Source organism: Acinetobacter sp. 231_lipA (genome assembly GCF_058243005.1).
The window spans coordinates 2,709,865-2,767,535 of record NZ_JBZAYU010000001.1 but is presented as its reverse complement, the minus strand read 5'-3'; the positions used below and the strand labels follow the sequence as shown (position 1 = coordinate 2,767,535).

General features: G+C 41.5%; 54 protein-coding genes (2 of these 54 only partly in view). 30 read left to right on the top strand and 24 right to left on the bottom strand.

All coding sequences use genetic code 11. The features are described from left to right. Window positions 1–828, top strand: partial view of a Holliday junction branch migration DNA helicase RuvB gene (gene ruvB, locus AC4CUX_RS13555; RefSeq protein ID WP_151836265.1) — the 3' portion only. The gene continues 177 nt to the left of window position 1, outside the view; the window shows 828 of its 1,005 coding nt (coding positions 178–1,005); the start codon falls outside the window, past its left edge; its stop codon occupies window positions 826–828. 28 nt (window positions 829–856) lie between these two features. Here the strand turns inward: ruvB and AC4CUX_RS13550 are convergent, their stop codons facing one another. Continuing rightward, on the bottom strand, window positions 857–1,645 hold the full coding sequence (locus tag AC4CUX_RS13550) for a hypothetical protein (protein ID WP_004693865.1): 789 nt from the start codon (window positions 1,643–1,645) through the stop codon (window positions 857–859). Window positions 1,646–1,721: 76 nt separating this feature from the next. After that, on the bottom strand, window positions 1,722–2,303 hold the full coding sequence (locus AC4CUX_RS13545) for a hypothetical protein (RefSeq protein WP_151836600.1): 582 nt from the start codon (window positions 2,301–2,303) through the stop codon (window positions 1,722–1,724). Window positions 2,304–2,523: 220 nt separating this feature from the next. On the opposite strand from AC4CUX_RS13545, the gene ybgC reads away from it, so the two are divergent. The 6 genes from ybgC to pal all read left to right on the top strand — a co-directional run bounded on the left by ybgC (window position 2,524) and on the right by pal (window position 7,632). Continuing rightward, window positions 2,524–2,931: a tol-pal system-associated acyl-CoA thioesterase gene (gene ybgC / locus AC4CUX_RS13540; protein WP_004693869.1), complete on the top strand. Its 408-nt coding sequence runs from the start codon at window positions 2,524–2,526 to the stop codon at window positions 2,929–2,931. A gap of 26 nt (window positions 2,932–2,957) precedes the next feature. Further along, window positions 2,958–3,656, top strand: a complete 699-nt coding sequence (gene tolQ / locus AC4CUX_RS13535) for a protein TolQ (RefSeq protein WP_004693871.1) — start codon at window positions 2,958–2,960, stop codon at window positions 3,654–3,656. After that, complete coding sequence (gene tolR, locus AC4CUX_RS13530) at window positions 3,656–4,108, top strand: protein TolR (RefSeq protein WP_004693872.1); 453 nt, start codon at window positions 3,656–3,658, stop codon at window positions 4,106–4,108. Before tolQ ends, tolR begins: the two co-directional genes overlap by 1 nt. Window positions 4,109–4,111: 3 nt before the next feature. Further along, window positions 4,112–5,371 carry a cell envelope integrity protein TolA gene (gene tolA, locus AC4CUX_RS13525; protein WP_201950873.1) on the top strand — a complete coding sequence of 420 codons (1,260 nt, stop codon included), beginning with the start codon at window positions 4,112–4,114 and terminating at the stop codon, window positions 5,369–5,371. Between the two features lie 356 nt (window positions 5,372–5,727). After that, the gene (gene tolB / locus AC4CUX_RS13520; protein WP_005399723.1) at window positions 5,728–7,011 is read left to right on the top strand and encodes a Tol-Pal system beta propeller repeat protein TolB; all 1,284 of its coding nucleotides are present in this window, start codon (window positions 5,728–5,730) and stop codon (window positions 7,009–7,011) included. A 51-nt stretch (window positions 7,012–7,062) separates the two neighbouring features. Beyond that, window positions 7,063–7,632 (top strand): peptidoglycan-associated lipoprotein Pal, encoded by a 570-nt coding sequence (gene pal / locus AC4CUX_RS13515; protein ID WP_201950871.1) that lies wholly within the window; start codon window positions 7,063–7,065, stop codon window positions 7,630–7,632. A 59-nt stretch (window positions 7,633–7,691) separates the two neighbouring features. Here pal and AC4CUX_RS13510 read toward each other — a convergent pair whose 3' ends face one another. Beyond that, window positions 7,692–7,892: an NF038105 family protein gene (locus tag AC4CUX_RS13510; RefSeq protein ID WP_262469850.1), complete on the bottom strand. Its 201-nt coding sequence runs from the start codon at window positions 7,890–7,892 to the stop codon at window positions 7,692–7,694. A gap of 181 nt (window positions 7,893–8,073) precedes the next feature. Here AC4CUX_RS13510 and AC4CUX_RS13505 point away from each other — a divergent pair, with 181 nt between their 5' ends. The 5 genes from AC4CUX_RS13505 (at window position 8,074) to AC4CUX_RS13485 (ending at window position 11,360) form a co-directional block, all read left to right on the top strand. Beyond that, window positions 8,074–9,048 carry a class 1 fructose-bisphosphatase gene (locus AC4CUX_RS13505; RefSeq protein WP_259233518.1) on the top strand — a complete coding sequence of 325 codons (975 nt, stop codon included), beginning with the start codon at window positions 8,074–8,076 and terminating at the stop codon, window positions 9,046–9,048. Window positions 9,049–9,099: 51 nt separating this feature from the next. Beyond that, window positions 9,100–9,876, top strand: coding sequence for a TrmH family RNA methyltransferase (locus AC4CUX_RS13500; protein WP_004693884.1), 777 nt, complete (start codon window positions 9,100–9,102; stop codon window positions 9,874–9,876). A 161-nt stretch (window positions 9,877–10,037) separates the two neighbouring features. Beyond that, complete coding sequence (locus tag AC4CUX_RS13495) at window positions 10,038–10,652, top strand: RNA polymerase sigma factor (protein ID WP_004693886.1); 615 nt, start codon at window positions 10,038–10,040, stop codon at window positions 10,650–10,652. Beyond that, window positions 10,649–10,966 carry a hypothetical protein gene (locus AC4CUX_RS13490; protein WP_004693889.1) on the top strand — a complete coding sequence of 106 codons (318 nt, stop codon included), beginning with the start codon at window positions 10,649–10,651 and terminating at the stop codon, window positions 10,964–10,966. The genes AC4CUX_RS13495 and AC4CUX_RS13490 overlap by 4 nt, the downstream gene beginning before the upstream one ends. Then, a complete protein-coding gene (locus AC4CUX_RS13485) occupies window positions 10,956–11,360 on the top strand; it encodes a DUF3106 domain-containing protein (RefSeq protein WP_010326404.1) in 405 nt (134 codons plus the stop codon). Before AC4CUX_RS13490 ends, AC4CUX_RS13485 begins: the two co-directional genes overlap by 11 nt. 77 nt (window positions 11,361–11,437) lie before the next feature. Here AC4CUX_RS13485 and AC4CUX_RS13480 read toward each other — a convergent pair whose 3' ends face one another. From AC4CUX_RS13480 to cxpE, 5 genes are all read right to left on the bottom strand, one after another. After that, on the bottom strand, window positions 11,438–13,858 hold the full coding sequence (locus tag AC4CUX_RS13480; protein WP_195728870.1) for a CSLREA domain-containing protein: 2,421 nt from the start codon (window positions 13,856–13,858) through the stop codon (window positions 11,438–11,440). Window positions 13,859–13,874: 16 nt separating this feature from the next. Next, window positions 13,875–15,680: a rhombotarget A gene (gene rbtA, locus AC4CUX_RS13475; protein WP_151836595.1), complete on the bottom strand. Its 1,806-nt coding sequence runs from the start codon at window positions 15,678–15,680 to the stop codon at window positions 13,875–13,877. 131 nt (window positions 15,681–15,811) lie between these two features. Continuing rightward, on the bottom strand, window positions 15,812–16,840 hold the full coding sequence (locus tag AC4CUX_RS13470) for an IS701 family transposase (RefSeq protein ID WP_007116247.1): 1,029 nt from the start codon (window positions 16,838–16,840) through the stop codon (window positions 15,812–15,814). Between the two features lie 68 nt (window positions 16,841–16,908). Next, on the bottom strand, window positions 16,909–17,613 hold the full coding sequence (gene hda, locus AC4CUX_RS13465; protein WP_004693897.1) for a DnaA regulatory inactivator Hda: 705 nt from the start codon (window positions 17,611–17,613) through the stop codon (window positions 16,909–16,911). Window positions 17,614–17,628: 15 nt separating this feature from the next. Further along, entirely contained in the window at window positions 17,629–18,849 is a 1,221-nt protein-coding gene (gene cxpE, locus AC4CUX_RS13460) for a chloramphenicol efflux transporter CxpE (protein ID WP_114837636.1), read from the bottom strand. 132 nt (window positions 18,850–18,981) lie between these two features. On the opposite strand from cxpE, the gene purM reads away from it, so the two are divergent. After that, window positions 18,982–20,052, top strand: a complete 1,071-nt coding sequence (gene purM / locus AC4CUX_RS13455) for a phosphoribosylformylglycinamidine cyclo-ligase (RefSeq protein WP_151836594.1) — start codon at window positions 18,982–18,984, stop codon at window positions 20,050–20,052. A gap of 5 nt (window positions 20,053–20,057) precedes the next feature. Then, on the top strand, window positions 20,058–20,687 hold the full coding sequence (purN, locus tag AC4CUX_RS13450) for a phosphoribosylglycinamide formyltransferase (RefSeq protein ID WP_125273060.1): 630 nt from the start codon (window positions 20,058–20,060) through the stop codon (window positions 20,685–20,687). A 54-nt stretch (window positions 20,688–20,741) separates the two neighbouring features. Here the strand turns inward: purN and AC4CUX_RS13445 are convergent, their stop codons facing one another. Both AC4CUX_RS13445 and sppA read right to left on the bottom strand, forming a co-directional pair. Further along, entirely contained in the window at window positions 20,742–21,542 is an 801-nt protein-coding gene (locus AC4CUX_RS13445) for an alpha/beta fold hydrolase (RefSeq protein WP_279690738.1), read from the bottom strand. Continuing rightward, entirely contained in the window at window positions 21,539–22,558 is a 1,020-nt protein-coding gene (gene sppA, locus AC4CUX_RS13440; protein WP_148826360.1) for a signal peptide peptidase SppA, read from the bottom strand. The genes AC4CUX_RS13445 and sppA overlap by 4 nt, the downstream gene beginning before the upstream one ends. Before the next feature lie 127 nt (window positions 22,559–22,685). Here sppA and AC4CUX_RS13435 point away from each other — a divergent pair, with 127 nt between their 5' ends. Continuing rightward, window positions 22,686–23,675 (top strand): lysophospholipid acyltransferase family protein, encoded by a 990-nt coding sequence (locus AC4CUX_RS13435; RefSeq protein WP_201950859.1) that lies wholly within the window; start codon window positions 22,686–22,688, stop codon window positions 23,673–23,675. Here AC4CUX_RS13435 and AC4CUX_RS13430 read toward each other — a convergent pair. The 3 genes from AC4CUX_RS13430 to AC4CUX_RS13420 all read right to left on the bottom strand — a co-directional run bounded on the left by AC4CUX_RS13430 (window position 23,575) and on the right by AC4CUX_RS13420 (window position 28,059). Then, window positions 23,575–26,046, bottom strand: a complete 2,472-nt coding sequence (locus AC4CUX_RS13430) for a DNA internalization-related competence protein ComEC/Rec2 (RefSeq protein WP_262469847.1) — start codon at window positions 26,044–26,046, stop codon at window positions 23,575–23,577. The genes AC4CUX_RS13435 and AC4CUX_RS13430 overlap by 101 nt on opposite strands. A gap of 101 nt (window positions 26,047–26,147) precedes the next feature. Further along, window positions 26,148–26,831 (bottom strand): lipoprotein-releasing ABC transporter ATP-binding protein LolD, encoded by a 684-nt coding sequence (gene lolD, locus AC4CUX_RS13425; protein ID WP_004693913.1) that lies wholly within the window; start codon window positions 26,829–26,831, stop codon window positions 26,148–26,150. Further along, complete coding sequence (locus AC4CUX_RS13420; protein WP_004693914.1) at window positions 26,824–28,059, bottom strand: lipoprotein-releasing ABC transporter permease subunit; 1,236 nt, start codon at window positions 28,057–28,059, stop codon at window positions 26,824–26,826. Before AC4CUX_RS13420 ends, lolD begins: the two co-directional genes overlap by 8 nt. A gap of 24 nt (window positions 28,060–28,083) precedes the next feature. Here AC4CUX_RS13420 and AC4CUX_RS13415 point away from each other — a divergent pair, with 24 nt between their 5' ends. Then, window positions 28,084–28,653 carry a PilZ domain-containing protein gene (locus AC4CUX_RS13415; protein WP_201950856.1) on the top strand — a complete coding sequence of 190 codons (570 nt, stop codon included), beginning with the start codon at window positions 28,084–28,086 and terminating at the stop codon, window positions 28,651–28,653. A gap of 15 nt (window positions 28,654–28,668) precedes the next feature. Here the strand turns inward: AC4CUX_RS13415 and AC4CUX_RS13410 are convergent, their stop codons facing one another. Together AC4CUX_RS13410 and AC4CUX_RS13405 are read right to left on the bottom strand one after the other, a co-directional pair. Further along, entirely contained in the window at window positions 28,669–29,580 is a 912-nt protein-coding gene (locus AC4CUX_RS13410; RefSeq protein ID WP_201950841.1) for a DMT family transporter, read from the bottom strand. Between the two features lie 13 nt (window positions 29,581–29,593). Next, a complete protein-coding gene (locus tag AC4CUX_RS13405; RefSeq protein WP_004693920.1) occupies window positions 29,594–30,064 on the bottom strand; it encodes a YaiI/YqxD family protein in 471 nt (156 codons plus the stop codon). Window positions 30,065–30,329: 265 nt separating this feature from the next. Between AC4CUX_RS13405 and AC4CUX_RS13400 the strand changes: the two genes are divergently transcribed. Together AC4CUX_RS13400 and AC4CUX_RS13395 are read left to right on the top strand one after the other, a co-directional pair. Further along, window positions 30,330–31,262 carry a hypothetical protein gene (locus AC4CUX_RS13400; protein WP_201950838.1) on the top strand — a complete coding sequence of 311 codons (933 nt, stop codon included), beginning with the start codon at window positions 30,330–30,332 and terminating at the stop codon, window positions 31,260–31,262. A 420-nt stretch (window positions 31,263–31,682) separates the two neighbouring features. Then, complete coding sequence (locus tag AC4CUX_RS13395) at window positions 31,683–31,823, top strand: hypothetical protein (RefSeq protein WP_004693924.1); 141 nt, start codon at window positions 31,683–31,685, stop codon at window positions 31,821–31,823. Between the two features lie 302 nt (window positions 31,824–32,125). Here the strand turns inward: AC4CUX_RS13395 and sthA are convergent, their stop codons facing one another. Continuing rightward, the gene (gene sthA / locus AC4CUX_RS13390) at window positions 32,126–33,541 is read right to left on the bottom strand and encodes a Si-specific NAD(P)(+) transhydrogenase (protein WP_004693926.1); all 1,416 of its coding nucleotides are present in this window, start codon (window positions 33,539–33,541) and stop codon (window positions 32,126–32,128) included. 208 nt (window positions 33,542–33,749) lie between these two features. Here sthA and lipA point away from each other — a divergent pair, with 208 nt between their 5' ends. Continuing rightward, window positions 33,750–34,763: a lipoyl synthase gene (gene lipA / locus AC4CUX_RS13385; protein WP_004693928.1), complete on the top strand. Its 1,014-nt coding sequence runs from the start codon at window positions 33,750–33,752 to the stop codon at window positions 34,761–34,763. A 291-nt stretch (window positions 34,764–35,054) separates the two neighbouring features. Then, window positions 35,055–37,529, top strand: a complete 2,475-nt coding sequence (locus AC4CUX_RS13380; protein WP_490792455.1) for an acyl-CoA dehydrogenase — start codon at window positions 35,055–35,057, stop codon at window positions 37,527–37,529. 97 nt (window positions 37,530–37,626) lie between these two features. Here the strand turns inward: AC4CUX_RS13380 and AC4CUX_RS13375 are convergent, their stop codons facing one another. Beyond that, window positions 37,627–37,887, bottom strand: coding sequence for a hypothetical protein (locus AC4CUX_RS13375; protein ID WP_004980661.1), 261 nt, complete (start codon window positions 37,885–37,887; stop codon window positions 37,627–37,629). Window positions 37,888–38,160: 273 nt separating this feature from the next. On the opposite strand from AC4CUX_RS13375, the gene AC4CUX_RS13370 reads away from it, so the two are divergent. From AC4CUX_RS13370 to AC4CUX_RS13355, 4 genes are all read left to right on the top strand, one after another. Further along, on the top strand, window positions 38,161–38,511 hold the full coding sequence (locus tag AC4CUX_RS13370; RefSeq protein WP_126036008.1) for a hypothetical protein: 351 nt from the start codon (window positions 38,161–38,163) through the stop codon (window positions 38,509–38,511). Window positions 38,512–38,518: 7 nt separating this feature from the next. Next, a complete protein-coding gene (locus tag AC4CUX_RS13365; protein ID WP_151835893.1) occupies window positions 38,519–40,246 on the top strand; it encodes a PepSY-associated TM helix domain-containing protein in 1,728 nt (575 codons plus the stop codon). Further along, entirely contained in the window at window positions 40,243–40,581 is a 339-nt protein-coding gene (locus tag AC4CUX_RS13360; protein ID WP_151835894.1) for a DUF3325 domain-containing protein, read from the top strand. The genes AC4CUX_RS13365 and AC4CUX_RS13360 overlap by 4 nt, the downstream gene beginning before the upstream one ends. A gap of 79 nt (window positions 40,582–40,660) precedes the next feature. Further along, the gene (locus AC4CUX_RS13355; RefSeq protein WP_171500545.1) at window positions 40,661–41,179 is read left to right on the top strand and encodes a tetratricopeptide repeat protein; all 519 of its coding nucleotides are present in this window, start codon (window positions 40,661–40,663) and stop codon (window positions 41,177–41,179) included. 271 nt (window positions 41,180–41,450) lie between these two features. On the opposite strand, the gene AC4CUX_RS13350 is transcribed toward AC4CUX_RS13355, so the two are convergent. Beyond that, entirely contained in the window at window positions 41,451–42,401 is a 951-nt protein-coding gene (locus AC4CUX_RS13350) for a DUF4424 family protein (protein WP_201950833.1), read from the bottom strand. Window positions 42,402–42,421: 20 nt separating this feature from the next. Next, complete coding sequence (locus tag AC4CUX_RS13345; protein ID WP_114837006.1) at window positions 42,422–42,955, bottom strand: cysteine peptidase family C39 domain-containing protein; 534 nt, start codon at window positions 42,953–42,955, stop codon at window positions 42,422–42,424. Between the two features lie 221 nt (window positions 42,956–43,176). Between AC4CUX_RS13345 and ahcY the strand changes: the two genes are divergently transcribed. The 6 genes from ahcY to AC4CUX_RS13315 all read left to right on the top strand — a co-directional run bounded on the left by ahcY (window position 43,177) and on the right by AC4CUX_RS13315 (window position 53,120). After that, complete coding sequence (gene ahcY / locus AC4CUX_RS13340) at window positions 43,177–44,559, top strand: adenosylhomocysteinase (protein ID WP_125273045.1); 1,383 nt, start codon at window positions 43,177–43,179, stop codon at window positions 44,557–44,559. A gap of 183 nt (window positions 44,560–44,742) precedes the next feature. Beyond that, window positions 44,743–45,579, top strand: a complete 837-nt coding sequence (gene metF / locus AC4CUX_RS13335; RefSeq protein WP_087010755.1) for a methylenetetrahydrofolate reductase [NAD(P)H] — start codon at window positions 44,743–44,745, stop codon at window positions 45,577–45,579. Between the two features lie 40 nt (window positions 45,580–45,619). After that, window positions 45,620–46,336 carry a 16S rRNA (uracil(1498)-N(3))-methyltransferase gene (locus tag AC4CUX_RS13330; RefSeq protein WP_125273044.1) on the top strand — a complete coding sequence of 239 codons (717 nt, stop codon included), beginning with the start codon at window positions 45,620–45,622 and terminating at the stop codon, window positions 46,334–46,336. 181 nt (window positions 46,337–46,517) lie between these two features. Beyond that, a complete protein-coding gene (locus AC4CUX_RS13325; RefSeq protein WP_201950831.1) occupies window positions 46,518–49,394 on the top strand; it encodes a bifunctional diguanylate cyclase/phosphodiesterase in 2,877 nt (958 codons plus the stop codon). Between the two features lie 139 nt (window positions 49,395–49,533). Continuing rightward, complete coding sequence (locus tag AC4CUX_RS13320; protein WP_078426787.1) at window positions 49,534–51,813, top strand: NADP-dependent malic enzyme; 2,280 nt, start codon at window positions 49,534–49,536, stop codon at window positions 51,811–51,813. A gap of 83 nt (window positions 51,814–51,896) precedes the next feature. Beyond that, complete coding sequence (locus tag AC4CUX_RS13315; protein WP_151835901.1) at window positions 51,897–53,120, top strand: multifunctional CCA addition/repair protein; 1,224 nt, start codon at window positions 51,897–51,899, stop codon at window positions 53,118–53,120. 52 nt (window positions 53,121–53,172) lie between these two features. Here the strand turns inward: AC4CUX_RS13315 and epmA are convergent, their stop codons facing one another. The 5 genes from epmA to AC4CUX_RS13290 form a co-directional block, all read right to left on the bottom strand. Continuing rightward, window positions 53,173–54,156 (bottom strand): EF-P lysine aminoacylase EpmA, encoded by a 984-nt coding sequence (gene epmA, locus AC4CUX_RS13310; protein ID WP_201950828.1) that lies wholly within the window; start codon window positions 54,154–54,156, stop codon window positions 53,173–53,175. Beyond that, window positions 54,153–55,220 (bottom strand): 4-phosphoerythronate dehydrogenase, encoded by a 1,068-nt coding sequence (locus tag AC4CUX_RS13305; RefSeq protein WP_201950824.1) that lies wholly within the window; start codon window positions 55,218–55,220, stop codon window positions 54,153–54,155. The genes epmA and AC4CUX_RS13305 overlap by 4 nt, the downstream gene beginning before the upstream one ends. 303 nt (window positions 55,221–55,523) lie before the next feature. Beyond that, window positions 55,524–56,696 (bottom strand): OmpP1/FadL family transporter, encoded by a 1,173-nt coding sequence (locus tag AC4CUX_RS13300; RefSeq protein ID WP_201950822.1) that lies wholly within the window; start codon window positions 56,694–56,696, stop codon window positions 55,524–55,526. Window positions 56,697–57,319: 623 nt separating this feature from the next. Continuing rightward, window positions 57,320–57,484 (bottom strand): rubredoxin, encoded by a 165-nt coding sequence (locus AC4CUX_RS13295; RefSeq protein WP_004693963.1) that lies wholly within the window; start codon window positions 57,482–57,484, stop codon window positions 57,320–57,322. Further along, a protein-coding gene (locus tag AC4CUX_RS13290) for an alkane 1-monooxygenase (RefSeq protein WP_201950820.1) crosses the window boundary here: on the bottom strand, window positions 57,481–57,671 show its final stretch. Its footprint extends 1,027 nt past the window's final position; 191 of the gene's 1,218 nt are visible here — the last part of the coding sequence; the start codon falls outside the window, past its right edge; its stop codon occupies window positions 57,481–57,483. The genes AC4CUX_RS13295 and AC4CUX_RS13290 overlap by 4 nt, the downstream gene beginning before the upstream one ends.

The window sequence follows — 57,671 nt, the reverse complement described above, 5'->3', positions numbered from 1 at the left end:
CCGCCAGGACTGGGTAAAACTACACTTGCCAATATTATTGCGCGTGAAATGGGGGGAAACCTCAAGTCGACTTCCGGCCCAGTATTGGAACGTGCTGGGGACTTGGCAGCCATGCTGACCAACCTTGAAGAAGGTGATGTGCTGTTCATCGACGAAATCCACCGTCTTTCTCCCGTGATTGAAGAAATTCTTTATCCAGCCATGGAAGACTACCAACTCGATATTATGATTGGTGAAGGTCCTGCGGCTCGTTCAATTAAGCTCGACTTACCCCCTTTTACTTTAGTTGCCGCAACCACACGCGCAGGTCTACTCACTTCTCCTTTACGTGACCGTTTTGGTATTGTGCAACGCCTTGAGTTCTATTCAGTTAGTGACTTGACGCATATTGTGACTCGTTCTGCCAATTTGATGGATGTACCTATTACGCGTGAAGGTTCAGCAGAAATTGCACGTCGTTCTCGCGGCACACCACGTATTGCAAACCGCTTACTACGTCGAGTTCGTGACTATGCGCAAGTCAAAGGTACTGGTGAGGTGACACAAGACATGGCTCAGCGTGCCCTCGATATGCTCAATGTCGATAAAGATGGTTTAGACACTTTAGACCGTCGTTATTTGAGTATGTTACTTGAACGTTTTGATGGCGGCCCTGGTGGTGTAGAAGCTTTGGCAGCAGCGATGGCTGAAGACTCAGGTACATTAGAGGACGTGATTGAACCGTATTTGATTCAACAAGGTTATGTCATGCGGACAGCCCGTGGCCGTATTGCCACCAATATGGCGTATTTGCAGTTTGGTATGACACCACCTGAGCCGAAACATTAAGCAAAAAAACTAAGCCTGAAAAATAGGCTTAGTTTATGAATTTATCTAAAACCATCTCATTTTTTAAAAGTTTTTTTGCAATGAGTTTAAATTTTGCAATGTGATTTCTATATGCTTTAATGTCTTCCTGCAATGTACTACTTTTACGTAATAGAGCATTATTTAATAAAGCACCATCTAAAACAATGTCTCTTAAAATTAGATTTACCTCAGTTTGAAAATCAGCAGTATAGTAAAAAACTTCAAATGATATTTTCACCTTTAAAGCCTGCATATTTTTCAATCTTCCTTGGAGTTCTTTATATATTTCATAACCATACGTACCCTTTTGAACATGCTTTGATAAATCAATCTTTATACTTTCCATCGCAGTAAATCCAATAAATGTTGATAAATTTTCCGCCTCAGTTAGAAAATCAACTACCAATCTTTTAAATTCATTTCTATCCTTATTAAAACCATCTATTTTATTCTTCATAAGTAATTGTTTATATTGATTTTCAATTAAATTACTATTTGATTCCATCATTAGTCTTTCAGAACTTTCTATTTGCTTAATTACCGCATCAAAAGACTGCTTCGTTAAATCAAAACTTTTTCGTCCATACCAATATGCCAACCAAGTAGCTAAGCCACCTAAAGCTAATGCAATCACAACAGAAAGTGCAAAAGACAAAATAGCCGTTTTGTCTGTAGAAGCATTTAATTCCATATGTGTTTTAGCAGGCTGCTGGAAAACTATTGTTTGCACACTTGGTTGTTGAGGCACTGTCCAAGGAAGTTGAATTACTATATCGTTAGAATCTTGCTTAGGCATATTTCAAACTTATTTTTAACTTATCAAGTGGCTTTATCATACTAAACTTCAAATAGGCTTGAACACAAAGTAAGGTTTATAAAGAAGAAATTTCTCTCACATCCTCCACCAGCATTAACTCACACGCCCCATTTCCTGTGTCTGTCCGACTCAGTGAACTGCGCCACTTCCAACCATCAGCCGACTTAACTTCAACCAGTTGCCCTTTTAAATAAACCATGTCATCCACATCAATATCTGCAAGTTTTTGTGCAACAACTTTATTGGCTGGGATCAAATGCGTATTGGCACTACTCGAGGCAATGTCATTTACTGGAATGGGTGGATTGTTCTCATAACGCCAATAATACCAACGATTACTTTGTGTAATAGATAGTTGCTTATAGACCTCTGGCTTCGCCATCTCATTCCAACCTAAAGCAAAATCAACAGGACTCAGCTCTGCTTCACGACCCATCCTATAGTTTTCACGCGCCAACACACGAAACTCTCCTACATATGGTTCTAAGGAAGTAATTGTGTAGCCTTCAACGTACTGTACATTTTCAGTCGGTGAATATAACTCTAAACTTCTGCTTCCTTGCTCAGGTTTAAGCCAATATGTCCACAGCGCAAATGCCACAGCCAAAATAAGCAGCAGCTTAAAATAACCATTCATTCCCTTATCCTTATATTTTTATAGCCATACTGCGCTCAACTTCCCCAACAGTCATGAATCACAATATTTGACATCTTGTGCCATTGGAGTGAAATCTCATAATGCTAAACTGCGACGCATTAGTACTTTGACGTGCACCAATTTTAAGACCCTGTCCTTAAATATAAAAGCGCCAAGTCAATCTAAATCGACTCGTACAACTGGAAAACGGAATACTCTCATGGCGAATAAATTTGAATTCAACATTCGTGTCTATATTGAAGATACTGATGCAGGTGGCATTGTTTACCACGCCAATCATATTCGCTTTATGGAGCGTACCCGTACCGAGTGGTTACGTGCTTCTGGTGTAGATCATTACTGGCATCAAAAAGACTATAACTTCGTTGTACACAAAATTAATGTGAAATATTCACGTCCAATTTTAATGGATGATTTAATTACTGTTACAGCAAGTGTTGTTTCGTGTAAGGCTACGTCATTTGTGTTGCAACAAAATATTTATCGTGGTGAAATCATGCTTGCATCTGGTGAGGTCGAATTGGCATGTATCAGTTCAGAAATGAAACCACGTCGACTTCCCGATGAAATCCGCGAACTGATTCTAAAAGAATTAGGACAAGACTAAAAAAATTATTGGCACATGTAGTAACTATGGCAACTCAACTCGAATCATCTCTTCAAGTTTCAGATCTAATATTACAAGCAAGCCCAGTCGTACAACTGGTAATGCTGGCTTTACTTTTGGCCTCGCTGTTTAGCTGGTATCTGATTGCCAAGTTACACATGAGTTATAAAAAAGCACAGGCAGACGATGACCATTTCCAAAAAATTTTTTGGTCAGGTGCTGAACTGAATACGCTGTATAACAATGCGCAACTTAACTCCAAACGTGTCGGCCTTGAGGATATTTTTTATCAAGGTTTAGGCGAGTTTTTAAAACTAAAAAAACGCAATGCTGCTCCAGCACAAACCATTGAAGGCACAGAACGTATTTTACGCGTCGGTCTAAGTCGTGACCAAAGCCAACTTGAACAAGGCTTAGGTGCTTTGGCCAGCATTGGTTCTGTGGCCCCGTATGTTGGCTTATTTGGTACCGTTTGGGGCATCATGAATGCATTCATCGGTTTAGCAGACGTAGATCAAGTCACCCTTGCAACGGTTGCACCGGGTATTGCTGAAGCCCTCATTGCTACAGCGATTGGTTTATTTGCAGCGATTCCTGCGGTATTGGCATTTAACCATTACACAGGAAAAGGCGAAACGGTTTACTCCGATCGTGCTTTATTTGCAGAAGAAATGGTTGCGTTATTACAACGTCAGTCTTTGGGTGAAACTAAGGAACATGACTAATGGCAATTCAACGTTCAGGGCGCTTCGAGCGCATTAAGAAACCACTAAAAAGTGAGATGAACGTCGTCCCATATATTGACGTGATGCTCGTATTATTAGTGATTTTTATGGTCACCGCACCCATGATTACGAGCGGCATCAATGTCGATCTTCCTCAGGCCAATGGCAACCCCATTGAATCAAAAGATGCACCTGCAATGGTCAGCTTAGATAAAGAAGGTCGCTATTTTCTTAAATATAAAACACACAGTTCAGCTGAACCTTTGGCTTTATCTGAATTGACCTCTATTTTAAGTGAAGCACAGCAACAAGCTCAGGCTGAAAATAAAACTTTAACCGTTGTTGTGGAAGGTGAACAGTCACGCTCTTATGGCGAAGTCATGTCGCTCATGAACAGTCTACAAGAAGCGGGTCTCAGCCAAGTTGGATTACTCACAGAGCCATTAAAGTAATTTATGAAAGATTTTAAAAAGCCACCGTTTAAACAAAAAGCTATCGCGCTTGGATTTACCTTTGGTATCCATGTGATTGCTGTTGTTGGCTTACTTTATCTTGGTATGAGTAAACCACCAGAGCCACCGAAGCAAATTAGAACTGTGCTCATCAAACCTGAGGACTTAAAGCCTGTTACGCTTGAAGAAACAGAGTTTACTGAAACAGCACATGAAAATGTCGCCAAAGAAATCACACAAACTGCTCCGCCCGCTGTAGAGCCTGCACCTGTTATCCCAACCGCGCCACCTATAACACCCATTGTGCCAAAGGTCGACGCTCAAAAAGCAGCAGCGGATGCCAATGCTGCTGAAACGGCAGCGCGTAAAGCTGAATTACAGCAGCAGATTCAGGCACGTGCAAAGGCAGAAGCTGAAAAACTACAAGCTCAGCAAGAACGTGCTGCTACCCGTGCAGCGGAGCAAGCTAAAGATGCTGAGAAAGCCAAAGCAGATGCAGCGGCGACAGCCGAAGCAGACGCCAAACGCCGAGCAAACTTAGAAGCATTGAAAAAAGCAGAGGCAGTACAAAAAGCTAAGCTAGAGGCACAAAAGAAAGCGGATCTCGCTAAAAAGCAGAAGCAAGACGCTGATGCAAAGGCCAAAGCAGATGCAGATAAAGCCAAGGCTGCCGCTGATGCAAAACGTAAAGCCGATGCGGACAAAGCAAAAGCCGCCGCTGATGCAAAAGCCAAGGCAAATGCCGATGCTAAAGCTAAAGCAGATGCTGCGAAGACCAAAGCTGACGCTGATGCGAAACGTAAAGCTGATGCTGATAAAGCTAAGGCAAATGCTGACGCAAAAGCCAAAGCTGATGCCGAAAAAGCCAAAGCCGCTGCTGATGCCAAACGTAAAGCTGATGCCGAAGCCAAAGAGCGTGCGGCTGAAGAAGCACGTGCTTCATCTGCAAAACAAGCTGCCGAAGAAGCCGCGCAAAAGAAAGCTGAAGCCAAGCAAATTGCTTCAACGGCTAAGCGCGACTTTGAAAATAAAATTAAACGCGCTTGGGATACCCCAGCAGGCTCAAGTGGTAAGACCGCAACAGCGCGAGTGACCTTATCTGATAACGGTTCCGTACGTTCGGTGATTGTCAATTCAAGTGATCCTGACATGAAAGCCAGTGTTGAAGCTGCTGTTCGTTCTGCTGCCCCCTACCCAATGCCTTCAGATCCAGAAGCACGCCGGCAAGCACAAAGCTTTACCTCATCCTTTACTGCGAAATAATCCAAATCCCCTGAACAGTCAGGGGATTTTTTAGCCTAAAGCTCAGTACTTTTATATATTCAAATAACTTATTTTAAATACATTTAATCTGTATCCATGCTCAATAGTAATCGATGTGAAGTCTTTAATTTCAGTCGATATTTCACTCAATACAAGCGAGCCTCCACTCCCCCTTATCACACATATCTACCTATGCGTTTTTGCATTTACGCTTAAACGACTTAATTCTTACTCATTTTTCACAGTGTTATAACAGATCAGTCATAATTTCATGCTTTTAATATTAGAAAATCATGCCATTATGTAGAACAATTAAACCCACAATAAAAGCCGTTTGTTTGAGTAAATAACGAATGATGGAAATGACGCGTAAACACCTTCTTAGCCTAGCCATTTTAACTGCTTTCAGCCCAGTCTTAGTGACTCAAGCACATGCTCAGCTTCACTTAGAAATTGCAAAAGCACCTGAAGAAGCGCCTAAAATTGCAATCGTACCTTTTAGCAATGACAGCAGTCTCTATCCCATTATTGAAACGGATTTAAACCGCTCAGGGAAATTTACCAGCGCTTCAAAAAATTTACCTGCAACAGCCAGCATGAATAATCCGAACGCAGCCAACTGGCAAGCAGCAGGTGTTCCATATGTCGTTACAGGAACAGTAAAAACCACTGAAAATGGTAGCTACGAGGTTCATTACCAACTGTACGATGTCCAAAAACAACAATATCTTTTAAATGAATTATTAACTGTTCCAGCATCACGCGTTCGTTCTGCTGCACACATGATTAGTGATGCTATTTATCAAGCATTAACTGGTATTCCAGGAGACTTTAGCGGTCGTATTGCTTATGTGCTACGTAATCCTGCTACACCGGAACAACGCTATACACTACAAATCGCGGATACTGATGGTGAGCAACCACGTACAATTTTAACGTCACGCGATCCAATTTTATCGCCTGCTTGGACACCAGATGCCAAGAAAATTGCTTATGTTTCGTTTGAAACCAAACGCCCTGCAATTTATGTCCAAGACCTTTCCACAGGTGCTCGCGAAAAGCTTGCTAGCTTCCGTGGTCTAAATGGTGCACCAAGCTTCTCTCCTGACGGGAAAAGTATGTTGTTCACGGCTTCTATGCATGGCAATCCAGAAATTTACCAAATGAACTTGGAAACACGTCAACTGCAACGTATGACCAACGACAGCGCCATTGATACTGAAGCGCGTTATGCACCAGATGGTAAGTCATTTATCTTTACTTCTGACCGTGGCGGTTCTGCACAAATCTACCGTTATGACTTGGCAAATAGCAGTTATAACCGCCTGACCTTCCGTGGCGCATTCAATGCACGTGGTACGCTCAGTGCCGATGGCAAAAAGCTGGCACTGGTTCACCGTCCAAGTGGTAGTAACTATAAAGTCGCTATTCAAGATTTAAACTCAAGCGTCACTAATATTTTAACTCCAACCAGTTTAGATGAATCACCAAGTTTCTCACCAAATGGGCAGATGGTGGTCTATGCAACTCGTGAAGGTTCACGTGGTTTGTTGTCGATCATGTCACTGGATGGACGTTTCCGTATGAATTTACCAAGTGAACAAGGTGAAGTCCGTGAACCTGCTTGGGCACCCAAATAACTTTTTAATGACTAGTCATTTAATAATCATCAATTTTCATGGAGATGAAGAATGAAATCCATCAAGCTTTTAGCCCTTCCAATCTTAGCGACTGCTCTTGTAGTTACAGGATGTGCGAGCCGTAAACCTGCTGCAACAATTGAAGCGGGTCAAAACCCAAATGGTTCAACCACAGTCAATACTCAAGGTCTAAGTGAAGATGCTGCTTTAAATGCACAAAATCTTGCAGGTGCATCGGCAAAAGGCGTGACTGAAGCCAACAAAGCATTTTTAGCAAAACGCGTTGTGCATTTTGACTATGACAGTAGCGACCTCAGCAATAATGATTACCAAACGCTACAAGCACATGCGCAGTTCTTAATGGCAAATGCAAATTCGCGTGTGGCGTTAACAGGCCATACTGATGAGCGCGGTACACGTGAGTACAATATGGCATTGGGTGAACGTCGTGCCAAAGCGGTTGAAAGTTTCTTAATCACCACAGGTGTGAGTCCAAACCAACTTGAAGCCGTTAGTTATGGTAAAGAAATGCCAATCAATGCGGGCCATGACGAAAATGCATGGAAAGAAAACCGTCGCGTAGAAATTAACTACGAAGCAGTTCCACCACTTTTAAAATAATGCTGGCATCACAACTGAAATAAAAAAAGCGCTCCTTTCGATGAGCGCTTTTTTATGACTTAAACTTGTTCAGGCTTGGGATTTTCATCAGATTCTTCAACATGTTGCATAGATTCAATCATGTCATGTTTATTGAACTTTTTATACTCAGCTTTTGCTTCGTAGTCTTGCCACGCTTTTTTCACGCTATCGTCTGAAATATCATCTAAGTTAATCCCTTCGCTCGGCGTTGGAGTCGCATCAAATTTTTGCGTTGTCATTGTTGTGCTCCTATTTTTACCTGATATTCCTTCCATCAACATAGCACTTTCCACAAGACTTGCAAGGGTAAAATCGCAGCAAATAGTCGAGTTTAATTGTTCTTTTGTCTCGTTCTCGACTAAAATATAGCGCAATGTTGATTTTGTTACGTATTCAAGTTTTAGTGGAGTCCTCCCCCTTATGTCATATCTCAATCTGTCCCAATTTTTAGAACAACAAACGGGAAATCTTACGCCTGAATTGGCACAAGTAATTAGCACCATTGCTGCTACTTGCCAAACCATCGATCAAGCTTTACAAAAAGGTGCTTTAGCTGGTGTCTTAGGTAGCGCGCAGCATGAAAACGTGCAAGGTGAAGAACAGAAAAAACTGGATGTGATTTCAAATGATTATTTGATTGATGCTCTAAAAATCCACCCACAAGTTGGTGGTTTAGCGTCTGAAGAATTGGATGAATTCACACCAGCTCAAGAAAATGGCAAATATTTAGTTTTATTTGACCCCCTTGATGGTTCAAGCAACATCGACATTAATATGTGTGTGGGTACTATTTTCTCAATCTTGCCTGCAAAAAATGCAGTGACACAAGCTGAAGACTTTATGCAAGCGGGCAACCAACAAGTTGCTGCGGGTTATGTGCTTTATGGCCCATCAACCATGTTGGCATTAACAGTCGGTGCAGGCACAGTATTCTTTACCTTTGACCCAGAAACTCAACAATTCTTACTCACCTCTGAAAATATTCAAGTGGCAGCAGATACCAAAGAATATGCTATTAACTCTTCAAACCAACGCCACTGGGAAAACCCAGTAAAACGTTATATTGAAGAACTTCTCGCAGGTAAAACAGGTCCGCGTGAGAAAGACTTCAATATGCGTTGGGTTGCATGTATGGTGGGCGACATTCACCGCATTCTTTGCCGTAGCGGGATTTTCATGTATCCATACGACCTCAAAGATCCGAAAAAAGCAGGTCGCCTGCGTTTAATGTATGAAGCAAACCCTATGAGTATGCTAATTGAACAAGCTGGCGGTGCATCTACAACGGGTCGCGTTCGTATTTTAGACATCCAACCAACTGACCTACACCAACGTGTCCCTGTGATTATTGGTTCTAAAAACGAAGTCGATTTAGTGACTGGCTACCACAACTAATTTTTTAAATGCGCATAGCCATCTGACGCGTTATGCGCATGAGTCTTCTCCATGTCGATTATTTTCCTTGAATCAAAAGACAACCCAAAGATTAAACATCTCCGAGGTTTAATAGAGCAAAGCAGCTACCGTAAAAAGCAGGGTCAAACTGTGCTTGAAGGGACACACTTAGGCTTAGCTTGGGTTGAAAAAAAGAAGAAACTCAATTCTATTTTCACTACTGAAAATGCACTCGAACACCCTGATATTTGCGATATTCTAGATGAATATGAAGGTGCTGTTTTTGTCATTGCTGAAAGCCTATATCGTGACTTAAGCACATTAGGGACCACTTTGCCCTTCTTGGCAGTTGTAGACTTACCAAGTTCAAGCCAAAGTGTAGACTTTAGCTTGGATACATTGATTTTGGAAAACATTCAAGATCCAGGCAATGTAGGTACACTACTCCGCTCTGCTGCTGCAGCAGGTATTAAGCAAGTTATTTGTACCAAAGGTTCTGCTGCACTCTGGTCACCACGTGTATTACGCGCAGGCATGGGTGCACACTTCTCACTCAACACCTATGAAAACGTAGCCATCGAAGATGTACTCGAACGCTTTGAAATTCCAGTGTATGTGACCAGCTCACATCAGGCTGAAAGTTTATATCAAAAAGATTTAACACAAGCTTGTGTCTGGATCTTAGGCAATGAAGGCCAAGGAGTTTCTGACTTTGCTTTGGCACATGCTCAAGCACTGAGCATCCCACAGCCCGGTGGCCAAGAATCTCTCAATGTCGCTATTGCGGGTTCAATCTGCTTTTTTGAAATGGTACGACAACGACTTTAAAATCGTTAAGTTATATTAACTAAAGTCGGCTCAGCAGAAAAAATAGATTACACTAGAAAAAATAATTACTTGTGTTGTCAACCAAACCATTATTTCCAACGTTATAGGCACATGATTGAGGAAATAATGGTGGGTATCCGATGACAGGATTTTCCATCTCTATGGATTTAGCACCCAAACAGTCTAAAACGCAAGATTCTAGTACTCTTAAGAGTACCGCCGAGTCTCGCCTAAAAAACTTCATGCAAGAAGTGACTGGTCGTGCGTTAGTGATGATGGAAAGTGCCACCCAAAACCAGCAGGGTATCGCCATGGATTTGGTGCAAGAAGCCTTTATTTCATTACATAAATCTTATTCTGATCGATCTACGGAAGAATGGTATCCCCTGTTCTATACCATTTTAACCAATAAATTACAGGATTGGCGTCGTAAAGAAGCACGTCGAGCACAACCCTTTTCTTTCTTCAAAAAAGTCAGTCTTGATGATGACGATTTTGAAGTCAATGAGGTGGTCGATGAAAGAGCGCTGAATCCTTCAGACTTTTTAAGTCAAGCTGTCACTGCGGATGAAATTCAAGAAGCCATTGCTGGTCTTCCTGTTCGTCAACAGCAAGCATTTATGTTACGTGCATGGGAAGGTTTTGATACTGCAACCACTGCACAAATCATGAATTGTTCTGAAGGCAGCGTTAAAACTCATTACCACCGTGCGATTCAAGGCTTACGCAATGCTCTCGCACATTTGAATCCACATCTAGGAGGATCATCCGAATGAAAGATGATTTCTTAAAGCAAGTAACCTCCAAACTTGATGGGCTCGCGCAACACCACAAAAACAAACCCGTGGTGATGCAACATGTTCTTGATGACATTCAAGATCAAAAGTCCTCACGTTATGGCCTTTGGAAAATGTCAGGTTTTGCTTTAGCTGCGGCTATTGCTGGCTTTGTCGTACTTCCGAACTCTGTAACCCTTGATGAAAAACCACATAACCAAGTGGTTTCGACTCCTAAACTTTCACCTCAAATGGTTGAAGATTTAGAAATGTTATTGGTTTTAGGTGAGGACACTGTTCCACATGGCAGCTAAACGTGTCGCTTTCGCACTTTGCACGCTAGGTTTTTTACAAACCAGTTTTGCAGGTTTTGATCGTTTTTGGATTTTTTCCAAAGATGCAGATACCCAAGTGTCTGAAACATGGGAATCGTTGTCTGAAGAAGAACAGCGTGCGTTGATTCAACGTTACCAGTCACTAAAAGAACTGCCCGATGCGCAGAGTGCAGCCCTGCAACAACGTATGGACTGGTTTACTCAGTTACCTGAGCAAGAAAAGCAAAAAATGCGTGACACTTGGCAACAGATGAGCACCCAAGAACGACGTGATTTACGTGTACGCATGCAAAAAGCAGATGCAGATGAACGTGTGAATATTCGAAATGAATATATCAATAAATACATCCATAGCAACACTGCTACACATTAAGATGCCTAACCGAATATAAATACTATAGAAACGCTCATAAAAAAATGCCTCATGTGAGGCATTTTTTATGCTTACATTTATATTTTTCGTCGTTGTCTAAACCACGCTAATGACAACAATCCAAGCACCCCAAGGCCACCCATTGAGCCACCACCACCGCCACTCGCTTCCGTATTGGTATTTTTAGCGGTGTTCGTAAAATACATCATCGCAGATTTAGACTCTTCAGCCTCTGCATCATAGATCACATATTCAATTTCATAAGGGAATGGACTGAAATTATTGCGGACTTCAACTTCAATATTGCCGCCATAACATACATATTTTTCATATTCTCCCGGACAAGAACCTGTACGTTCTGGCTTAATATTAATGCCTGCATCCTGACGTACAATACGAATAGCAAGATCCTTTCCATTCGCATCACGGTGAAATGCTGGACGCTGATGTTCTGCCGCGACTGTACTAATTGGCCCGTCACCATCATCACTATCATTTGCAAGTGGATTTACATTGAGTTTTAAAGTGCCACCATAATTCAGGGTGTATTCATCCGTTTTGGCAATCGGTTGTATATTGCTAAACTCCGCTTTTAAAATCCCCGAAGAGATTGCCTGCGTCGCCTTACTCTTCACACTATATTGGCAATACACATATTCCGTGCTGGTTGTAGGCTTACCATCGGTGCGATAAATCATGATTTGTTTTAAATCATCCTTCCACTCACAGCGTAAAGTTGGATCCGCTCTGAGTTTTGAGGTATCCAGCACACCATCTTTGGCGCTGAGCACACCTATACCCAATACCTGAGTTTCTGTAATGGTATAATTCTCAGTGTTCATTTCTTTTAAAGCCGACGTTCCATCAGCAGTGTTGACCACGGCCTCATCTTGCAAGACAAACTGGAAGGGATCGACATAAATCGCCCGATATTTTTGATGTAGTTTAGTTGCCGCTAAAAGCTCTTTATAACGCTTTAACTCTTCATTAAACTCGATCAAAAAGTCTGGATTGGTGTTTTTATTGGCGATTAATTCTTCTAATTCCTTAATAGTATTTTCATACACTTGCAAACGCTCTGCCTGCGAGGTATTTTTCAAATCAGCAATATCCGCTGCCGCTAAACGACGTAATTCAACCGACCCAATATCGCAACTGTTGGCTTCCGCAGGTGCTAACATCAATGTTCCATCGACGATACGGTCTAGACCACGCTGGTCACTATCATTACAGCTCAATTTACTGTTGGTATCGAGTAAATCAACTCCACCACTATTCACTTTCGGGAAATACATTGGGCGGAATAAATTATATTTCGATGGCGAAGTTAAGGAACTGAGTAGACTCCCTATAGCCACATTTTTCACATCAATATTAGTATCTGTCGTACCATCGAGTATTCGTGCACTTGCTGCCAGTTCACACTGACTGTTCACCGTATCAAACGCATTGTAACCTGCTGTCACACCTGCATCATATTTGTCGGATAGTGTCTGAGAACCGACATAGCGGCATGATGTGTTTCCATTATATGCAAGTACATTGTAATACAACGACTTCGTACCGAAATCGTCATAATCCAAAACGCTCGCTGCACTGTTTTCTACAATAGTGTTATTTGACAATAAGAAATTACTTTCAAGACTCAGATTATGATCTCGAGTATTGACGGCATAAATAATGCTTCCATTTGTCGAATTTACTGTATTTTTTGCGATCGTATTATTCGCCATAGCAACTTTTGGGTTACCACAAAAATCGAATGTATTTAGATTCGATATCTGACCATTCGAAATAATACTATTCGCTCCAAACTCTATATTGGTTTTTACATCCAACAGCCCTGCATAGCATTGCATTGCAAGAACACTACCCACAGTCGCTTGGTTGCCTTGTAATACACTATTATTTACAGTCACCTGATGCTCACCAGGACCAACAAGATAGAGTGCTCCACCTTTTTTATCTGACTTTGAGTTTAGAATTTGTGCATTATTTAAGGTTAATGCTCCACCGACCAATAAAGCACCGCCTTCATCTACCGAATAACCATTTTCTAAAATGACATTCTCTAGCGTCAAACTGGTCTTGGTAATGGTATTAAATAAACGTGACTTTCCACCCCCATCAATCCGTGAAGTCAATTCACCTAGGGCAGGATACTTAAAAGTGATGGGATTTTTCTCACGATCTAAATAAGGGCTTTTCCCAAAAACCACCACTTTAGACTCGGGAACAATTTCCTTACTCAGTTTATACGTCCCAGCTTCTAACTGAATATAATCGGTTTGACCTGAACCCGTATTCCCAGCACTACAGCCCCCATAAGCCTTGTTTAAGCTGGCTGTTTTGATTGCCTCACGGAGTGAACATTGATTCATGTTCACATTATCTTCATCATCAAATGTGTTGACAAGAATTGTTCTATCTTCTGCAGCCATTAATGTCATAGCAGCTACAACCATGACACCCAATAGTCCTTTTTTAAAGTGTTTCATGTTCGCCCTTTTCTTTTTATTTTCGACGCATCAAAATTAAAGCAAATAACCCCAGTAAGCTCAGAATACCTGTGCTTCCCCCAGAGGTTTTAATTTTGTCACTTTCCATATGATTTTGCGGTTCCTGTACAATTTGTACATTCACTTCAATGAACGGAACATGCTCATCAAAGCGTGTTGTGGTTGTGACCAACTGTAACCTGAAAATATCAGCACCATGCCATGCTCCATTTGGCGTGTAAGTAATATTTCCTAGTTCATCAATCACCACTTTGCCTTTCGATACCGTTTGAGTCTGCTGCACCCGCATACAACCCGGCTGCCATTCTTCACCATTTGGTGCTTTAGCTAATTTGAATAAACTTGCACATTCGGTTTTGGACAGTAGATCACTATCGCCTAGCAGATCTGCAACAGAAAGTTTAGCTACTTGCCCCGCAATCAGATCTTCACCAATTAAACTAATCGTGGTTGGGACTTCAATCTCAATTGCACCACGGTCACAAAAGGTATTGTTCGTATTTCGATTCACACCGCGTTGATCTGAATTTTCACAACCAATTAAAGAATCTGTTGTGTTTACAACCACTTTCCCCTTATTCACAATTGGAGAATCTAACCAATGTGTCTGACTCATTAAAATGCGTGGACGGATATAGCCTAAAAATTTTTGGTTGGGAACAATATAAGGACACAATAAACTGTCAGCATCTGCAGACATGGTTTTACACTCACCCACCACATCGCTGCCTGCAATCAAGGCGCCAGACCAAAACTCATTCGGATAATAGCTCGCTCCACTGCCACAGTCAGTTTGTGTAACTAAGTTGTTCTGAAGGACTGCTTTACTTAAATCCCCAGCACAGTTTTTTGAGATAGTATTTTCGCTATTTCCTAAAACGATACTATTGGCCAGATAAGCCAAGTTTGTAGATGGATTGAAATAAATCCCTTTACTGTTCCCCACCACCGTTAAGTTATTCAAAGCCATGCCATCTCGAACATTGACGACATAACCTGTATTTTTCACAAAGGTGCTACTGACCAGACGTGATGCTAAACTGGATAAGGTTATATCTTCTTTAACCGCTGCATTATTGACAGAGTAAATATTGGCACTGCTTGCATCTGTTGTTTTATTTTCTTTGAAAACTGAATTATAAATCCGAAAAGAAGGCGCCTCCCCATACAAAATAGCACCTTGTACCGCTTGGTTTTGTTCAACCAGAGTAGCGCGAATTTCGACTAGACTACGACTGGTACCATCTTCAAGCAAGGTTGCGACATTGTAAATCGCCCCCCCTTGCCCTGCAAAACCACCTGTTAATTTGACGTACTCAAGACCTAAATATTCATTGTTATAAATTAAACCACCTTGATTCACACCGCAGTCTTTCGCACAGCCCTGTAGAGTAACCTCTTTTACTAACACACGAATTAAAGCATTCTCAGCATTATCAACCCTTAATAAATTGTCAGAACCATTCATTTTTAAGATGGCATTACTTAAACCCTGAACAGTTTCTTCCCCCACAGAACTGTCATAACTTGTTCTGAGTGTTAAATCTTTTTTGATCGCAAGATGGGTATTTAGCAAATAGGTTTTATTTTTCTCAAGCATGACGGTGGAAATCGCATCTTTGCCCCCGCAGCCATAATAACCCGCCTCAGGCATACCTTGATTAATATAGTCGATAGCTTCGCGAAGTGAACATTCCGTGTCATTTTTGACAATATCGTCAGTGATGGTCACCTTAATATTGTCCGAATAGGCATGACTCGCCACCAATAGCGTAGCTACACCTATGCTCTTCTTGAGCATAACGATCTCCTTGCTTTTATTTTATCTTTTCTTTTTATTCTTAGATTGCAAAATCCCTGCAATATCTAACAATTTTTCGTACTCTGTCACAGCTCGGACAATTTCTCAAGTAATATAGGACTTACGCACTATTATTTATAGATTCTCTGTGGTAGCAGATGATTTTTATCGAGAATAAAGTCATCAATGAAGTTTTTGATAACTGGTCTAAATAATTTCTTCTGCCAACGATATACATTTTCAAAGATCCGCTCAAACTGGTTCTTTTGTATCTCGACGTAGGCCATCAAGGCTGAAAAAATATGATTCAAAATCAGTTTAGATCGTCTTACTTGAAACTTTTCAATATGACAAACCTGTTTAATCACCCGGTGATATTGCTCTATTTTCCAATGACTTGAATGTAATTCATGAAAACCCTCAAAGGACAATAAATCATCTTCATCTTGATGCACAATATAAAACCTCTGCTGTTCTTTTAACTGAGTCTTAAATAATTGTACAAAGCCAAAATCTTTGAGCCAGACCACTTGACCCTGATGGAAATTTGGCAATAAACGCAGTTGAAACCATTGTCCTTTTTCTGGGGAAACCTTACGGTTACAGTCGATACCAAACATAAATCGAATACCATATTTTCTTATGGTTTTTAGATTTCCAGTCGATGAATACCAACTATCACCTGTAATAAATTGAATCTTTGCACCCCAACTGAGTACTTCACTTAACATATCCATAAAGTAATCATTCTTGGTTTTACTTTCAGATTTGTCATAAATTCGGAAATTAATTGGAATATTTTGACCATTCTGATCTGTCGCATACAAGGTAATGAGATTAATACCCTTGACGGATCGGTGGTGTTTGCCTGACCAAAAATAGCTAACCAAGTCCATATGTTGACTATAGGGTTTATCTAAAACAGTATCATCAATACTGACTATAAGTTTATTATTATCAATATGTTGAATTGCTTCTTGATATAGGTCGTGAGGTGTGTAGTCTTCACGTTCTAGAAAGCGATTTACACTATCATGCGAGATGTTATAAGTCTCGGCAAGTTGTGTGCAGCTAATAGAGTTCGGTTCTGTCATGAGAAAGCCCATATAAATGGGTAATGTACAAGTTGCTGTAGAAGCATGTTTAATTCGTCTGATCACAGATACTTTATAAAGTATTTTAATACTTTTTTGAATCCGTCAATGCGTAAGTCCTATAATATTATGATTTACCGATATTCGTCAATTAGCGCATAAATTTGTCTGAGGTTTGCATTACTCAGTTTGGTTTTCTCACCTTTAAGCAGTTGAATCAGTTGTTCTAAACTTTGCAATAACACCGAGGTTTGATGTGGCCCATGCGAGAGTAAATAATCAATAATCTGTTGATCAATATGAATCCCACGACGCGATAAAACCGACATCACCAGTGTAGAACGATCGGCATACAAACTTCCGTTTGGTACTTTCACACTTACAGCCTGCGTCAGGCGAGATTGTAAATCGGGTAGTTCAAGTTTTAATTCAATCGGCGCAACACGAGAAGAGAACACCAACTGCCCGCCTTCTTCATTATTGTAGTTGATCAGGTGAAAAACCGCTTTCTGCCAATGCGGCACACCACTTATGGCTTCAATGTCATCTAAAGCGACAAGGTCAAAACGCTCTAAAGAGGTAATTGCTTCAGTTGGCGCATCCAGCAACTCAAGTAATGAAACTTGAATCGCTGTTTTACCTACATCTAAATAAGAATCACAAATTGCTGAAAGTAAATGGCTTTTTCCAGAACCCGCACCACCATAAACATAAAAACGATTCATTAAACCTGCATGTAACTGACGAATCGCATCGATAACAGGCCCCCATCCCGGCCCAGAAAAATCACTGATTCGGGCATCGAGTTGGGGTTCAATATCTAGTTGCAATTGACGCATGCTGGTTTGTATATCCTAAAGTTCTTTATGGTCTATCTGATCAATCTTACTTGAATTTTCAGATGCTTGCTGAGCTTTTACCGTTTGATTTTTTAGTTCAATATCAACATCGACTTCATCTGTTTCAATCGTAATTGAACCCGCTGATGAATCTTGCACAACATAAGTAGATGTACTATACATTGGGCTGTTTTCATAAAACTCACGTGCATGTCTTAATAAGACCACAATCACAGCAGCGACAGGCAATGCAATTAACATTCCTAAAATACCGCCCAATTGTGCACCAGCCAGCACTGCAAATACCACAGCAACTGGAGACAAGCCAATTTTATCGCCCAACAAGAACGGTTGTAGGATATAACCTTCCACTGCCTGACCAATCATAAAGACCACGCCAACCAAGAGTAATTGCATCCAATCAATACCAAACTGGAATAAACTTGCAATCACTGCGGCAATAATCCCGACAGCAAAACCTAAGTAAGGAATGATACTGCACAGCCCAGCCACCATCCCAATAATCAAACCTACTTCAAGTCCAATTAACTGTAAGCCCATTGCATAGACCACGCCCAAGAGCACCATGACCAAGAACTGACCTTTGACAAAAGCACCAAGTACACTATGACATTCTTTAACAATGACTAAGGTCTGTTCTTCATATCGCCGTGGAATAAGACGACGGAAACTGTCCAGCATGCGATCCCAATCCAACAAGAAATAGAATGCAATAATTGGGATCAGTACAACCGTACCACCAATCTGAATGAAGTTCAGTCCAGACTGAGCCAATTTGGCAATCATAGCCTGAATACTGTCAGCACTATAGTTGGTCTGTACATATTCCATAATCGCAGCTGAAATCTGGTCAACATCTAATTCCATTGGGACCAAATTAAAACTGTCAGATAACCAAGGGAGGAATTTATAATTTGCCCAATGTATACCTGAAGGAATGCTGTTCTTTGCATACATCAACTGTTCCCACACCAGTGGAACCAAATACCAAAATGCCAATGTAATGACAACACCAATACCGATAAAAACAGCACTAATAGATAACCAACGTGGTAAGCCAATTTTATGCAGTTTATCGACCAGTGGACTAAACAGATAAGCGACTAAAAATGCACCAATAAAAGGTAAAACAACAGGCTTGAGTAGATACAACACCCAGAGTATGAGCGCGATTCCTGCCAAAATAAAAATACGTTTAAGTGTACGATCTTGCATGCAATCTCGCCTTTGTCAGATTTAATCGTTATTGAGAAAAATATTTTAGCAAAGATAACATTTTAGCGCAGAAATAACATATGTGTTTCGTATATTCAGGTATAATCGCCCCGCGAATGCGGAGACTTCATTATGAGCAACTCAACTTCTACCCCAAACACTGGTTTAAGCTACAAAGATGCAGGTGTCGACATTGAAGCGGGCGACGCGTTAGTCGATCGTATCAAATCTGTCGCGAAGCGTACTACTCGTCCTGAAGTAATGGGCGGATTAGGTGGCTTCGGTGCACTTTGTAAAATCCCTAAAGGTTATGAAGAACCTGTTCTCGTATCTGGCACAGACGGTGTTGGTACAAAATTACGTTTAGCATTGAATTTGAACCGTCATGACACGATTGGTCAAGACTTGGTTGCAATGTGTGTAAACGATCTTCTTGTATGTGGCGCTGAGCCATTATTCTTCCTTGACTACTATGCAACTGGCCATCTTAATGTAGATGTAGCTGCAAACGTAGTTACTGGTATTGGTACAGGCTGTGAACTTGCTGGTTGTGCATTGGTTGGTGGTGAAACTGCCGAAATGCCTGGCATGTATGAAGGCGAAGATTACGACTTGGCAGGTTTCTGTGTAGGCGTAGTTGAGCAAAGCAAAATTATTGATGGCTCTAAAGTCAAAGCGGGTGACGTTTTAATTGGTGTTGCATCAAGTGGTGCTCACTCAAACGGTTACTCTCTACTTCGTAAAATTTTAGACGTGAAAAACGTTGACTTGACGCAAATCGTTGATGGTCGTCCACTTGCTGATGTTGCAATGGAACCAACACGTATTTATGTGAAGCCTATTCTTCAACTGTTAAAAGAAGTTGATGTACACGCAATGGCGCACATTACTGGTGGTGGTTTACCAGGTAACTTACCACGCGTATTGCCGAATGGTGCTCAAGCTGTTGTGAGTGAGGCAACTTGGGAATGGCCAGAATTGTTTAAACTTCTTCAGCGCGAAGGCGGTGTTGAACAGTTCGAAATGTATCGCACATTCAACTGTGGCGTAGGCATGGTCTTAGTTGTCGATGCTGCTGATGCTGACAAAACAGTTGAACGACTCAATAGCCTGGGTGAAAAAGCTTTCACTATGGGGCATATCGTAGACAATGCTGAGTCAGTTGAAGGCGCAGACGAAAAAATCCGCGTGGTATTCGCTTAATTCGTATGATTAAAATTGCTGTTCTGGTTTCAGGAAGTGGATCAAACCTTCAAGCCTTGATTGATGCCAATCTGTCAGGCCAAATTGTGGGTGTGATTTCCAACAAACCTGAAGCCTATGCGCTACAGCGTGCTGAAAATGCAGGTATTGCAACAGCGGTCATTGAACACAAACAGTATCCTCATCGTGAAGCTTTTGATGATGTCATGCATCAACAGTTACTCGATTGGGATGTGGACTTGGTGGTTCTTGCTGGCTTTATGCGTATTTTAAGTGAGAAATTTGTCAGTGCTTGGGAAGGGAAAATGATCAACATTCACCCTTCTCTTCTACCGCATTACAAAGGTATGCATACCCATCAGCGCGTCTTGAATACTGGCGATCAACTGCATGGCTGTACCGTACACTATGTGACGGCTGAACTCGATGCAGGTCAAGCTTTGGCACAAGGTGTACTGAAAGTTGGTTCACATGATAGTGTGAATAGTTTGGCCCAGCGCGTACATACGCTTGAGCATATCATCTACCCGCAAGTGGTAGAATGGATTTGTACACAAACGATTCAGCATACAGACCAAGGTGTTCTCTACCGCGGTACACTGATGCACGAGCCAATTCAGTTTTGCAAATTTTAAAAATAAAAAACGCCTCCTTGGAGGCGTTTTTTTTATGGCTGCTGAAAAGTACTATTAAACATTTTCTTGAATCAGCATCTTAATCAAAGCAACCGTTTCTTCTGGTCGCTCCAAAGGAAACATATGGCTTCCCTCAACGATTTGATAAGGAATGCCAAATTTCTTTTTCACTATTTGTGGAAACCCCGGACCAATAAAAGGACCTTTTTCAGCAATCATTAAATGCATCGGCACTTGTGGTTTGCACTGAGGTAGCCACCATAAAGAAGGATTGGTTCTGAAGATATGAACTTCATCCATTTTTGCAATCGTAAGTTCAACACCGCCACGGACGCGATCTTCCGTTAAAGCATAGTCAATATAAGCTTGAAAACAGTCTGGATCAAAGTCTTTATAAAAGCCTTTTGGACGTAGAAGTTCAGCTGCTTGCTCACGGCTCTCCCAATGGTCACGACGCCGTAAGGATAGCGCTGCTGGTGACATGGTATCGACCATTTTTAACTTCAACATCTTCGCAAAGTGTAATGCAAACGAGGCTTTGCCCATGATCAAAGGCGGGTCCATCATGATGACTTGTTCAAATAAATCAGGACGCTGTAACGCCGCCTGAAACGTCAGCACTGATCCTAATGAATGTCCCAAACCAATCACTTTACGACCCTGTGCCTGACGAACAATACTTTCAATCACTTGCTGAGTTAAGCTTTTCCAATGGTTATCAATCGGGTAGTTTTTATCTGGCCCTAATAAAGGGACATAGATCACATCATACTGATCTGACAGTAAATCAAATAATTTCTGATAGACCTTAGAAGGCACGCCATTGGCGTGCGCAAAATGAATTAAAGGTTTCATTGGAGTTTCGTGGTCTGTTCAGATTGCATTTGATTTGAAAGTGAAGATGCAAAACCAGCTCCCATCGATGCACCTAAACGGCCTAATACTGCATCTAGTGGGCTATGTACCACCGTATAATCCATCGCTTTATCGGTATTTAGTTCACGTTTTAAAGTATGTAAATTACCAATACGGTCCGCAATACCCAGTTTGACCGCCTGGTCCCCTGTCCAGAAAAGGCCTGAGAAAAGTGCAGGATCGTTCGACTTTAACTTTTTGCCACGACCTTGTTTCACAGCATTAATAAAATGCTCGTGTACATTATCAAGTACACCTTGAACATGTGCGCGCTGCGCAGGATTAACAGGTTGTGTCATTGACAATAAAGCTTTGTTTTGACCAGAGGTCATGGTGCGGTCTTCAACACCCAGTTTTTGCATGAGACCATTCACCCCATAGTTCGGCATAATCACACCGATTGAACCCACTAAACTCGAAGGATTCACCAAGATTTCGTCCGCAGCAGATGCGATATAGTAAGCACCTGATGCACCTGTATCACCAATCACCGCATACAATTTTTTATCGCTATGTGCTTTTTTCAAATATTGAATTTCTTGCCAGATTTCATCCGACTGAACTGGAGAACCGCCCGGTGAGTTAATATTGAGCACCACCGCTTGGCTTTGTTTATTTTCAAAAGCTTTCTTTAATGATTTAATCGTGTCATCACTGTTTACGCTTTGCTCATCAGCGGCAATGGTACCAACAATATCAACTACAGCTATATGTTTAGATGCAGTTGCATCCGTACCACTGGTCGAACAGCTCTTGGTCATGGCAATCAGAATAAACAAAAGGTAGGCAAAAGTTAGACATTTGAAAAAGATGCCCCAGCGACGTGCACGACGTTGTTCTTCAACGGAAGCTAAAACGGCTTTCTCTAAAAGTTTCCATTCATTTCCTGTCGGTTGTTCATGTACAGGCTGTTGTTTCGGCGTTTCATTTTCTGGTTTTGGTGGCCAATCGGACATATAACAATCCAAACTTGAATAAAATTGCCCTCATTATATACACTGATTTATACAAAACTGTCGAAACAGTTTATTTTAGCCTATAATATTTTATGTTTTTATCCACATGTACCATTGACTCTAAAGAATGACTAAAGCACAAGAGCAAAACTCGACTTATCGTTTACTGCATTTTGTAAGCAAACAACCTATTAAATTTGCACGTTTTTTTGCTAAGAGTTTAGCAGGCTTAGTCAATCTTTTAAAAATCAGTAAAAACAATGATGCTCTCAGACTCAACTTAAAAATTGCGCTGCCTGAGCTGAGTGATGAGCGATGCGAAGTGATTGCGAAGCAAGCAGTACGTAATGAACTGACCACCTATTTTGAGTTTTTTAGTATTTGGGGTTCAAGCAATCAGAAAAATATTGAACGCGTCCAAAAAGTACATGGCGAACATTTGCTACATCAGGCGCTTGCCGCTCAGAAAGGTTTAGTCTTAATCGTACCTCATTTTGGGACTTGGGAAATTATGAATAGTTATGTCGCCCAATTTACTGAAATGACCATTATGTATAAACCGGTCAAGGATCCTGGTGCTGACTTATTTGTTCGTGAGGCGCGCAGTCGTGAAGGCGCTCACCTTGTACCGACCGATGAATCGGGGGTACGCCAAATTTTTAAGGCGCTCAAACAAGGGGGGACGACCGTAATTCTGCCTGATCATACCCCAAAACAAGGCGGTGAAATGATTCCTTATTTTGGCTTTCCTTTAGCTTCAAGCAACCTGAGCGCCAAACTGATTCAAAAAACCAAAGCCAAGGCTTTACTGCTCTATGCTATTCGTAATGATGATGGCTTTGATATGTACATTGAAGAAATCAGCGAAAGTATTTATCAAGGTACAGCCAATGATGGCACCTTCGTCATTCACCAAGCCATTGAGGACTTGGTCCATCGTTATCCTGAGCATTATCATTGGACCTATAAGCGCTTTAAGGCCAACCCTAAACTTCGAGCACTGTATAACCTTCCCTTTAATGAGGCTGTGACACGTTTAGAGCAACTGCGTATGGAACAACAGACTCAGCCGACTGCAACCACTGTCGAGTCTGACGTTGTGCCGTCAGCTCAATAAACCCTGTAGACTGCGCAATAAAACCGATACTGCCTTGCTCTGCTGTTGTTAAGAGTGGGATCTTTAAAGCTTTCAAACGGGCTTGCGTTAATGTACTTGGATGTCCATAACGGTTATTAAACCCTGCTGAGGCAATTGCTAATTTCGGTTGATAATGTTTTAAAAATGCATAGGCTGAACTATGCCGACTGCCATGATGCCCCAAGACCAATACATCAACTTTTAAGTCCGGATAATCCTGTAATAATTGAAACTCGGTTTGCCAGCCAGCATCGCCCATAATCAGAAAATACTGATAAGGCTGTACATCCTTCACCTGTATATAGACCACACAAGATAGCTCATTTTGCTGATACGGCACTTGTGCAAATTGATTGGCTTTCGGCGACAAAATTTTGATTTCTACTTTTTCAGACCAGTGCCAGATCTGACCTTGTTGGCAATAGTTAAAGTTTGACGTAGTTGCCACATCCAATTGCTGATTAGAGTAAACTTGATTGATCGATAACTCATTTTTTAATTTGGCATAACTTCCACTATGATCTTGATCCAAATGTGTAAGTATTAGCTGATCTAACTGGCTCACGCCTTGCTTCGATAAAAATGGCTGAATAATCTGCTTAGCAACACTAAACTTCGATTCATCATAGGAGCCACCAACATCAATCATGGCATGCTGTTGCCCATGTTGCATATACACCGCTTGTCCCTGACCGACATCCAGTACGATCAACTCAAAAGGACGGTTTTGGCTACTGAACCCCAACAAAGGAATCAAACCTAGCACCAGCCATGATTTTGGTAGACTCGGTTTGGGCATAAAAACAATGATTGAGAGCACAATCAGTAAAATGACTTGCCAAGTATTGAGCGCAATCGGGTACAACTTAATCGGTAGTAGCGCATCCAATCCATTGAGTATGCCCAATAAAAATACCAGCACCCAATCTGCCAACTGAAACAAAAGGCTGCTCAGCGGTTCGAAAAGATAAAAAGTAAATGCTGCCAAAACCTCCAGTGGTACAACCAGTAAACTGATCAGTGGAATAGCGACAAGGTTACTGATTGGGCTCACCCATGAGACTTGCTTGAAGAAAATAATCACCAAAGGCATCAAAGCCACAAATATTTTCCACTGCGACTCAACCAAAAGTTTTAGGCTAAAAACGAGTTTTTTCTGCCAAGACTGCGGGCGAGTTAAATCGAGCCGAATAGTGGTTTGATAAATGCGTAAAAGCACAAAGCACGCACCATAGGACAACCAAAAGGCCGCTGATAGAATTGAAAAAGGATCAAACAGTAAAAGGAGGGATGCACTCAATAAGAGTAACGTCAAAGCTGAAATTTTCTGCCTGAGCCAAATCAACACACTTAAGCAAAAACAACTGAGTAAAGTACGGAGTGCAGGAATCTCAAAACCGACAAAGGCACAATACAGCAATACGCAGCAACAAAATGGCAGTAACAATGCATAAGGTCGTGGGATTTTTAGAAAAATCTGTGGCCAATAACGATTCAGCACCTTTTGTAACAGCCAACACAGCATCACGGCAAAGATCAGCACATGTGGCCCAGAAATCGCTAATAAATGGCTAATGCCAAAGCGTTGAAAAAGTGCTGTCGTCTCCTTATCTAAGAAACTTTCATCCCCAGTCAGGAGTGCTAGAATTAAGCCCTTATGGCTTAAGGGCTGGCTATAAATAAAATGACGAATGTTTAATCGCTGATGTTCTATACCCAGTTGAATTTTATTGAGTACACCCTGCTGTTTTCTTAAATAATTGGTATAGCCTAATGCAGAAATTTCTGACTCAGACAAGGGGTGTATGTGCTTGAGTTTGAAACCAGACATGAGATTACGTTGCAGATACCACTGCTCAACATCGAATACACCTTGCACCGCATAACTATGCGCAGGACGTATTTCCCCTCTCAGTCGGTAGTATTTCCCAAGTTCCAAGACCGCTTGCTCATCCGATATTCGTTTTTGAAAACCCAGCCACTGCACTGGTTGCACATGTCGGTTCAAGACCTGTATTTCTTGCTGAATAGTCTCAGCACCCAGTTGGTTAATTTTTGCTATATAAACAATGACTTCAGCATCTTCAACTTTTGTTTCTTTATAGGCTAGACGCTGTTGCAAAGCTGATTGTGCATAATGATATCCCGTAGTTAAAAACAACATGGAATAAATCAATCCACATATAAACTGTAAAATAAGGGCGTGTTTGTGCTTAAAGAGAAAAAACTGTAACGGCAAAAGTACAATGACCAAAATCAGCGCTGGGTAAAAAAGGTGATTTAGAATAGGGACGGTCTGCCCCATCAATGCAATTCCTACAATCCAAGCAGCAGCATATAAAAGCTTCATTCTTTTATTCAATTATTTTTTTTATTGGCGCCATAATAAAGCCCACCGAAGTGGGCTTCAATAGATAGTGGCTTTATCTCATATTTTTATCGGCACTCAGCCTAGTCATTGACCCAAAGACCATCTTGCATATGCAAAATAGAATCGGCGGACTGAGCCAGTTGTTCATCATGCGTCACGATCAACATCGCCATATTGAACTCCTGACGTAAATCCATCAGCAGTTCAAAAATTTTGCTTGCTGTTTTCCGATCCAAGTTGCCTGTCGGTTCATCTGCCATCATTAATGCTGGCTTGGCCACCAATGCACGCGCCAATGCAACACGTTGACGTTCCCCACCCGAAAGCTCACCCGGTTTATGGGTTAAACGATGCGTCAATCCTACACGTTCGAGTAAATATTCGGCTTGCTTTTGTACATCTTTAAAGTTGGTGCCTTGACGTAACATCAGTGGCATTGCCACATTTTCCAAAGCCGTAAACTCAGGTAACAGATGATGAAACTGGTAAACAAAACCTAAGTGTTGGTTACGTAAATAACCACGCTCAGCTTCATTCAAACTGTCAAAACGACTGCCCTGCAAAAACACTTGGCCCGAACTCGGACGGTCTAAACCACCCAAGACATGCAACAAAGTACTTTTACCCGAACCACTCGACCCCACAATCGAGACAAATTCACCTGCTTTGACTTGTAAAGAGAGACCTTTAATCACCTCAACAGTCGACTTACCATCGGTAAAGTGCTTTTCAATATTTTGCGCTTCTAAAACAATTTTACTCATAACGTAATGCCTCCGCGGGTTGGATTTTTGCAGCACGCATTGCAGGATAAATTGTTGCAAGGAAACTTAAAATTAAAGACAGGGACACAATGGTTAATACATCTTGCCATCTTAAATACGATGGTAAGTAATTGATGAAGTAGGCATCAAACAGATGCAGTCCCATCACGTTGTTTAACCAACCCACAAAACCACTAATTCCAGAGGCGAAAACAATGCCGAGAATCGCACCCGACACCGTACCAATCACACCAATAATCGTGCCCTGAACCATAAAAATACGAGTAATGGTCGCAGGTGAGGCGCCAAGGGTACGTAATATGGCAATATCCGATTTTTTATCGGTCACAACCATCACCAAGGATGACACAATATTAAATGCAGCCACCAAGACAATCAGGAAGAGTAATAAGCTCACCATAGCCTTTTCCATTTGGATCGCACTAAACAAATTGCCATGAGTATAGGTCCAATTCGAAGCATAAAAACCGCTTGGCAGATCCATCACAATTTCATCAGCCACTTTAGGTGCTGCAAAAATATCATCCAATTTCAAGCGAATGCCTTGCGCGCCATCAGGTAAGCGTAACAAAGTAGATGCATCATTCAAGGCAATGTAGCCCATCATCGAATCGACCTCAGCACCAATGCTGAAAATGCCCACAATTTTGAAACGTTTAAAACGCGGCACTACACCCGCAGGTGAAGGTGTTGCCTCCGGTAAAACCAAAGTCACACTATCATTTAACCCTAAACCTAAGGCATCGGTCATTTGTTTGCCTAAAACAATACCAAACTCACCTTTTTTTAAGTTATCAATACCGCCTTCAACCATGTGATCTTGGATAATCGAAACCTTTTTTTCATATTGAGGTTCGATCCCCGTGACCATAATTCCAGCCACTTGGCCTTGTGCCGTAAGCATCCCCTGCAATTGAGTAAACGGTGCTACGCCTGTGACGTGTTCCTTTGTCTCAATTTTTTTTGCAAGTTCAGGCCAATCTGTTAAAATTTGTGTTGAAGAAACAGTGGCTTGAGGTATCATTCCAAGTACACGTGTTTTCAGCTCTCGGTCGAAACCATTCATTACAGATAAGACTGTAATAAGTACAGCCACACCCAGTGTCAGACCGATCATCGAAACCAGTGCAATAAAAGAAATAAAGTGGTTGCTACGCCGTGCGCGAGTATATCTCAACCCTATATACAGCGAGATTGGTTTAAACATACCATCTAGTCCGAGGTCATAATTATGGAAAATTTACAGCATCAAAACGTTCAAACAGAACGTCGTGTGATGTCACGAATCGATGCGGCCTTGAGAATTAACTATCAGATCATTTCTGATGATGTTGCCCTGAATGACCCTTACGATCCTAATTTTGTTTTACCGCGCTATTTTCTACTACTCGCAGAATTAGATCAATTTGATCATGCACTAAACTACGAATTAGAACAATTATCTGAAAAAGATCAACAAATTGCTCGAATCTTATCCCTATTTAACCAGAAATTAAACCTGATCACGGGGTCTTTGTATGACACAATTGTACAAACCATGTTACCTACACCTGAACATGTGAATTTTTCTGAAAGTGGTTTGAGCTTTTATAGCGAAAAACAAGTTCAAGATGGTACCTATATCCACTTAACCTTGAGCCACCCTGAAAACTTCTTCCATATTGCAGCCATAGCGCAAGTGGTGTACAGCAATGAAGAGGAAAATGGTAAGTGCCGTACGGGAGCATACTTTATTACCTTACACCCGCAAGATCGTGTCAAGTTGGCCGACTGTATTTCTTTGGCTGTCGAAGATCATTAAAGCCAGAACCTTGGACTAGTTTTGGCTTTTTAACTTTTGGGCAAGTTTCCGACTTGCCTGAAGATCTTTATAAAAATAAACGAATAAACCTGACAATAAAACCACTGCACCCACAATCACCATCATCGAGAGTTTTTCTTGATTCAGCACAGCACCTACAAATAAAGCAATCATCGGCGTCATAACGGTAGTCAGCGATAAAGTCGTGGGTTGAATTTTCTGCACCAATTTAAAATAACAGAACATCGCAATCAATGACGCCATGATGACCGTATATAGCAGCGCCAAACAAGTTTTCAAATCGGGAATTTGCTGCGGTGCATACTGCCAAATAAACGGCACAATACATATAGCCGCCAATGTCGACACCAAAATTGAACCTGTCGCTTGTGCAACGGGTTCAATATTCGCATTGACTTTTTTCACCCAAAAAATAGAGGCTGCATAAGAAAATACACTCAGTAACATCAACCCAATCCCAAACGGATGGACATGCTGTGCTGTACCTGCAAGGCAAATGATCGCAAGTCCCAGCAGTGCAATACACATCCCAAGCCACTGCATCGCACTCAAATAGGTCTTAAAGTAAAAACATCCGATCAGCCCTGCCATAATCGGTGCTAAGCCAAACATCAATGCAATCATGCCTGAACTAATATAGTTAGTCGCAACATAGGTAAAAAACTGGGAACCAATCAAGCTAAAAGAACCAGCCAAATAACTATGCCAAGCAACTTTATCGATGGGGAACTGTCGCTTTAAGACCAGTAACAAACAAATCGCCAAAGGCAACGCGATGAAAAAACGTAATACCAACGCCCACAGCATATGTAAATCGGTCACACTCCACACAATCGCTAAAGGCGTTGTGGACCAAATAAAAACCAATAATCCATAGGTTGCCATCAGATTGGCTTTAGAAGACATAATCAGCTCGATGCTAAATGGCGGTTTTGCGTTTTTGCTTTTGAATGGTTTGGTCTAAAGAACTAGAAAATTCGCGTTTATCACGCTCAGAAATAGGCGGTGGCCCACCCGTATTTACACCTGCGCCACGTAATGAATCCATAAAATCACGTAAATGTAGGCGGGCTTTAACATTCGCGGTAGTATAGATTTCGCCACGCGGATGAATTGCGATTCCACCCTTTTCAATCACCTGTGCCGCCAGCGGAATATCTTGTGTCATCACAATATCATTCTCTTTCATGCGTTCGATAATTTCTTTATCAGCGGCATCGGCTCCACTCATCACTTGAATTGAATTTATACGAACGGAAGGCGTAATCCCGACATTTTGATTGGCCACAAAGGTCACTTCAAGCTGATAACGATCTGAAGCACGTAAAATCACTTCACGTAAAATTTTAGGCAATGCATCTGCATCGACCCAGAGTTTAAATGGCAGCACTGCACATCCATAAACAAAAGAAACTGCCTTAGTCTAACAAACTCAGTGCTTGAGCATAATAGATAAAACCGCTCAAAATCCCTAATACAAAGCTTGTGTCATACTTCTTAAGTATCACAAGGAAATACTTTGTTCTTTTGTCTGTCAAATAAAGTAAGGCTTTAGTCTTTTTTGATGATTTTCCAGTAAAAATAAAATATAGGACTTGAAATATAGAAATAACCCTCGATTTAATAGGGATATATAACCTCATTCAATCGTGCATATGAACAATCAAAATAGTCCAGAAATAATCACCATTGATGACCAAAACTTTGGTAGCCACGTCGAGCATTGGAATTTACTCACAGATAACCCTGCACAAGATGTCCCTAAATGGTTAGGTTTAGCTTTAAATGCACCAATCATGCCGATGGGTTTATGCCAGACTGAACAAGATATGGATGCAGATTGCTGGCTCATTCAAGGTCCAAGTCAAGCGGCTGTTCAGCTGACTCAAGTCATCGCGGTTGAAGACAATAAACCCAAGGCTGTTAAAACTGCATTTCCAAGTTTTAATAGCCCCTATAAAGTGTCTGCTGTGGTTGAACGCATCATTCGCGGTCAATCCAACACACAAGCCGTTTTACGTTTAAACTTAGGCAATAACAGCATCGTCTACGCTTATGACAGCCTGTATAGCGTCAATCATGCTCAATACCAAAAAGACCAAACCTATATTGCACATCTCAATGCATGGGCATATGAACTAGAAGCAGTCGCAGAGCACGAGCAACTGGTGGTTGATGACCCTGCATCGATTAAACATCATCGTGCCTTGAACGATATTTTGGCAGCAAACAATGGCATTGCTCCTGCAAACCTACAAGAACAGATTGATGCATGGGAACCAAAGTCAGATGACGACAAAGAACCTGTGACTGTCGATTTTTCAAAAATGGTCGCTTATTTGTATGGCGAAAAGATCGGTCAGGAAGATGAAGCATGGTTCCAAGGGAATATTGTTGGCAAAACCAGCATGCAATTTATGGAACAAGACTACACTCTGCTTGATGTTGCCTTGATTCATGAAGACAACCAACCTGCAACACTGATTCGTATTGCCACTAAAAATCCAGAGTATGCCAACTTTAATATCGGACAATACATTCGCGGCAATATTTGGATTCAAGCCAATATTTATGCATTAAATCAATAATTTATAAAAATAAGCCGACGTAAACTATGCAAGATCGATGTATAGGCTGCGTTGGCTTCTTTATTTATATCAGTACGATTTATTTTAATTTGAATTCATTTGTATAAAAATTATCCACATATGTTATTATCTCTTAGTATTTTAAATTCATTTAAAAGAACTTTTATCCACAGTTTTAAATTCAATTATCTTATTTTAACGATGAATAATAAAATCCTAAGTTCTTTGACTTTCAGATAGTTAGTTATTGGTAGCTGCTGGCTTCTAGGTTAACTCAGCATAAACTTGAATATTTAAGTGATTATGTATAGTGGAAATCTGATTATTTTTAATTAGTACTTTATTTAAGCATTTTTTTATGTTAAAAATACAAACATGCAATAGGATTTTAACGATAATTAAATCGGAATAAAAACTTCCATGAAAATTATGCAAGAAGAAAATATACAGCATGTTGAACATCAATTAGAAAAGCGCTATCAGCTTGACGCTTATTCGTGCATGTTTTTTGTGTTAGGCATGATGATTTCTGCCTACTTCTTACATCAGTTCATCCTGTAACTGATTTCACGTCGCAGCCCAATTCAAAAAAGCCAACTTTGTTGGTTTTTTTATGCCTAGATTATCTGCTACGCCGTATCACTGGATCATTCTTTCCATGTTCTACGCAACATGGCACCCACAAAATTACTTGTATCTCATAAGCAGAGTTGCTTCCCTCCCCCTTAGTTGTCGCACTCACCTACCACCGCACAAGTTGGTGAAAAGTTTTAAACATTGAGACATACAATAAAAAATAGCAATTTTAGGTATAAAAAAACCTGCAAGTCTAAACTTACAGGCCTCTGAAAATACTATAAAAATTAGAATAAACGATTCATACCATTTAAAGTCGCTACACGATATGCTTCAGCCATCGTCGGATAGTTAAACGTCGTTTCTACGAAATAATTGATGGTATTGTTTGGACTATTCATCACCGCTTGACCAATGTGAATAATTTCCGAAGCGTTATTACCGAAGCAATGTACACCCAGCACTTCCAAAGTCTCACGGTGGAATAAAATTTTCAACTCACCCACTGTGTCACCTGTAATTTGCGCACGCGCCAAATGACGGAACGAAGCCTGGCCGACTTCATACGGAATTTTTTCTTCGGTTAACTCTTGTTCAGTTTTACCAATCGAAGAAATTTCTGGAATGGTATAAATTCCTGTCGGAATATCAACCACAGGCTCTACCCCCACTTCACCGCTCATGTTTGCACCTGCACAACGACCTTGGTCATATGCAGCAGAAGCCAGTGAAGGCCAACCAATCACATCACCAGCAGCGTAAATGTTTTCCACTTCGGTTTGGTATTGATCGTTGACTGTAATTTGACCACGGCTGTTTGGCGTAATACCCACATTTTCTAGACCTAAGCCATCCGTATTTCCAGAGCGACCGTTACACCACAAAATAGCATCTGCTTTAATTTTCTTACCGCTTTGTAAATGTAGCACCACGTGATCATCATACGTTTCAAGATGATCAATCTGCTCATTATGGCGAATCAAGACCCCTTGTTGACGTAAGTGATAAGACAAAGCATCAGAAATTTCATCGTCTAGATAACTCAGCAATTTGTGCTGTGTATTAATCAAGTCAACTTTATGATCGAGTCCAATGAAAATAGACGCGTATTCACAGCCAATCACACCCGCACCATAAATGATGATTTTTTGGATCGAATAATCAAGGTCTAAAATTTTGTCCGAATCGAATACACGCGGATGATTAAAATCAAGCGCCGCAGGACGGTATGGACGGCTACCCGTTGCAATCACGATTTGTTTGCACATGATCGTTTCTTTGATGCCTTCAGGGCTAAACACTAAAACCGTATTTTGGTCTTGAACATAGGCACGACCATGGTAAATATCAATTTTATTGCGGTCATAAAAACGTGAGTGTGTATCAACCTGTTGTTGAATCACTTTATGTGCATTTTGAAGCACTTGCTTCATTGTAAACTGACGCCAGTCACCCATTTTTTTAAACATTGGGTCGCGGCGATAACGGATAATACTCGATACCGTTTGACGTAAAGCTTTACTTGGAATGGTCCCCACATGGGTACAGTTACCACCGAGCTGCTCACGTACATCCACAATCGCAACACGCTTTCCAGATTTGGCAAGTTTCATTGCCGCGCCTTCACCCGCAGGGCCTGAACCTAGAACGACCGCATCGTACTTAACGAAAGTTCCACCAACGACCTCTTTTTTACGTGGCATTCAACGCTCCTTCTTCAAAAACTTATTACTTATCTTGGGCATATTATGACGTAATTGCAGGCAATTTGCTGTATTTAGCTTACATATATTAAGTGATAACCACATTTAGTAAATGAATAGTATTTCCGCCCTATCAATTCGCATTTCCGCTATACTAATACTGCTATTTTTAGCATCTCCCCCGTCAAAAACAGTGGAATAGTTGAATATGTCTGAAAACCGTAAACCTGAGCAGGGTATCAAACTTCGTGGCGCAGAAAAGGTCGCGCGTATACCTGTAAAAGTTATTCCTACGGTTGAAACGCCACGTAAGCCGGATTGGATTCGCGTGAAAATGGCAGCACCCGAAGAAGTGCAACGCATTAAATCAACCCTACGTGAACAAAAACTTCATACCGTTTGTGAAGAAGCTGCATGTCCAAACCTACCTGAATGTTTTGGTGGCGGTACTGCAACCTTTATGATTATGGGTGACATTTGTACACGTCGTTGTCCTTTCTGCGACGTGGCACATGGCCGTCCAAATGCACTTGACGCAGACGAACCACGTCACATGGCTGAAACAATTTCAAACTTAGGTTTAAAATATGCCGTGATCACGTCTGTAGACCGTGATGACTTACTTGACGGTGGCGCACAACACTTTGTTGACTGTATTAAAGAAGCACGTGCATTAAGCCCGAATACTTTACTTGAGATTTTGGTACCTGACTTCCGTGGTCGTATGGACATTGCGCTTCGCATTATGACTGAGTGTCCACCTGATGTGTTTAACCACAACATTGAAACGGTACCGCGTTTATACAAAGCGATGCGTCCAGGTTCAGACTACCAACACTCTTTAAATCTATTGAAAATGTTTAAAGAATATTGCCCTGACGTTCCAACCAAATGTGGTTTGATGGTCGGTATTGGTGAAACTGAAGAAGAAGTCATTTCACTTTTAGATGATTTGCATGCACATGGCGTTGACTATGTAACAATTGGTCAGTATTTACAGCCTTCTAAAGAGCATGCGCCGATTGACCGCTTCGTTACACCAGAAGAGTTTGAACGCTACACTGCGCATGGTCAAAAGTTGGGCTTTAGAAATATTTGGGCAGCGCCGATGGTTCGTTCAAGCTACTTCGCTGACCGTCAATACTATGGCGAACCTGTACCAGCAGTACGTCGCAAAGCAGATCCTGCGAAAAAGATTGCGGTCCAAACGATTGAAGCTTAATTTGCTGTGGTGTTAAACAGTTAAAACGCAAGAATTAAAAGCCCTCATATGAGGGCTTTTTTTATTACGATCTTCGTTCTTTATATTTTTCAATTACGTATTCATACATTTCTAACACAGTCATTGTTCAATAAACATCCTAATCTAATTCAAAGTCTAAAATAATCGTGATGCTACACATCACATCAAATTCATTTTATTACACCTTTTTAGTCTACGTTTTGCCTTATTTTCCGTGGAATTCTATAAAACGTATGACTGACCTCACGGTGTAAACAACGGGAGGTTTCAATGGGTTTCATTTTCGCCATTCTGTTTTTAATCTGTATCCTCTGGGCTGTTTTTTATTTTGAACTCAGTCGCTTAATGGCAACTGCAATGATTATTTTTGCATCCCTCTTCGCTGCTATTTTTATCAGTCCGTGGTCATTACTTCTAGGTCTGCCCTTAATTATTCTCAGCCTGATTGTGGTTATTGATCCATTACGAAAGTCTTTAATCACGCAACCTGCCTATATAGCTTTAGCCAAAGCCATGCCGAGTATGAGCAGTACCGAACGCGAAGCATTGGATGCCGGCACTAGTTGGTGGGAAAAAGAATTATTTATGGGTGCGCCTGACTGGAAAAAATTTGATGGTTATGTCTATCCAACTCTGTCCGCTGAAGAGCAATCCTTCTTAGATCATGAAGTTGAACACCTTTGTGGTTTACTCAATGAATGGGAAATTCATCACCACTTAAAAGATCTTCCTGTTGAGGCATGGCAATACATCAAAGAACAAGGCTTTTTAGGTTTAATTATTCCCAAAGAATACGGCGGTCGTGCGTTTAGCTCCTTTGCACAAAGCCGAATCATGAGCAAAATTTCTTCACGTTCACTGACCACTGCGGTCAGTTGTATGGTGCCCAACTCTCTAGGCCCAGGTGAATTGCTTTTACATTATGGAACTGAGGAACAAAAACAACGCTACTTACCAGGACTCGCTAAGGGTGAAGAAATCCCCTGCTTTGGTTTAACCAGTCCTGAGGCTGGTTCAGATGCGGGTGCAATCCCTGATACAGGCGTGGTCTGCTATGGCGTGTTTGAAGGCCAAGAAGTACTCGGTTTACGTATGAATTTTTCAAAACGCTGGATTACACTGGCGCCTATTGCGACTGTGATTGGTCTCGCTTTTAAACTCTATGACCCTGATGGACTATTAGGCGATGCAAGCAAAACTGAATATGGCATCACCTGCGCATTATTACCTGCCAGTCATGACGGTGTCCAAGTCGGTGCGCGACATAATCCTGGTTCACCCTTTATGAATGGCACGGTCGATGGACAAGATGTTTTTATCCCACTCGATTGGATTATTGGTGGGGTGGAAAATGCAGGTAAAGGTTGGCGCATGCTGATGGAATGCTTAGCCGTAGGTCGTGGGATTTCCCTGCCAGCGCTCTCCACTGCTTCAGCTGAAATGGCCTATTTAAGTGTCGGTGCTTTTGCCAAAGTTCGCCAACAATTTAAAATTTCTGTAGGACATTTTGAAGGCGTGCAAGAAGCCACCAGTGATATTGCCAGCGGTGCGTATATGTTAGAAGCTTTTCGCTATATGGTGACTTGTGGTTTAAATGAAGGTGGAAAACCTGCTGTGATGACAGCTATGGCCAAATACTATGCCACCGAAACCATGCGTAAAATTGTCAATCATGGGATGGATGTCGTTGGTGGTCGGGCGGTACAAATGGGGCCACGCAATTTTTTAGCACTGAATTATCAGGCCATCCCCATTTCAATTACCGTTGAAGGGGCCAATATTTTAAGCCGTTCTTTAATGATCTTTGGTCAAGGCTCAATGCGCTGTCATCCTTATTTATATGAAGAGCTACAACTCCTCCAAGCAGAAGATACAAAGGCAGCTTTAGCGCCTTTCGATACGCTACTTTTTAAACATTTGGCTTATACCTTTAACCGAACAGCCCGTTCATTCAGTTATGGCATATTCGGTGGCCCTTCAGATGCTTCCGCACAGACAGATGCTTTCTCGCGTCCTTTTTACAAAACCATTAACCGTTACAGTGCAAACTTTGCTTTAACCGCAGACCTGTGTTTAGGCTTACTTGCAGGCGATATTAAACGCAAAGAAATGCTTTCAGGGCGTTTGGCTGACATTCATGCCCATCTATTTATCGCGACCGCTATTTTGAAGTTTTATGAAAAAGGACAACGTAGTGAGGTGGAACAACAGCATGTTCAACTGGCTTTAGAAAAAGCATTTGTCCAAATTCAAGATGCATTTGATGGACTATTCGCAAACTTTCCTATGCGAGCCGCAGCTTGTGTGGTCAAGTTCATCTGTTTCCCTTTTGGTCGTGTTGCCCAGCAACCAAGTGATCAGCTAAAAACGCAATTAGGACTTGCTATTATGGAAAATAATCCTTTCCGTGAACAACTGAAGCAGCATGTTTTTTATAATACCGATCCCAATGACGTCTTTGGGCGTATGGAAAATGCCTTCCAAGCAGCATTAAAGATTGATCCACTGTGGACGAAGTTTAAAAAAGCGGAGTCCAAAGGACAATTTGAAGGCTTAGATTTTGAATCACATATCCAACATGCGCTTGAAACAGGATTCATCCGCTCCGAGGAAGCGGATCAGTTGATTCATTACAATGCTCAACGCTTCGACAGTATGCTCACCGATATTTTCGATCATGAGCTTGAACAGACACTAGATTTAAAGAATCCCTACCATACAAAAGCTTCCGATATTCAACCATAACCCTCTCATCGGTTTTTGAAACTCCTAAAAGATAAAAGTCCGTTTACGGGCTTTTATTTTATCCACACAATATAAACCAAGACCTCAAAGCGAAGTTTTAAATCCAATACACGTTTAAACGATAGTAGAACTCTTCCACTTCCAAACGGACTTGATATCCCAGTTGGGTAAGTTCTGCTGAAAGATGACGAATATCTTCTAAGGGTAAATGTTTTGGCAATACGGTAAATACCGCAGTATTTCCCTGTTTCGCACTCTCCTCAATTAGTGAGGCTAAACGTAATTTATAGACTTCAATATCTAAATACGCTTGGTTGGACATAATTTTTGCCTGTTCGGCATTAATAAAAGCAGCCATCTTTTCCTCCAAATTCGCCCAAGTATTGACTATGAAACTAACGCAGAACAAAACAGCGTATAACGTGATTTGGTAACACTGTGTAGCCATTTCTTAGAGAAATAACAATAAGAATCAAATCTATTTAAAAAGGCAGCGACTACAATCCAAGTTTTTCTGTTCACCAAACTCACTTAGCGTTACAGAAAAAATAAATAAAGTTACCATCTATTTTATTTAAATAATAATTGTTATCATTTGCGATATCGTTTACTAATACACCAACTCTCTTCCATGAATAGCACCACTCAAATTGATGCCTTGGTTCATTCGGAAAAAGTCCGTCCGAAGCCTGCCAAAAAGAAGAAAGTCGACACACCACTTAGCTACCGTCTGATGGTGTTGTATCGATTTGCACTTGCCTTGCTTGGAGGTTATCTCCTTGCTGCACTCTCTGCATTAACCATTGCTAAAGTCTTTATTACAAATCCTGTGAATGCGGCCATGAGCGCCACACTCATTGCATTTTGTCTTAACTGTGCTGCCTTTATTTGGGTCTTTATGGTTCAAAAAACCTTAAAAGCAACGCTCGGCATTGCTGTGCCATGTATTGCACTGTATGCCCTACTCAAATTTTTAGGATAGTTTTTCAATGCGTGTTGATCAAAAAGCGGAAGGACCGCGCCAATCCATGTCGTGGTTGCATACATGGGCCAGTCTCATTTTAGGGTGGCTGCTGTATGCAATTTTTGTGACTGGAACCCTGAGTTTTTTCCAAAATGAAATTTCTACTTGGATGAAACCAGAAACACATCAATCTGTCCCCGCACAATCTCAAGTGCAACAAATGCAGGTCGCGCTCAACTATTTACAGAAAAACCACCCAGATGCAAGCAGTTGGAATATTCAACTACCCAACTCACGCCAAACCACAACTGAAGTGACTATTCGTGCCGTTGGTGAAGACCCGAAAGCACGTCGTGGTGGAACACGCCTCACCTTAGACAGTGCGACTGGTGAAGTGATTGAACCACGGGATACGCGTGGTGGTGGATTCCTATATCGTTTCCATTTTGAATTGTACGGTTTACCCCGCCTTTGGACGCGTTGGTTGGTCGGGATTGCCACCATGTTCATGTTGGTCGCAATTGTTAGCGGCATCATTACCCATAAAAAAATCTTTAAAGATTTCTTTACCTTTCGCTCTGGCAAAGGTCAACGCTCATGGCTAGATGCACACAACGCAACCGCTGTCTTTGCATTGCCTTTTCATCTAATGATTACCTTTAGTGGCCTACTACTGCTCATGTTTATGTTCATGCCTTGGGGAATTAACCAAGCGTATGAAAATCGACAACAGTTTTTACGTGACCAACAGGCCAGCATGATTGAACAGCCCCAAAAGGCTGAAGATGTGCAGCGCGAAGATCGAGGTCAACGCGAAGGCGAAAGAGCGGCTCGTGGAGAACGCGGACAGCAACGCGGTGAACATATAGAAGGTCGTGGTGAGGAACGTCCAAAACCCGAACTCCGCCCTGCGCCACTGACACACTTAGCACCAATTATGGTGGCGGTACAACAACAGTGGAAAGACAATCCAATTGCTTCAATTAACATTATTTCACCCAATACAGACCAAGCCAAAATTGAGTTGCGTGCCTTGCGTGCTGAAAGCGTCGCGCATCGCAATGTGTATGCAACCCTCAACTATAATGGGGTCACGGGTCAAGATGAAACGGATAAAAATATACGAATCAAAAATCCATCGATTCCAAGTGGCATATATAACGTGGTCACCGTCTTACACGAAGCGCGTGGCCTCGACTTAGCACTGCGTTGGTTATTATTCTGCTCAGGTATTTTAGGCACGCTCATGGTGGCGACAGGTCTGATCCTTTGGTGTGTAAAACGTGCACCCCAACAGCAGAAACAAGGCTATAAATCGTTTGGTTTCCGACTGGTTGAAGTCCTGAATATTGCGGCCATTATTGGTTTGCCTTTGGCCTGCGCGGCATATTTTTATGCCAACCGTTTCATTCCTGCAGATGTAGAAATGCGCCTGAACTGGGAAATTCGTAGCTTCTTTACCGTATGGTTACTCACGCTAATTTATGCCATTTTCCGTACCCACCGCCAAGCATGGTTAGACTTACTTTTATTGGCAACACTCGCTTTCGCCCTGCTGCCAGTGGTCAACTTGATGACAGGTGGTCAAGCTTTGTGGAACAGCATTGCGCAAGGCCAGTGGATGATTGCATCGGTTGATTTAGCCATGTGGGTAATGGCAGTGATCTTCTATTTCGCTTATGACAAAGTGAAAAAACATCAAGGTTTGCCGAATAAAAAAGTGAAAGCACCCCTTCAGGAGGCCGAAGCATGATTTGGTTTCTGATCATTTGGACTTTAGCAACTTTAGGTTTTTTTGCACTTGCCAGCAGTATGTCTAAACATCAAAAGCAAATCTTTAGCAAAGAACTGACACTTCAGCAAACACGCTTAGCAACCACTGTGGGTTGGTTACTGTTAATTGTTTCTTTGTTCATTTGCTTAACGCAAGGGCATTGGAGCACCGAAATCAGTTATTGGGTCGGCGTAATTAGCTTCGCTGCACTGTTTGTTGGACTTTGCTTAAGTTATTTTGAACAAAAAATTAAGAATATCGCTGTTTCAGTTTTACTCTTATTTATATTCAGCCTAACTTTGCACCTGATCTGAACCTAAAAGCCAATCTTCGGATTGGCTTTTTTACTTGAAAGCATTAGGCTATCCACAGTTTAAATCTTTGGTTATTTGTATGCCTAAATCTCCTAAAATTCCTGCTGAATTGGTCAACCTTGCAACAACAGGTAATAGTGACGCTCAATTTGAACTTGCTGAACTGTATATGCAAAGTGAAAATGAAGATGACATTACGTTTGCAGAAGAATGGGCGCTTAAAGCAGCAGCATTGGGTCATGTGGAAGCCATGTATTGGCTGGGTGAAGGTTATGCTTTTTATGCCAAAGAACTTCGCGAAGAAGATCCAAGCGAAGCTGAAACCTACTTTGGACATGCACATCACTGGTTAAAACAAGCCGCTGAACTCAAACACCCTACTGCAATATTAGAGTTGGCTGGTTTTTACCGTCGTGGTGATGTGGTTGAAAAGGATGGCGCTAAGTCGATTGAACTGGTACAACAAGCAGCGGAACTGGGTGAAGCTCAAGCCATGCGTGACTTGGCATTCATTTATGAAAATGCGCTAGGTGTCGATGCTGATGAAGCAAAAGCCAAATACTGGCACGACAAAGCAGATGCCGCAGAGCAAGAATAAGTAAAAAGCCCATCCTTTGATGTCATGCCAGTTAGTGAATAAACTGACTGGCATTTTTTAAATTTCATTCGATACGCCATAAGGTCATCCGCAACCTCAGCAAGATTAAAAGCAATGCTTTTATTTGCAGCGTAAGACGAAGTAGTCGCCTTTAAAATGAATTGTTTTTTGCAACAAAAGGCGCTCTGCATTCAGAAAGTAAACAGATTTTTCGGAAGACAAATGTTTTTGGTTCTTTTGCCGAAACAAAAGAACGCCCAAAAAATTGGACTTAAAACTTACGCACAAAAATAATCTCTAAATCCTGCTTCGGCACAAAATTCTTTTCTGTCATTTGAAATTGTGTCGAACTGATCTTTTTCACCTGACCCTTCCAACAAAATGAAACCAGCTCATTCGGGTCACGCTCAATGGTCAGTTTAAAACTTTGAATAGGTTTCGCCCAATTTGCACCCGTTTTTAAGATATAGCCCAAGGCTTGATAAGGTGCATATTGCGACTTGGCCTTTTTCAAACCTGCTTTAAAGTTTTGATCCATACAATAGATCTTCTCATCCTCTTCAGGATATAAAGAGACCGAACCACCGACCAATGGCATATATTCATGTTGTACATGGGTCAACGCATTGGCCTTAAACTTCTGCTGCCAACTATAAATAATTTGCGATTCCCAATAAATTTCATCATCCGCCTGATAGGGCTTTAAAAGCTGCTGCACTGTTTTGTCCTGACAACGATACAAACGCTGATTAAGCGTAGAGTCTTGTTGCAATAACCACGGATACATCAAATCTCGATCGGAAAAACCACATTTTTTCAAACCCGTAGTCACATCGACAACTTCGCCATTGGAATTGAAGTCCCCACTTGCTGTTAAAGCGGGTAAAAATGCACGCACATGCGTTTCTGGCTGAATCTTTTGTGCATTGGCTTGTACTTTAAAGCTTTGAATCAATTGTTCGGTATGCGCAAAATCGCTTTCACGCGAACTGCCCACACGCGGCAAGGGAAATAAAACAGTTTCCGTAATATCTTGAGTTGTAAGATTTTTAAATTGGTAATTCACCCGAATGATGTTTTTACTGATAAACAAATCTTCACTTTGCATACTGATTTTTGGATTTTTCAGATATTGCACACCGCCCGTTGCCACAAAACCCGTGCTGTCATTCGCACTGATCTGCATAGAGATGAACACACATAGTCCAAGGATTTTTTTCATTTAATGCCTCCTTTTCATGTTTATTGTGCTGTTTCCATGCGAGCGCTTGAATGATCAAGCACGATCACTTGTCGGCAGATGCCCTCGACTTGACGTTGCTGTTCAAATACAGATGCAGGCATCGCATCAAAACTATCAAAGAAACAGATTTCCTGCTCATCTATAGAATAAACCAGTGAATGATTTCCAATGCCATCTAAAGTATCATAATAGACAATGATAAATTTATTTTGCTCAAATGCCTGTTGAATTTGTTGGTAATTGATGGCCGCTAAAACTGGCAGGTTTAGTTGCTCAGCTTCTGCATAACTCAATTTTTCTTGTGCTTGAAGCTCTGGGTCTTCATCAGTATAAAATTGAACATCAAAGCCAAATTTCTTTAATCCGACTGCCAAGCCAATGGTTGTCGTTCCGTTTTCTGCATCGTAACCACAGACCTCTATCAACTGTTCAATATCCGCATCGATATATAAATGCTGGAGTAGCATCCATACCGCATAAATACCGCCATTAGCTTCAAGGTTCATTAAGGATTCAGGGATATTCAAAGCCATAACACAATTCAAAAAAGATGATTGTGTTGATAATAAACAAAACATCGTTGGAACTGAATCAATTTCCAAGTACAATACTTCGCTAGTCGAGGGATGCTGCGACTTTTTCACAGGTACATAAATGTGAAATCGCTAGGCTCGACGATCCGGTTCAAATCCCTTTTGAATCAACAACGGCATCCGCGAACTGAATGATCAATTTTTTATATTAGGAGATCGTGATGAACGCGGTTACTGCTTCATTTACAGATTACAAAGTTGCTGATATTTCACTCGCTGACTACGGCCGTAAAGAAATCAAACTTGCTGAAGCAGAAATGCCAGCACTTATGGGCCTACGTAAGCGTTATGCTGCTGCAAAACCACTTGCTGGTGCAAAAATCCTTGGTTGTATCCACATGACCATTCAAACTGCGGTTCTTATTGAAACCCTAGTTGAATTAGGCGCAGAAGTTCGCTGGACCTCTTGTAACATCTTCTCGACTCAAGATCATGCTGCTGCTGCAATTGCGGCTTCTGGTGTTCCTGTATTTGCTTGGAAAGGCGAAACTGAAGAAGAATACATGTGGTGTCTTGAACAACAAATCAATGTAAATGGCACACCTTGGGATGCCAACATGATTTTGGATGATGGTGGTGATTTAACCCTCCTTGTTCATGAAAAATACCCTGAAGTAATTGCAAAAATTCACGGCGTAACTGAAGAAACGACTACAGGTGTTCAACGTCTGTATGAAATGCTTCGTGACGGTACTTTGAAAGTTCCTGCAATCAACGTCAACGATTCAGTAACTAAGTCTAAAAATGACAACAAATATGGTTGCCGCCACTCACTGAATGATGCCATCAAACGCGGTACGGATATGCTTTTATCTGGTCGTCGTGCGCTTGTGATCGGTTACGGTGACGTAGGTAAAGGTTCTGCGCAATCACTTCGTCAAGAAGGCATGATTGTACGTGTCACTGAAGTCGATCCAATCTGTGCGATGCAAGCATGCATGGACGGTTACGAAGTTGTATCTCCATACAAAAATGGCGTACAGACTGGTAAAAAAGAAGATGTAAATGCAGACCTTCTTCAAAATACTGACCTGATCGTAACAACAACAGGTAACTACCACGTATGCGACGCTGCAATGCTTGATTCATTAAAAGCAGGCGCTGTGGTATGTAACATCGGTCACTTTGACACTGAAATCGACACCAACTACTTACGTGGTTACAAGTGGGTTGAAGTGAAGCCACAAGTTCACCAAGTTTATCGTTCAGAAGATGAAAATAACTACTTGATCCTTCTTTCTGAAGGTCGTTTAGTTAACCTAGGTAATGCAACGGGTCACCCATCACGTATTATGGATGGTTCTTTTGCCAACCAAGTACTAGGTCAAATGCACTTGTTCGCTGAAAAATTTGCGGATCTTGCAGAAGATCAGAAGCAAGCCTCGATTCGCGTAGAACTACTTCCTAAAAAATTAGATGAAGAAGTTGCGGCAGCAATGGTTGCAGGCTTTGGTGGTGTTTTGACTCAACTGACTCAAGTACAAGCAGATTACTTGGGCGTTGCTGTTGAAGGCCCATTCAAGTCAGATACTTATAAATACTAAGTTTTATATTTCCCCTCATCCTAGCCTTCTCCCAGTGGGAGAAGGGACTTTTCATTATTAATTCAATTTATAGTGAAAGTCCCCTCTCCTGTGAAGCGAGTTTTAAGCACTGCTTTAAAGCTATGCGCAAGAGAGGGCTCGGAAGAGGTCTAAATAAAAAGCATTTATAAAAAGGATTTGAACATGTCGAAACACATTCCTATTTCTTTTGAGTTTTTCCCGACCAAAACGGATGCGGGCGCAGAAAAACTGAAAGTCGTACACCAAGAATTACAGCTGCTAAACCCAGAGTTTTTCTCAATTACCTATGGTGCAGGCGGTTCAACCCGTGAACGCACCTTAGCAGCCATTGCTGAATTCAATGGTAAAGGCACACCTGTTGCCCCTCACTTGTCTTGTATTGGTGATGACAAAGCACGTATTGCAGAGTTACTCGACATTTATAAAGATCAAGGCATTGACCGTATTGTGGCGCTGCGTGGTGACTTACCTTCAGGTCAAGTTGGCCTAGGCGAATTACCTTATGCCACGGATTTGGTTCGCTTTATTCGTGAACATTCGGGCGATCATTTCAAAATTGAAGTTGCCGCTTATCCAGAAATGCACCCTCAAGCAGATAGTTTTGACCTAGACATTCAACGCTTTTGCGACAAAGCCAATGCAGGTGCGAATGCCGCACTGACTCAGTTCTTCTTTAATCCAGATGCCTACTTCTACTTTGTCGATCGCATTCAAAAAGAAGGTGTGAACATTCCAGTTGCACCAGGCATTATGCCAATTACCAATGCCAGCAACTTGATTCGCTTTGCAGATGGTACAGGCGCTGAGATTCCACGTTGGATTCGTAAGCAACTGGCAACCTATGGTGATGACACTGCCAGCATCAAAGCATTTGGTCATGAAGTGATTGTGAAACTTTGTGAACGCCTGATTGCAGGTGGCGCACCGAGTTTGCACTTCTACACCATGAACACCACTGACCCTACCCGCCAGCTTGTACTAGACCTCGGTTTAGCATAAGCATTTAAACTAGATTCACCCTATTTGAGAGTAAAACCGAATGCCTCGTTTTTTTATGGAAGCAGAACTCAATGTTGATCACACTGTCGAACTGACTGAAACTGTGTTTCACCATTGGGTCAAAGTTTTGCGCGCTCAAGTCGGTGAAACGGCTACTTTGTTTAATGGACAAGGCGGCGAATATGAAGTGACCTTAAATGACGTTGCTAAAAAGTCAGCATCAGTTCAGGTCACTGCTTTTAACCCAACCAATCGTACGCCTACGTTTAAAACTTTACTCGGTCAAGTCATGAGTAAAGGTGACCGTATGGATTATGTCATTCAAAAGGCAGTTGAATTAGGCGTTTCCGAAATTCAACTATTAACGTCTGAACGTTGTGAAATGCGTTTGAAATATGACCGCGACCAAAAGAAGATTGATCATTGGCAAGGCATTGCCATTGCGGCTTGCGAACAATGTGGCATGAATCTTGTGCCAAAAATTCTTGCACCAGTTAGTTTGGAAAAATGGCTTGCATCTGAATTACCTGCGACGCGACTTGTACTCGCCCCAAATAAAGAAAAACTCGACGTATTGGCACATGCGACACCAAACATTGCACTACTCATTGGGCCTGAAGGTGGTTTAAGTGAGGCTGAAATTATAACAGCCAATGAGCACGGTTTTATCAGCTGGTGTATTGGTGAGCGTGTATTACGTACAGAGACAGCACCTGTCGTCGCTTTGTCAATCCTCAACTACAATTTAGTGATTTAAATCACATAAACAGCAGAGTCACCCTTTTGTTCTGTTAATATATTGATTATGATGTACAACAATATTACCCTTGACTTATATCAAAATATAAATTGATTGTGTTTTACACAATGCATTTAAATTTGAAAAAAGACACAACACAACGCCATTGGGTCATAAAAAAAATAAGGTTTCGCGATTCATGCCAGATATTTCTACAGAAAATCTTGATCGGCACTTGCAGACTGCGCAAATATCGCATTCCATTAGCCATCTTCGTTTCCTCATCAGTAGCTTACTGATTCTTAATTTTTATATTTTCTGTGCATATCACTATAATTTTTCTCAAGATTCTTTTTATTTTAACCTGTGGTTTTTTATTTCCGAGTTTATTCTCAGTATTTTTTGGCTCGTGAACACCGTGTATTTCAACCCGAAAAATCACTCTGCCAAACATGCACACCGCTGGATTCAAGGCATCTGTTTAAGTATTGGTCTTTTGGTTGCAGCAGGCGTCGTATGTATCTACTACTACTTACCCAGCCTATCTGGCAATTTTAACTATACAAATGCCCTACTCTTATCTGCACTTTTAGTGATTGTCACACAGACCGTTTGCCTCACCTATTTAACGCAACGCATCAGTTATTTTTGTTTGGTTTTTATTCCGTCTATCACCCCTTATGTCCTCTCGCAATTTATCAACTTCGATGCCAATCATACTCTTTTTCACCTTGCTGTGAACTTTATTCTGATTGTGATTTTGCTCTGTGCCAATGCCACCAACCGTATTAATCAGCACTTATCCCGTCTCTCAATTAAAAATCGAGAGTTGAAAAAAGAAGCTGAAAAACAAGTCGCTTGGACCGATGATTTATGCAAACAGCTACAAAACGAAATGAATAAATCCAAAGAAATTGAACAACAGTTACAACTGAATAATCAATTACTTGAGCAAAAAGTACGTGAACGAACCTTTGACGTAAATCAAATCAATAAAGACTTAAAAAATAAGCAAGAAAACCTATCGCTTGCCCATGAAATTTCAGGTATCCGTCCTTGGGATTGGAATATTAAAGATCGGCTCATTTCCCTGACCAATCACAAACAAGAAAAAGTACTTAAAAATTCCACAGAGCATCAACTTCAGCTTCAGTACCTAATTCATCCAAATGATATTGCCCCGTTTAAATCTGCAATGAAAAGTCATTTACGGGGTCATTCAGACCGCTATGAAGCGACTTACCGTGTGCAACACAATAACGGGAAATGGTACTGGGTACATGACACGGGACGCGTCATTGCTCGCGATCCAATCAATCAAAAACCGTTACAAATGGTCGGTATTCGACGCGATATTCAACATGAAAAAAGCAACCAAGAACGTCTTCGACTAGCAGCGAGCGTCCTTGAACAAGCTGAACAAGGGATTTTCATCTTAGATGAAGACCTGCGTTATATCGACGTAAATCCGTTCTTTGAGCGTTTGGCTGGCTTTGAAGCTGTACAAATTAATGGCAAACATCTGTTTGATATTGTTGCAAACTATAAGTCGCATCAACGCAGCACACATAACCAAATCATTGGACAGCTCCTAAAAAAAGGCGAATACGACGGTGAACTTAATGAAAAGTTCCTATCAGGCAAAGAGCTGTGTATTTGGATGCATCTGAATGCCATTACCGACGAGCAAGATCGTGTCACGCATTATATTGGTATCGTGTCCGATTTAACCGAGCGTAAACTACAAGAACAGCGTCTTTCCTATTTAGAAAACTACGATACGCTGACCGATTTGCCCAACCGTTTTTACTATAACTATCAGCTTCATCAGTATTTGGTTTCTCAACAAGACAGCATTAAACAACTGGCGATTATTCGGCTCAATATCGACCGTTTCCGCCCATTGAATGAATTCTTAAGCAATAATGGCGGAGATGAACTGCTGCGCCAAGTTGCCCAGCGCCTTCGTTTAACCAATGCTGAAGCCTTGATAGTGGCTCACTTAAATGGTGACGATTTTGCAATTGTATATGAGGTCTCTCATATTCGCCCCTCCGTTCAGGAACATATTGATCGCATTAACAAAGCCTTTAGCCTACCTTTTGATATTTTTGGTCAAGAGCACATTATTACGCTTTCAATGGGGATTTCGCAGTACCCTGAACATGGTCGTCAGCTGGACTACTTAAACAACTGTGCAGAACAAGCACTGAGTGAAGCAAAACGTTTAGGTGGAAATGCCACCAAGTTCTACAGCCTGAGCAATACCGTTGCATTAGAAGAAGGAATTTATTTAGAACGCGATTTAAGGCTAGCAATACAAAACAATGAGTTGGTGGTTTATTACCAACCCAAAATCAACTTTCACAATCAGAAGATTTATGGTTTTGAGGCGTTGGTACGCTGGAATCACCCGACCAAAGGCATCGTCCCACCGGGTCTATTCATTCCGATGGCAGAAAAAACCAGCTTAATTTCAGATATTGGCCGCATTGTAATTTTACAAACCGCTAAGCAAATCAAAGAATGGAATAAATTGGGTTTTGATAATATCTGCGTTTCGGTCAATGTGGTTGCCCAACAATTACAACGTGGACAGCTTTTAAAGGACTTAGATGAAGCCCTTGATCGATATAAAATCAGTGGTAGTAGCCTCGAATTAGAAATTACAGAATCCACTTTGGTTGAAAACTCGGAAGCGGTGAAGAACCTCCTTGAAACCATCAAATCGCGTGGCATTCATATTTCTTTAGATGACTTTGGCACAGGTTATTCATCGCTGTCTTATCTGACTGACTTCCCAATCGATACTTTAAAAATTGATCGAAGCTTCATTTCAAAAATTGGGCACTGCAAACAAGAAGCCATTGTGAGCGCCATGATTGCCATGGGGAAAGCCATGGGTATGACCGTGGTGGCGGAAGGAATTGAGACCGAACAACAACTGAGTTACCTACAAAACTTAGAATGTGATATCGCGCAAGGTTATTTATTTTCCAAACCTCTTCCGCAGCTCGATGCTACCCAATATTTAAGAGATCATCTCGACACACCCTCGTATACATACTTAATATAAATCAGACTGTTTTAGCTCTAAGTTTGCCTTAAAAAGCACCAGCTATCACTGGGATATGCCAGCAACTAATGGTATATTCGGTCTTGTCTACTAAAAACTACCAGCTCCGCTGGCTAACCCACGCTACAAAGAGATTCAGATGGACGATCAATCATTAAAACAGCAAGCTTTGTATTATCACGAATTCCCAACCCCAGGGAAAATCAGCGTTACACCTAGCAAGCAGCTGGTCAACCAACACGATTTAGCCTTGGCGTATTCACCTGGTGTCGCAGCACCATGTCTTGAAATTGAAAAAGATCCTTCAAAAGCAGCGCTTTATACTGCACGTGGGAACCTTGTTGCCGTAATCACAAATGGTACTGCCGTTTTGGGTCTAGGTAATATTGGTCCACTGGCTTCTAAACCTGTCATGGAAGGTAAAGGCGTTTTATTTAAAAAATTCGCAGGTGTTGATGTATTTGACATCGAAATTGCAGAAAATGATCCTGACAAAATTGTCGATATTGTTGCTGCATTAGAACCGACTTTTGGTGGCATCAACCTTGAAGACATCAAGGCACCAGAATGCTTCTATATTGAACAAAAACTTCGTGAACGTATGAATATCCCTGTGTTCCACGATGATCAGCATGGTACATCCATTATCGTTGGATCTGCTTTGCTGAATGCTTTGCAATTGAATGGCAAAAAAATTGACGAAATTAAAATCGTCGCTTCAGGCGCAGGGGCTGCAGCTCTGTCTTGCCTAGATTTACTTTGTGCCATTGGTGCAAAAAAAGAAAATATTATTGTTGCAGACTCACGAGGTCTACTTACAACAAAACGTGAAGGTCTAGACGACTCTAAAAAACGTTATGTACAAGATGTTGAAGGCACTCAACTGGCTGACGTGATTGCAGGCGCAGACATGTTCCTCGGCTTATCTGCTGCGGGTATCTTAACCAAAGAAATGGTTAAAGTAATGGCGAAAGATCCGATTATCTTCGCACTTGCCAACCCAGATCCTGAAATTCTGCCTGAACATGCACACGAAGTTCGTGATGACGTGATCATGGCAACAGGTCGTTCAGATTATCCAAACCAAGTAAACAACGCACTTTGTTTCCCTTACATTTTCCGTGGTGCTCTTGATGTAGGCGCAACCACTATCAATGAAGAGATGAAAATTGCATGTGTCTATGCGATTGCGCGTATGGCACACATTGAAGCAGATGCGGCATCTTATGGTGAAAAATCTGCATCTTTTGGTCGTGATTACTTAATTCCACGCCCACTTGATCAGCGTCTGATTTTAGAAATTGCACCTGCTGTTGCACAAGCGGCCATGGATTCAGGTGTTGCAAGTCGTCCAATTCAAGACTTCTCTGCATACCGTCAACGTCTTTCTGAGTTTGTTTATAACTCAGCACTGATGATGAAACCTATTTTTGCTCAAGCAAAATCTGATCCGAAACGTATTGCTTATGCTGAAGGTGAAGACTTACGTGTACTTCGTGCAGTACAAATTGCGGTCGATGAAGATCTTGCAAAACCAATTTTAGTCGGTCGTACTGCGGTTATTGAAGCAAACATTAAAAAGTTAGGCTTACGTCTTGAACATGGTGTGAACATCACTATTGTGGATCAAGAAAAAAATCCTGACTACGAATTGTTTGCAGATGACTACTACACGCTTATGCAGCGTAAAGGTGTAACACCTGAATATGCACAACGTGAAGCACGTCGTCGTTCAACCTTGATCGCATCGATGTTAGTGAAACATGGTAAAGCAGACGGTATGCTATGTGGTACGTATTCAAGCTACGACATTCACTTAGACTTCGTTAAAAACATCATTGGTAAAAAAGAAGGTCACAACTCTTTCTTTACATTGAATGCTTTAATGCTTGAAGACCGTAACCTGTTCATTGCTGACACTTATGTCAACACCAACCCAACAGCTGAACAGTTGGCTGAAATGACAATTTTAGCTGCTGAAGAAGTACGTCGTTTTGGTATGACACCACGTGTTGCTCTACTTTCTCACTCAAGCTTCGGTTCAGATCAAACTGATCCAAGTGCGCAAAAAATGCGTAAAGTGTTTGAGATTTTGACGCAAATCGCGCCAGAACTTGAAGTTGAAGGTGAAATGCATGCGGACGCGGCATTGGATGAAAACATCCGTAACTTTGCATACTCAAACTCGCGCTTCAAAGGTTCTGCGAACCTATTGATCATGCCAAACTTGGATGCAGCCAACATTTCATTTAACCTGTTGAAATCAACTTCAGGTAATAATGTTACCATTGGCCCTATCCTACTTGGCGCAGCGAAACCAGTTCATATTCTTACACCGACAGCAACAACACGTCGTTTAGTGAATATGACTGCGCTGACTGTAGCGGAAATTCAAGAAGCGGAGAAAAACGGCGAATAATTGTTTGTCGTTATACTCGTATCTTGTGACTTGAGAAAACCTCTATTCTGTAGCATGATGGCTGCAAGAATAGAGGTTTTTTCATGCAAGTTTATTTAGTAGGCGGTGCGGTCCGAGATCAGCTTCTGGGTCACCCCTATCACGAAAAAGATTATGTAGTTGTCGGTGCAACGCCTGAACAACTGCTTGCCCAGGGTTTCCAACCTGTAGGTAAAGATTTTCCTGTTTTTTTACATCCTGAAACCAAAGATGAATATGCACTTGCCCGCACCGAACGTAAGTCGGGACAGGGTTATCATGGCTTTGAGTTTTATACCGACAGTACCGTTACCTTAGAACAAGATTTAATTCGACGCGACCTTACCATCAATGCCATCGCCATGGATGCGGAAGGTACACTGTATGACCCCTATGGCGGCCAACGCGATTTAGAGCTCCGTGTTTTAAGGCATGTTTCTGATGCTTTTGTAGAAGACCCACTACGCGTCCTCCGTGTTGCACGATTTGCTGCACGTTATAAAACCCTAGGATTTACGGTGGCCGAAGAAACGTTGGCACTGATGCAACAACTCGCAGACTCGGGTGAACTGGAGGCACTGACTCCTGAACGCGTTTGGAAAGAAACCTCTCGTGCTCTGATGGAAGATCATGCCGATGAATACTTCGAAGTGCTACGTCGCTGTGGTGCTTTAAAAGTGCTTTTTCCAGAAATCGAGGCCCTTTACGGTATTCCACAGCGCCCTGAATATCACCCTGAAATTGACTGTGGTATTCATACCATGATGTCCTTACAACAAGCGTGTCGTGCCAACTACGCACTGGATGTTCGTTTTGCTGTTTTAGTACATGACTTAGGCAAAGCTTTGACACCTGTGGACGAGCTACCGCGTCATATCATGCATGAAGAACGTGGGGTCAAGCCTGTGACAGAAGTGTGTGAGCGCCTAAAAGTTCCAACGCAGATGAAGCAGCTCGCAATTACGGTCTGTAAAGAACATTTGAAATGTCATCAAGCCCTGACCTTAAAACCAGGCACTTTGTGGCGCTTACTGCAACGCTTAGATGTACTACGTCGTCCAGAACGGGTTGAAGCCTTTGTACAAGCTTGTGAATGTGACTCACGTGGTCGTTTAGGGCTTGAAGATCGTGAATACCCACAGTCTGCATATATTTTAAAGGTGATGGATGTGGTGCGAAATATCAAAGCACAAGACCTGCCTGCGGATATCAAAGGCCCTGATATTGGTGAAATGCTGATTGAACGTCGAATACACGCGATTGGAGAGTTAAAGGCTCAATACAGTTAAACCTTGATCGACTCAAATAAAGCGCCACAATCGGCGCTTTATTTAATTTCACTTAAGAAATGGATGCAGGAAAGGTAATTACTTTTTCCAACTGCATCTGTTCAGTTGCAATCATTAACAAACGATCCACACCTAAAGCAATACCTGCACATGCGGTCATTTGAGGCAAAGCAGCCAATAAAAACTCATCGATCGGCATCGCATGTAAGCCTAACTTTTCACGTTCAGCATTATCGGCTTCAAAACGTGAACGTAACACCTCCGCGTCGATCAACTCATCATATGCGTTGGCGAGTTCCAAACCTTCAATATACAGCTCAAAACGTGCTGCAACTAATTCACCATCTTCATCCGTTTTAGTTTTGGCAAGCGAGGCCAGCTCTGGTGGAAAATCGGTTAGAAATACGGGCGTATCAAAACCTAGGCTTGGCTCTACAAAATGTGAAAAGAGCAAATCGATATAGCCAAGTCGGTCATCACCCAAGTCCAAATTTAAACCCACGCGATTACAGCAGTCTTTTAACTCCTTCAAACTGGCTTGCAGTGGGTTCAAATCCAAACGATCCATAAACGCATGCTTATAGCTCAAAATGGTAGGGCGAACCTCACCAAAACGCTGCTTTAATGTGACATTCAATAAGTCTGTCACTTCAAACATCAAATCCTTCAAACTGAAATTCGGTCTATACCATTCCAGCATGGTAAATTCACTATTGTGTTTACGACCATGTTCATCATCACGGAAAACTTTACAGATTTGATAAATCGGCCCACTACCACTGGCCAATAAGCGCTTCATGGCAAACTCAGGTGAGGTCTGCAAATAATGCGTTTGTTGTTTGCCTTGTAGATGGCGCTGTGCTTGAACCGAAGCCAAATGCACATCGGTCACACCAGCTTGAGATAAAATCGGGGTTTCAACCTCAAGCACTTCACGTTCAGCAAAAAACTGACGAATTTGGCTGTACATTTGCGCACGCGCTCGCATGGCTTTTAAGTCACAGGTTGGCTGATAATGGATCACGTCCTGACTCATGCCTTCGGCCCTCCTTGTGCAGCCCATTCACGACGTAATGGATAAGTCTTTCTTAAATGATCAAAGGCTTTTTGGTCAATCATCCCCTCTTTTAAGCAAGCACGTAAGGCTTGGTCATCTCGTGCAATCGGGTAGATTTCCCTTAAATGCTGTTGAAGTACAGATTTCAAATCTTGGCCTTCAAAATATTGAGCACATACAGGCAACTGCGACTCGAAACTTTTATGTGCTTCAAACTGAAAGGTTTTACAGAAAGCCTCATAGATCATTTGTGTACCACGCGCTTTGCCTTCTAAGCTATAACCTGCGATATGTGGCGTCACCAGACTCACAGCATTCAACACTTGTTCAGAAATCACAGGCTCATGCTCAAAGACATCTAGTACCACTTTACGCTGTGTTTTTTCGATGTCGGCCAATAAAGCCTGCTCTTCAATTACAGGCCCACGCGCAGAATTAATCAATATTGCTGTCGTTTTCATCGCAGCGAAAGCTTCGGCGTTGAACAAATGGTAGGTTGGATGTGATCCTGTTTTGGTTAAGGGCACATGCAATGAAATCGCATCAGCAGTACTTAATAAGGCATTTAAATCGACCTGCTGAATCGCATCTTGCTGTACAAAAGGATCATGACCGATCACATTCCAGCCCAATAGTTTGACCATATAAGCTAAGCGAGAACCGACATTTCCTAGACCAATAATGCCCAAAGTAAAACTTTCTTTAGCGTTCAGCAATACTGGATTGAGATGGAGTAAAGCCGTAATTACATATTCAGCCACCGCCTGCGCATTACAACCTGCGGCATTCGCCCATTGAATATTCTGTTTCTCAATGGCTTCAATATCTAAATGGTCTGTACCAATGGTTGCACTACCCACATATTGAAGTGTGGTGTTATTGATTAATGCTGGATTGACTTGAGTTACGGAACGCACCAACAGTGCTTTGGCATCTACAACATCGGCATGTGTTAAAGTACGCCCTGCTTTGTGCTCAATTTCACCAAATTCGGCAAAAAAATAATCGGTAAATGCGAGATTTTCATCTGCCACGATTTTCATAATGTCTTCCAACGCTTTGTTGACTCTATGATAACCGTTGCACAAGCTCAACACTATGTTGCTCTGCAATACATCTGAATAAACAGTCACGATGTTTCATCTTCATGGTAAAAAACCGAATACTTTAAAGAATTGTTTAATATAGATTTACTTCGTTCAAAATACTGAAAAATATAAAGTCAACTCCGTAAACGTTATGATAGTACAAACAACTAGACAAATAATTTAATACTGTTATAAAAAAACCTTCTCCCAACATTTCAGAGAGAAGGCAAAACCTCAAGCAAGTAATAAGCGAGATAATTATTTAGATTTATAAGAGAGTTTCATCCCCACGATATAGCCTGTATTGTCCTCAAACTCGCCAACAATACGACGATCCGAAGTTTCACCTTCCGCATCACCAAACCACATATAGCGACCACCTACGCTGAACGCCAACTTTTGGTTGATATTATATTTCGCTGCCAAGCCAGCGCCCCAATAGCCATTTACTGGGCCTAAAGTTGGAGCAGGGTCGCCTGCACCAGAGTCCCATAAACCTGATACAGAAATCGCGAGCTTTGGTGTCAAACGTTTACCAACACCCAGTTCAACTGAGGTTTGATCTTCTGAATAGTCAACTAAAGGCAAACCTTTGCCCAATGCAGCTGTAGTAGATGCTTTTAATACTGGAGGATAGTAGGCAAAGTCCCCCCACGGCACATAACGGACTTTTGCATAAACTGCTGTGGTCGCATTCAGACCTGTTTGCAGGTTTAAGTTGATAGACTCAGGAGTCGTGATCGTGCCCGAGTTACTGTGTGAATAATCTCCTGCAAATACAATATCTGCCAAAGGAACATCTTCTTTAATCGTTGCTTTATGCTCAACTTCCGAGCGATAGGTTAATGAGGCCAAAATCCCCATTTCAGGTTTAGCATAGCTTAGACCTGCAACCCAACCGACAGCTATATCATCAAAATGGTTGTTATAACCACTATTTGGTCCATAAGTTAAACCACGTAAATGAACATCGGCTTGAAGCTGTTGAAGTGCTGGGCCAGCATAAATCATGACATTTTTATTTAGGTTATAGCCTAAAAGTGCTGTGATGTTTTTCGATTTAACATCTACACGCGTATTGGCATCTGCTGCTGGATGGTTTGTTGCAATGAAATTATTATCACCCTCAAACTTTACTTTGGCACCAAAAGGTTCATCATAAATCACCGCAAGGCGTAACTTCGGATTGATGTCCGTTTTTACTGCATAATTAAGTGATTGAAAGTCTTCAGCCATATCAGAGATATTATTACCACTGGCATCTTTACCAGTCACGTCTGGTGAAATATGCGTGTAGCCCACTTCTGCATAGGTGCCAGATTCAAACAAAGCATCAATTTGTTGTGGAGAACGCTCAAGACCCGTAGCATAGGTTTGGCCTGCACATACGGACAGTATCGCCCCAATGAGATACTTCTGATTCAATTTCATTTCTATTTCTTTAGTTGCGTTTTAAAACAGCAAATGCCGACCATTCCTATGAAAAGCACTCACCATATTTGATTAAATCTTGGATGACTTAATCCTTTTTGTTGGCCTCAAATATGTATTAAGGCGTATAAAACTCGACGACTTTTATGGCGTATTTGTGAGGGATAAATAACGTATGCTTGGATATACACATTTCAGTGTTAATTGGATTTGAAAATTGATAACAGCGGTTCTGTTCTTCTGATTCATCATAGCTATACATCCTTTTAAGCTTTGTTCTCTTGTAATCCACTACAAGACTTTTCTATCTCTGTTATTTTCGAACGTTTTATCTCGTTACTATCATTCGATTTCGCATCGATCTTTTTTAAATATGCTTTAGATTTTAAAGAAACCCACAATCGTCCTTAATAGTGGGTTTCTTTAAAACATGACTTACGATTTTCACTCTGAGACGGAGCATTCAATCTGCTTCAGAAGATTAGCAGTCTTAAAGCGCAGAGCAACCATGCGAAAGAATGGTTCTAGAATGGTTTAGCAAAATAAATTATCAAATAGAAAGGTTTTAGGTGCGGCCACAGTCCGTAGCAGCACCTTATACAGAATGCATTCAAATCTATTGTTTAAATCTCGACCATATCGAAGTCAGCTTTAGATATCCCACAGTCAGGACAGCTCCAGTTCTCGGGGACATCTCGCCATGGCGTACCCGCGGCAATTCCCTCTTGTGGCCATCCGAGTTGCTCATCATAAATCCATCCACAAACCAAACATTGATAGCATTTCATGTTAAGTCCTCATGTATAGAGGATGACTGAGCGAACAATCCCGCAAACTTCTGCTGAATTTTCTGTTTGGCTTTAGGGTAAATATTCATTTTGCTGAAATCACCGGCATAATGCTCCACCACCCGTTGATCCATCAATTTAAACCACCACTTCGGAATCAGTGCCGGTAAAATCATGGCTCCATAAC

Coding starts and splice junctions, on each gene's coding strand:
- AC4CUX_RS13485 (WP_010326404.1), top strand. CDS start 10,956: ATGGCAGCTAAACGTGTCGCTTTCGCACTTTGCACGCTAGGTTTTTTA.
- AC4CUX_RS13295 (WP_004693963.1), bottom strand. CDS start 57,484: ATGAAATGCTATCAATGTTTGGTTTGTGGATGGATTTATGATGAGCAA.
- metF (WP_087010755.1), top strand. CDS start 44,743: ATGTCGAAACACATTCCTATTTCTTTTGAGTTTTTCCCGACCAAAACG.
- AC4CUX_RS13495 (WP_004693886.1), top strand. CDS start 10,038: ATGGATTTAGCACCCAAACAGTCTAAAACGCAAGATTCTAGTACTCTT.
- sppA (WP_148826360.1), bottom strand. CDS start 22,558: ATGTCCGATTGGCCACCAAAACCAGAAAATGAAACGCCGAAACAACAG.
- AC4CUX_RS13435 (WP_201950859.1), top strand. CDS start 22,686: ATGACTAAAGCACAAGAGCAAAACTCGACTTATCGTTTACTGCATTTT.
- AC4CUX_RS13345 (WP_114837006.1), bottom strand. CDS start 42,955: ATGGCTTTGAATATCCCTGAATCCTTAATGAACCTTGAAGCTAATGGC.
- AC4CUX_RS13325 (WP_201950831.1), top strand. CDS start 46,518: ATGCCAGATATTTCTACAGAAAATCTTGATCGGCACTTGCAGACTGCG.
- AC4CUX_RS13420 (WP_004693914.1), bottom strand. CDS start 28,059: ATGTTTAAACCAATCTCGCTGTATATAGGGTTGAGATATACTCGCGCA.
- purM (WP_151836594.1), top strand. CDS start 18,982: ATGAGCAACTCAACTTCTACCCCAAACACTGGTTTAAGCTACAAAGAT.
- AC4CUX_RS13480 (WP_195728870.1), bottom strand. CDS start 13,858: ATGAAACACTTTAAAAAAGGACTATTGGGTGTCATGGTTGTAGCTGCT.
- AC4CUX_RS13360 (WP_151835894.1), top strand. CDS start 40,243: ATGATTTGGTTTCTGATCATTTGGACTTTAGCAACTTTAGGTTTTTTT.
- AC4CUX_RS13430 (WP_262469847.1), bottom strand. CDS start 26,046: ATGAAGCTTTTATATGCTGCTGCTTGGATTGTAGGAATTGCATTGATG.
- AC4CUX_RS13315 (WP_151835901.1), top strand. CDS start 51,897: ATGCAAGTTTATTTAGTAGGCGGTGCGGTCCGAGATCAGCTTCTGGGT.
- AC4CUX_RS13400 (WP_201950838.1), top strand. CDS start 30,330: ATGAACAATCAAAATAGTCCAGAAATAATCACCATTGATGACCAAAAC.
- AC4CUX_RS13490 (WP_004693889.1), top strand. CDS start 10,649: ATGAAAGATGATTTCTTAAAGCAAGTAACCTCCAAACTTGATGGGCTC.
- lolD (WP_004693913.1), bottom strand. CDS start 26,831: ATGAGTAAAATTGTTTTAGAAGCGCAAAATATTGAAAAGCACTTTACC.
- AC4CUX_RS13370 (WP_126036008.1), top strand. CDS start 38,161: ATGAATAGCACCACTCAAATTGATGCCTTGGTTCATTCGGAAAAAGTC.
- tolA (WP_201950873.1), top strand. CDS start 4,112: ATGAAAGATTTTAAAAAGCCACCGTTTAAACAAAAAGCTATCGCGCTT.
- AC4CUX_RS13350 (WP_201950833.1), bottom strand. CDS start 42,401: ATGAAAAAAATCCTTGGACTATGTGTGTTCATCTCTATGCAGATCAGT.
- cxpE (WP_114837636.1), bottom strand. CDS start 18,849: ATGCAAGATCGTACACTTAAACGTATTTTTATTTTGGCAGGAATCGCG.
- AC4CUX_RS13395 (WP_004693924.1), top strand. CDS start 31,683: ATGAAAATTATGCAAGAAGAAAATATACAGCATGTTGAACATCAATTA.
- AC4CUX_RS13410 (WP_201950841.1), bottom strand. CDS start 29,580: ATGTCTTCTAAAGCCAATCTGATGGCAACCTATGGATTATTGGTTTTT.
- purN (WP_125273060.1), top strand. CDS start 20,058: ATGATTAAAATTGCTGTTCTGGTTTCAGGAAGTGGATCAAACCTTCAA.
- AC4CUX_RS13550 (WP_004693865.1), bottom strand. CDS start 1,645: ATGCCTAAGCAAGATTCTAACGATATAGTAATTCAACTTCCTTGGACA.
- tolR (WP_004693872.1), top strand. CDS start 3,656: ATGGCAATTCAACGTTCAGGGCGCTTCGAGCGCATTAAGAAACCACTA.
- sthA (WP_004693926.1), bottom strand. CDS start 33,541: ATGCCACGTAAAAAAGAGGTCGTTGGTGGAACTTTCGTTAAGTACGAT.
- AC4CUX_RS13365 (WP_151835893.1), top strand. CDS start 38,519: ATGCGTGTTGATCAAAAAGCGGAAGGACCGCGCCAATCCATGTCGTGG.
- AC4CUX_RS13320 (WP_078426787.1), top strand. CDS start 49,534: ATGGACGATCAATCATTAAAACAGCAAGCTTTGTATTATCACGAATTC.
- AC4CUX_RS13545 (WP_151836600.1), bottom strand. CDS start 2,303: ATGAATGGTTATTTTAAGCTGCTGCTTATTTTGGCTGTGGCATTTGCG.
- ybgC (WP_004693869.1), top strand. CDS start 2,524: ATGGCGAATAAATTTGAATTCAACATTCGTGTCTATATTGAAGATACT.
- AC4CUX_RS13500 (WP_004693884.1), top strand. CDS start 9,100: ATGTCGATTATTTTCCTTGAATCAAAAGACAACCCAAAGATTAAACAT.
- AC4CUX_RS13330 (WP_125273044.1), top strand. CDS start 45,620: ATGCCTCGTTTTTTTATGGAAGCAGAACTCAATGTTGATCACACTGTC.
- AC4CUX_RS13415 (WP_201950856.1), top strand. CDS start 28,084: ATGGAAAATTTACAGCATCAAAACGTTCAAACAGAACGTCGTGTGATG.
- epmA (WP_201950828.1), bottom strand. CDS start 54,156: ATGAGTCAGGACGTGATCCATTATCAGCCAACCTGTGACTTAAAAGCC.
- lipA (WP_004693928.1), top strand. CDS start 33,750: ATGTCTGAAAACCGTAAACCTGAGCAGGGTATCAAACTTCGTGGCGCA.
- AC4CUX_RS13380 (WP_490792455.1), top strand. CDS start 35,055: ATGGGTTTCATTTTCGCCATTCTGTTTTTAATCTGTATCCTCTGGGCT.
- ahcY (WP_125273045.1), top strand. CDS start 43,177: ATGAACGCGGTTACTGCTTCATTTACAGATTACAAAGTTGCTGATATT.
- hda (WP_004693897.1), bottom strand. CDS start 17,613: ATGCGTCAATTGCAACTAGATATTGAACCCCAACTCGATGCCCGAATC.
- tolB (WP_005399723.1), top strand. CDS start 5,728: ATGGAAATGACGCGTAAACACCTTCTTAGCCTAGCCATTTTAACTGCT.
- tolQ (WP_004693871.1), top strand. CDS start 2,958: ATGGCAACTCAACTCGAATCATCTCTTCAAGTTTCAGATCTAATATTA.
- AC4CUX_RS13505 (WP_259233518.1), top strand. CDS start 8,074: ATGTCATATCTCAATCTGTCCCAATTTTTAGAACAACAAACGGGAAAT.
- rbtA (WP_151836595.1), bottom strand. CDS start 15,680: ATGCTCAAGAAGAGCATAGGTGTAGCTACGCTATTGGTGGCGAGTCAT.
- AC4CUX_RS13445 (WP_279690738.1), bottom strand. CDS start 21,542: ATGAAACCTTTAATTCATTTTGCGCACGCCAATGGCGTGCCTTCTAAG.
- pal (WP_201950871.1), top strand. CDS start 7,063: ATGAAATCCATCAAGCTTTTAGCCCTTCCAATCTTAGCGACTGCTCTT.
- AC4CUX_RS13355 (WP_171500545.1), top strand. CDS start 40,661: ATGCCTAAATCTCCTAAAATTCCTGCTGAATTGGTCAACCTTGCAACA.
- AC4CUX_RS13300 (WP_201950822.1), bottom strand. CDS start 56,696: ATGAAATTGAATCAGAAGTATCTCATTGGGGCGATACTGTCCGTATGT.
- AC4CUX_RS13375 (WP_004980661.1), bottom strand. CDS start 37,887: ATGGCTGCTTTTATTAATGCCGAACAGGCAAAAATTATGTCCAACCAA.
- AC4CUX_RS13510 (WP_262469850.1), bottom strand. CDS start 7,892: ATGACAACGCAAAAATTTGATGCGACTCCAACGCCGAGCGAAGGGATT.
- AC4CUX_RS13305 (WP_201950824.1), bottom strand. CDS start 55,220: ATGAAAATCGTGGCAGATGAAAATCTCGCATTTACCGATTATTTTTTT.